This is a genomic window from Roseateles sp. SL47 (assembly GCF_026625885.1).
Lineage (GTDB): Bacteria > Pseudomonadota > Gammaproteobacteria > Burkholderiales > Burkholderiaceae_C > Roseateles.
The window spans coordinates 970,208-1,024,619 of the sequence record NZ_CP113068.1; the positions used below are offsets into that span (position 1 = coordinate 970,208).

A 54,412-nucleotide genomic window follows, 5' to 3' on the forward strand; every position below is an offset into this window, starting at 1 on the left:
GATCGATGACTGCAGATCGCACCATTTCTAACCGATGGGGCGCTGCTTGCAGTACCAAACGGTCAGACGTCAGCACGGACGCCACTTCAAACAATGAAATGTTGATCACGCTTCGCGGGCTCGCCCGATCCGACGCCAGTGACTTGCGGAACGCATGCTCACCAAACAGCTGGAGATGCAGGCGCATGGTGTCGCGAAAGGTTTGCAGCAGGTCGTCCGCTTCAGCGGGCTCCATCTGATTGAGTTGCGTCAGCGCCTCCCCCAGCCACCGATCCATGTCACTGGACGTGTAGGCGGCCTCCCCCAGCAGCTTGAAGGCACAGAAACGATTGATGGCCTCACGGTCTCGCATCGTTTTGTCGTTCAGCCCATGTCCCGTCGCGTGCTGGAACTCCGTGCTTTGCGCTGCACACTTCAGCCACCGGGTCGCAGGACCGCTGTAAAGGGCATTTCTCATCTGCTGCCGCGTGAGCGGCTCGCCGCTGTTCACCCGCTCGAAGATGTCCAGTCGGGCACGCTCGGGCGCCTTGGCATCCAGGATGTACAGCGTCAGTTGCGTGTCCTGGATTCGCTCCTGCAATGGGATCGGCAGTTCACTGAAGGTTCTGTTCTCCAGAATCTGGCCGCTCTTGGATGCCTGTGTGGATGCCAGTCCGACCAGCCGCAGTTGATCGTTCAGAAAATGTTCAAAGGTGGTCAGGCGCTGAAGCCCATCGACCACGATGATCCGTCCGTCCCGCGCCTCCGCCACATAGAACACCGGTAGCGGAATGCGCATGACGCAGCTTTCAATCAGCTTCGACTGCTTCTCCGGAGGCCAGACGAACTCGCGCTGAAATTCGGGATCCAGGACAAACCGTCCAAGTTTGATCCGCCTGACCACCTCCGACACGGTACGCGTCTCGGTTCTGACAAAAACGGCATCCAGCGGATACTCGCCCCATCCGTCACTGACAGCGGCGTCCTGACCTTCCCACTCACCATCGTCCGTCGAGGGCACACGTTCGCTTTGCATCGCGAAAGTGTAGAAGATCAGCTGGTTTCAGTGCTTGTCGCAGCGCGCAATCGCCAGCAGCCGGTCCATCTCTTCCGGATAACGGCGCAGGTTGTTGCTGTGCCAGCGGCCCACCAGCCACATGATGAAGGCCACGGTCAGGCCAAAGACGGTGATCGAGCCGAAGGCCGACACACCGAAGCGGGTGAGGATGGTGTACAGCGCGCCCAGGCCCAGGATGCAGGCCTGCTCGTTGAAGTTCTGGACCGCGATGGAGCGCCCCGCACCCATCAGGTTGTGGCCGCGATGCTGCAGCAGCGCATTCATCGGCACCACCAGATAACCGCCGACACCGCCCAGCAGGATCAGGAACGGCACGGCCAGCCACAGGCGGTCGATGAAGTTCAGCACCAGCATCAGCAGGCCCATGGCAATCCCCAGCGGAATCACGCGGGTGGCCTTGTCCAGGCGGATCGTCGCGGACGCCACCACGGCGCCCACGGCCGTGCCGATGGCCACCACGCCGGCCAGGGCTGACGCCTGTGTCGTACCGTAGCCCAGCGCCGCAGCCGCCCAGGCAAACACGATGTAGCGCATATTGCCGGACACACCCCAGAAGAGCGTGGTCATGCCCAGCGAAATCTGACCCAGCTTGTCCTGCCACAGGCGGGAGTTGCAGGCGGCGAACTCGCGCACCAGGCCGGTGGTGCCATGCGCCAGCGGCTGCAGCGGCGCCTCGGTACGCGGAATGCGAAGGTTGAACAGTGCGGCAATGCCGTACAGCACCACCATGAAGGCGATGGCCGCTTCTGGTGCCGTGTCGATGCCGGTATCGATGAAGGGCATGTCGAAGCTCAGCAGCACCGACGACGCCCGAGCACCCAGCAGTTGCCCGCCGAACACCGCCCCCAGAATGATGGAAGCGATGGTCAAGCCTTCGATCCAGCCATTGGCTTTCACCAGTTGGGAGGGAGGCAGGAGTTCGGTGAGGATGCCGTATTTGGCCGGCGAATAGGCCGCCGCCCCCAGACCCACGATGGCGTACGCCACCAGCGGATGCACCCCCACCAGCATGCTCAGACATCCCACCACCTTGATGGTGTTGGAAATGAACATGACCTTGCCTTTGGGAACCGCATCGGCAAAAGCACCCACAAAAGGCGCCAGTACGACGTAGAAGAGCGCAAACATGGGAACCAGGGCCGCACGCTGCCATTCGGCAGACCCGTTGGTGCGCAACATCTCGACCGCAGCCACAAACAGCGCGTTATCAGCCAGCGAGCTGAAAAACTGCGCTGACATGATGGTGTAAAAACCTTTTTTCATGGACCCGGGCTACCTGGAACTGCGGCTGGCGTCGACTTTGCGGCGGATAACGCTGGTCCACGGAGGTCAATCAGCGCTGCGGCGGGTTTATAGCATGCGCTTGTTTTCGTAACCGTCGTTCAAGCCACCCCGTCTGTGTGTTAGTTGTCGCCCACCAATCCGGGGGCCCCCGCCGTCGGAGCGGACCGGGAAGGCACAATGTCGGGCATGCCGCGCCCTATTGAAGCCCTCATCCATCAGCCCGCGTTGGCCCATAACCTGCACCGGGCCCGCGATTGCGCCCCCGATGCCCAGGTGTTTGCCGTCGTCAAGGCCAATGCCTACGGCCATGGAATTGACCGTGTCTTTGACGCTTTCCGGGGGGCGGATGGCTTCGCCTTGCTAGATCTGGACGAAGCCCAGCGCATCCGCGACCTGGGGTGGCGCGGCCCGATCCTGCTGCTGGAAGGCTGTTTTGATGCACGCGACCTGGAACTCTGCTCCCGGCTGCGCCTGTGGCACACCGTCCACTGCGAGCAGCAGATCGACTGGTTGGCCATGCACAAAACGCATGAGCCACACCGCATCTTCCTGAAACTGAACAGCGGCATGAACCGGCTGGGCTTCACGCCCAGCGGCTTCCGGGCCGCCTGGACCCGCCTGAATGCCCTGCCCCAGGTGGACGAAATCTCGCTGATGACGCATTTCTCGGATGCGGACGGCCCGATTGGCATTGATCGCCAGTGGGCCGTGTTCCAGGAAGCCACGGCCGACCTGCCAGGTGAGCGCTCGCTTAGCAACAGTGCCGCCGTGCTGCGGCACAGTGAGCGGGCCGGTGTCCGTGCCGACTGGGTGCGCGCCGGCATCATGACCTACGGCAGCGCCCCGGACTTCCCGCAGCACGACATCACCCACTGGAACCTGCGCCCGACGATGACGCTGCGCAGCCGCGTCCTGGCGGTGCAGCATCTGCAGCCGGGAGACAGCGTGGGTTACGGCAGCACCTTCATCGCCGAGCGGCCGATGCGCATCGGCACGGTGGCCTGCGGTTATGCCGACGGTTACCCCCGCCATGCGGTGCACGGCACCCCAGTGTTGGTGGGCGGCCGCCGCACCACCACGGTGGGCCGGGTGTCCATGGACATGTTGGCGGTGGACCTGACCGACCTGCCGCAAGACGGCATCGGCAGCGAAGTCACCCTCTGGGGCCAAGGCCCGAACGGCAAGGTCCTGCCGATTGATGAGGTGGCGCGTGCGGCCGGCACCATTGGCTACGAGCTGATGTGCGCGCTGGCCCGCCGGGTGCCGGTGCACCTGGACCCGCTGACCTGAACCGGCCTCAGCCATGCACCTGGCGTGGACGCCTGCGGACTGGGAGCTGGAGGTGTCCGCCATCCGCGCCAGCGGACCCGGGGGACAGAACGTCAACAAGGTCTCCAGCGCGGTTCACCTGCGTTTTGACATCCGTCGCTCCACCCTGCCCCCGGTGATCAAGGAGCGCCTGCTGGCGCTGTCCGACCAGCGCATCACCGCCGACGGGGTGGTGGTCATCAAGGCGCAGGAGTCACGCAGCCAGGAGCAGAACCGCGCCGATGCGATCGCCCGGCTGGTGGCGCTGGTGCAAAGCGTCGCCCACACACCCAAGGCCCGGCGAGCCACCCGGCCGACCTACGGGTCCCAGCAGCGCCGGCTGGCCGGCAAGGCCCAGCGGGGCGAGGTGAAATCCGGCCGCGGCAAGATTCATTGGGACTGACATGTTCAAGGCATTTCGCATCTTTGTATTGCTGGTCATCCTGCTGGTGGTGGGGGCCACGGCCTTGATGCAACGCTGGCAGGCGCAGTCCTGGCGGCGCCCCCAGGTCATCACGCTCTACCCCATCAACATGGATGGCAACCCGAGCACCGAGGCCTATCTCGACCAGCTCGGTGAAGGAGCGTTTGCGGACATCGAGCCCTATTTCCAGGCCGAAGCCCGGCGCTACGGGCTGGCGCTGAACCCGCCCGTGCGGGTGGTGCTGGGGCGACGCGTGCGGGAGTTGCCACCGCCTGTCCCCCGTGAGGCCGGCCCGCTGTCCGCCATCAGCTGGAGCCTGAAGATGCGCTGGTGGGCCTGGCGCAAGACGCCGCCCAGCTCTCCGGTGCCCGACGTGCGGCTCTACCTGCTCTACCACCCGGGTGACTTCAATGGCCCGCTGCCCCACTCCACCGGGCTGGAGAAGGGCCGCATGGGGCTGGTGCATCTGTTTGCCAGCCGGGCGCAGCAAGGGCCCAACCAGGTGGTGATTGCCCATGAGGCGCTGCACACCTTTGGCGCCACAGACAAATACGACCTCTCCACCCTGATGCCGCTGTACCCGGAAGGTTATGCCGCACCGGACCAGCAGCCCACACTGCCACAGGATCAGGCCGAGCTGATGGCCGGCCGGATTCCGGTGCGTCCAAACGAAGCGCGCATGCCCGCCACGCTGGCGCAGACCGTGATGGGCCGCAAGACAGCCGAAGAGATCAACTGGATCAAGCCCTGAGGCCGGCTTCAGCGCTGGCGCGTGGCCGCATAGATGCTGCCCAGGCACAGCGCCATGCCGGCGACCGACAGCACGGTGGGCTGCCACCCTTCCAGCACTGCTGACAACGCCAGCGCGATGACCGGAATCACCACGCCCGTCAGCGCTGCGCGGGCCGTGCCCTGGCGCTGGGCCAGCTTGAAATACAGCACAAAGGCCACCACCGACCCGAACACCGCCAGGTACAGCAGGGACGCCACATAGGAGAAGTGCCAGGAGAACTGCAGCCCCTGGCCGGTGACCACCGACATCAGCGCCAGGAACACGGCTCCGTACCCCATGCTCCAGGCCAGGACCGGCATCAAGGGCAAGCCGCGGCGGGTGAGGGTGAGCGTCAGCACATTGCCGATGCAGGCCACCAGCACGGCGCCCAGGCCGAGCAGCAAGCCGTAGGCCGCGTGAGGCCGGGCGCCGGTGGAGGCGATCTCCGGCCAGAAGATCATCACCACGCCCAGCACGCCACCGACCGAGGCGGTGAGAAAACGCAGGGACACGCGCTGCCCGAAAAACACCCGGCCGGACAAGGCATTGCCAAACACCATCAGGCAGAACAGCACCGCGACCAGGCCGGACGGGATGTAGCGCTCGGCCTCATACACCGAGTAGTAGTTGCCGCTGTATTGCACGATACCGGTGGCCAGCATCAACACATGGGCGGACCTGGGCATCCGCAGCGACAGTCCCTGCCACCGGCTCAAGCCCACCAGAATCAGCGCGGCGATGCCGAACCGCCAGGCCACCGAATTCAGCACCGGCACACCGGACGCCAGCTGATAGAGGATCACATGCCAGGTGCTGGCCCAGATCAGCGTGGGGCCCCAGAACAACCAACGATCAGACAGTTTGGACATCGCCATGGCACGGCGCCGGGTCGCGGGGCCGTGGATAGAGTCTCTAGAGGGGCGCCGTCAGAATCACCGCCGGCGCGGGAGGTCAATGCAGGGATTCGCCCTCAGGAATGAAAGAGGCCGCCTGGGTGGGCGGCCCTTGCATCCAGGAAGGGGAGGTGGCGGCCGATCAGCTCCGCTTGATGGTGGCCAGCAGCGCACCAGCGGCCACAAAGAGGGAACCAAACACCCGGTTCATCGCCTTGAGGTGGGATTCGGCGCGCAGCGCCGACAGCACCCGCGACGCCAGCGCGGTGTAACCGGCCATCACCACCGCATCGGTGAAGGACAGGGTGGCGGCAATCACGCCATATTGGGGGGCCAGATGCTGATTCAGGTCGAGGAACTGCGGCACCACCGCCAGCAGGAAGACGGTGCCCTTGGGGTTGACGGCATTGATGCCCCAGCCACGCATCACCAGTTGGCGCCGCGTGACCGGCTTGCCTTCACTGCTTTGCGCCACCAGCGGCTTGCCCGGTGCGCGCCACTGCTGCACCCCCAAGTACACGAGATAGGCCACACCGGCCCACTTGACCAGGGTGAATGCCTGCTCCGAGGCAGCGATCAGCGCACCCAGACCGGCACCGACCAGCACGATCTGCGTCAGGATGCCCAGGATCAGCCCCAGCGTGGTGAAGTAGCCGCGCTTGAAGCCGTGATTCAGTCCGGAGCTCATGGCGGCAATGGCGCCCGCGCCCGGGGACAGGCTGATGGCCCACGAGGCCGCGAAAAACCCCAGCCAGACTGACAACTCCATGTTGGACTCCTCAAGGAGCCTGAGTTTTAGCACGCCAACCCACCGCTGACGAAGGTCAGGCTTAACGAATTGTGGGGTGGGCGGCCGCTCCCGTCGCCGACCGTGACGCAACAGCGACAATCGCCGGATGGCTTCCCCCAAGACCCAATACGTCTGCTCCGAATGCGGCGCCACCAGCGCCAAGTGGCTCGGCCGCTGCCCATCCTGCAGTGCCTGGAACACCCTGGTCGAGACCGTGGCAGACAGCCCCGGTGCCGGCAAGAACCGTTACCAATCCCTGGCGCGCAGCCAGCCAGTGGCCACGCTGTCGGAGATCGAGGCCAAGGATTTCGACCGCACCCCCACGTCGCTGGAAGAACTGGACCGGGTGTTGGGGGGCGGCATCGTCAACGGCGGCGTGGTGCTCATCGGCGGGGACCCGGGCATTGGCAAGTCCACACTGCTGCTGCAGGCGGTGGATGCGTTGTCGCGGCAGATGAAGGTGCTTTACGTCACCGGCGAGGAGTCGGGCGCCCAGGTGGCGATGCGTTCGCGCCGGCTGGGGCTGGACGGCAGCCAGGTGCGGGTGCTGGCCGAAATCGGGCTGGAAAAGATCCTGGCCACCATCGAGGCCGAGGCGCCGGACTTCTGCGTCATCGACTCCATCCAGACGATGTATTCCGAGCAGCTGTCCTCCGCACCGGGCTCGGTGGCGCAGGTGCGGGAGTGCGCGGCCCAGCTCACCCGCACCGCCAAGTCCACCGGCTGTGCCATGGTGCTGGTGGGCCATGTCACCAAGGAAGGCGCCCTGGCCGGCCCGCGGGTGCTGGAGCACATCGTGGACACGGTGCTGTACTTTGAGGGCGACACCCACAGCAGCTACCGCCTGGTGCGCGCCATCAAGAACCGTTTTGGCGCGGTCAATGAGATTGGTGTGTTTGCCATGACGGAGAAAGGGCTCAAAGGGGTGACCAACCCCAGCGCCATCTTCCTCTCCACCCATGGCGAACCGGTGCCGGGCTCCTGCGTGCTGGTCACGCTGGAAGGCACCCGGCCACTGCTGGTGGAGCTGCAGGCCCTGGTGGACAGCGGTGGGCCCAGCCCGCGCCGGCTGTCGGTCGGCCTGGACCGGGACCGGCTGGCCATGCTGCTGGCGGTGCTGCACCGGCATGCCGGTGTGGCCACCATGGACCAGGACGTGTTTGTGAATGCAGTGGGCGGTGTGCGGATTTCCGAACCGGCCGCCGATCTGGCGGTGCTGCTGGCCATTCAAAGCTCCTTGCGCGGCAAAGCCTTGCCCAAAGGCTTCTTCGCTTTTGGCGAGGTGGGCCTGGCGGGCGAAGTGCGGCCGGCACCCCGCGGTCAGGAGCGCCTGAAGGAAGCGGCCAAGCTGGGGTTCTCGGTGGCTGTGGTGCCCCAGGCCAACGCCCCGAAGAAGCCGATTCCCGGCCTGACCGTACATGCCGTGGCCCGCATCGAGGACGCCATCGAGATCCTGCGCGGCATGTGACACGCCGGGTCGCATGTGACACTCCAGCCTGCATGTGACACTCCCGGTTGTTGCACCCGCCCGCCCGGCGGTTCCGTTGTTTCTTTCCTGACAGGCAAGTCCCCGCCATGCGCCCCGACTTTCCCTTCCAACCCCCTTATTACGCCGTGATCTTCAGAAGCCAGCGCACACCTTCATTACCGGATGACGGCTACGGAGCCACCCAAGGCACGGCGGATCCGATGGCCGCACCGCTGGAGGCGGCCAGCCATGGAGGCCAGGCATGAATCGCTGGTTCGGTATCGGCCTGGCCGTTGCAGCCCTGGTCATCGGCGTGCAGCTGTTCGGCTGGAAGGGCGCCATCCTGGCCTTGTCGGTCATTGTGTTCTGGCTGCTGCTGCAATTCAGCCAGCTGATGCGGGTCATGCGCACCGCCAATGAGTCGCCCCTGGGCCATGTCAGCAGCGCACTGATGCTGCAATCCCGCCTGCATCCCGGCATGACCCTGGTGCAACTGATCAAGTTGTGCCGTTCGCTTGGTGTCAAGGTCGGCCCGGACACCTATCGCTGGGCCGACACCGGCGGCGACGCGGTGGAGGTGGTGCTGGAAGGCGGCAAGGTGACGCGCTGGACCCTGATCCGGGCCGATCAGCCCCACTCGGAGGGCGATACATCGGACAACGCTCCGGCGGCGGATGCATAAAATCCCCTTCTTTGACGCACAAGGAATTCCCATGTCTTTGGACGACCGCGACGGCAAGATCTGGATGGACGGCGAGCTGGTGGACTGGCGCGACGCCAAGATCCATGTGCTGACCCACACCCTGCACTACGGCTGCGGCGCTTTTGAAGGCGTGCGGGCCTACCAGACGGATCGCGGCACCGCCATCTTCCGCCTGCGCGAACACACCGAGCGGCTGTTCAACAGCGCCAAGATCCTGCGCATGAAGCTGCCCTTCACCATCGAGCAGGTGGAAGAAGCGCAAAAGCAGGTGGTGCGGGACAACCAACTGGCCAGCTGCTATCTGCGCCCGCTCACCTGGATCGGTAGCGAAAAGCTGGGCGTCAGCCCCAAGGGCAACAAGATCCATCTGATGGTGGCGGCCTGGGCCTGGGGGGCCTACCTTGGCGAAGAAGGTCTCAAGCGTGGCATCCGCGTCAAGACCAGCAGCTACACCCGTCACCACGTCAACATCACCATGACGCAGGCCAAGACGGTGAGCAACTACACCAACTCCATCCTGGCCAACATGGAAGCCACGGATGACGGCTACGACGAAGCGCTGCTGCTGGACGCGTCCGGCTTCGTTTCCGAAGGGGCCGGCGAGAACCTGTTTGTCATCAAGAACGGCGTGGTCTACACACCGGACCTGTCGGCCGGAGCGCTCAACGGCATCACCCGCAACACCATCTTCCACATCTGTCAGGACCTGGGCCTGAAGCTGGTGGAAAAGCGCATCACCCGCGACGAGGTCTATATCGCCGACGAAGCCTTCTTCACCGGCACGGCGGCGGAAGTCACGCCCATCCGCGAGCTGGACCGCATCGAGATCGGCATCGGCAGCCGGGGCCCGATCACCGAGAAAATCCAGTCTGCGTTCTTTGATATCGTCAACGGCCGCAACCCCAAATACGCACATTGGCTGACGCTGGTGTGAGCCAGACCCCGGCGTGCCGGGGTGCGCCTGCTCGGCGTCGGCGCCCTGCCGTCTCAGCCTCTTTTCAGCCCGCAGCCTGCGCGGCGCCAGCCTTGAGAACTACATCATGAGCCAACCGAAATCCGTCGTTGAAGTCACCGCCCAAGACCTGCAGGGCCCGGGTGTCGTGTTCTGTCCGAATCCGAAGATGCCGCTGTGGAGCAACCACCCGCGCGTGTTCATCGACCTGAGCCATGGTGGCCAGGGGCAGTGTGCCTACTGTGGCACCGTCTATCGGCTCAAGGCCGGTGAAGTGCTGCCGGCCGGCCACTGACCCCAGGTGGGCCCCATGGTGCGCAAGGCCCAGTCCGCCCTTCTGCTGGCCACGCCGGAAGACACCGAAGCCCAGTTCTACGAGGCGCTGCAAACCGCTGACCTGGAACGGCTGATGGCCCTTTGGGGCGAGGAAGACGAAGTCTCCTGCGTGCATCCCGGTGGCCCTCGCGTCGTGGGCCAGGCGGCCATCCGCGCCAGCTTTGAAGCCATCTTTGGCCGCGGCGCAATTCCGGTGCATGCGGAATGCCAGCGCCGGTTGATGGTGGGTGACACCGCCATCCATCACGTGCTGGAGCGGGTGGAAATCACCAGCGAAGCAGGCACGGAAAGTGCCTGGGTGGTGGCGACCAATGTCTACCTCAAAACCGCTCTGGGCTGGCGCCTGGTGTCGCACCATGCCAGCCCGGGCACGACGCAGGACGTGAAGCAGGAACCGTCGATCGTCTCCACGGGATCGCCCACGACGCTGCATTGAAAGGCGCCATGCAGTATCAAGCGCCGCCCTGGTTGCCGGGCGGCCATGCCCAGACCATCTGGCCCGTGCTGTTCTCGAAACGCTTCACGGGCCCGGCACCGCAATTCAGACGCGAACGCTGGACGACCCCGGACGGCGACTTCGTGGATGTGGAACGACTGCTGGAGACCGGCCCGGCCACGGACACGGCACGGGATGGCTCGCCGGTGGTGGTGGTGCCTCCGGGCGCATGGCCCGGGCAGCCTGCCGCCGCACCAACGGCCGCTGCGGCCAACATTGGTTCAGAACGCCCTTTGCTGGTGCTGTTCCACGGGCTGGAGGGCAGCGTGGACAGCCAGTATGTGCAGGCGTTTGCAGCCGTGGCGGCCGAGCGCGGCTGGGCGTTTGCGATGCCCTACTTCCGAGGATGTTCCGGCGAGCTGAATCTGGCCCCGCGGGCCTATCACTCCGGGGACTTCGAAGAAATCGGCTGGATGCTGGGGCAACTGCGTGCGGCGCATCGCGGACCGATGATTGCCGCCGGAGTCTCCCTGGGCGGCAACGCCCTGCTGCGTTGGGCCCAGGAGTCCGGGGATGCCGCCCGGCAGACCGTCAAGGCGGTCTGCTCCATCTGCTCGCCGCTGGACCTGACGGCGGCCGGCCATGCCATCGGCAAGGGTTTCAACTACTGGGTCTACACCCGCATGTTCCTCAAGACCATGCGGCCCAAGGCCCTGCGCAAGCTGCGGCAGCATCCCGGCCTGTTTGACGAAGAACGGCTGCGGCGGGCCCGCAATCTGTACGAGTTCGACAACATCTTCACCGCGCCCCTGCATGGCTTCCAGGACGTGGACGACTATTGGCTGCGCGCGTCGGCCAAACCGCATCTGGCACGCATCCGTGTACCGGCGCTGGTGCTGAATGCACGCAACGACCCATTTGTGCCGGCGCGCAGCTTGCCGGAGCAGAGTCATGTCGGCGCCTATGTCACTCTCTGGCAGCCCCATGACGGCGGCCATGTCGGTTTTCCTTCGGGCAAGCCGCCCGGCCATGTTCGCACCATGCCCAACAAGGTCTGCGACTGGCTGGCATGCGCGCTGTAACACCCACCCGGAGGCTCGACGCCCATGGACCCGATTGTTGAAGCCGCACTGAAGAAATGGCCCAACGTGCCGCACTGCTACGGCTGGCTGGCGCTGGATGCCCGTGGCGACTGGTATATGCGGGATGAGCGTATCCAGGCGGCTGGCCCCTTCCCGCAGGTCAAAGGCAGCCGGATCACCCATGACAAGCTGATCGGATTCATCCACCGCAACTATGCGTCGGATGCGCAAGGCTGCTGGTTTTTCCAGAACGGGCCGCAGCGGGTGTATGTGCAGCTGGAGGCTGCCCCCTGGATCTGGCGTCTGCAGCCGGACGGGCGGGTGCTGAGCCACACGGGCCAGGAGGCGCAGATCGAGTCCGCCTGGCTGGATGAGCAGGACCGGTTGTTCCTGGTGGCAGACCTTGGCCTGGGGCTGGTGCATACGCAGGACATGGGTCCGGCGGCCGATGCCATCGAGGCCGGTCAGTGGACCGTCGAGCCGACCACGCACCGGGCATTGCTGTCGCGTTGCGCGGTGGCGTTGGAGCCGCAACCGATGATGGGGGCGCCAGGCCCTGCAGCGGGATCGGGTTCGGTGGCGGGTTCGGCAGCTACAAAGGGACCAACACCGGCTGGCTGAGGACCTTGATTCGGCGCGTCGATCGGAGGATGTGCCATCGATCGTGCCGGGGGGACGCACCGGATGATGTGCCGGACGACCTGCTGGACGACCCGCCGACGGCCTTGCGCTGTGACCCTGTCGCTTATTGCGACGCTGCCGATGCGGCGACCGGCGCCTTGGGTTCGTCAAACTTGGCGCCGCCGTTGTTGGCCATGTAGACCACGGCGCGGGCGAGTTCGAAGTCGCTGGCGTCCCCCCCCTCTTGCGGCGGCATGGCGCCTTTTCCCTTCAGCGCCGAATGCAGCAGGGCCTCGAAGCCGGTCTTCACGCGGGGGCCCCAGGCGTCTGCGTCTCCGAACTTCGGCGCGCCGAGGGTGCCGGTGGCATGGCAGGCCGCGCATTGGGCCTTGAAGATCTCTTCACCGGAGCGGAAGGCCGCAGGGCTGCTGAGGTCCTTCAGCTCGATGGCGCCGACCCGCTGGATGCGGGCGGCGACGGCTTCGGCGTCGGTGATGTCGCTGCCGGCGGCGGGTTTCACATCGCTGGAGACATAGTTGGCGGCCAGCACCAGCACCGCGATGGGGATGACAAAGGCGAAGAAGACAGCGGCGATGAGCTGCTTGGGCGTCTTGATCGGCCCTTCATGCGCGTCATGCGCCTCGGCGGCGGCGTGCGTGGCAGGGGCTTGATCGTGGGTTCCGCTCATGGAGTCCTCGTTGCGATGGGCTGGTATCGAGAAGGGAGCCGGCCGGCCGGGCTGGCCCCGACACAGCGTGCCCGGAGAAAAGAACCGGGCGCAAAACCGAACAAAGTATAGCCAGCGCACCTCTTTGGCACCCTGGGGCTTTCGTCAAGAACGAGCGATGTTGGTGCGTTGGCATACGCACGGGTGACACTGGTGGGACAGGGTCGGGGGGCCGGGGTCTGGTGTTGTCTGAGGCCGGGGAGGCGCCCGGCATCGAGGACTGGGAGAGAGTGTGGAAGCGAGTGTGGAAGCCGAAGCTCATCACGCTGAGGCGGGTGAAGCGCGTACGCAGGACAATGCGGGGAAGCGGGTTCGAACACGCTTGTTTCAAGGAATGCGCGGGGAGGCTCAGAAACTGGCTAGAATGCGTGCTTTCCGCGACCGTGGTGAAGTGGATATCATTGGGCCCTCCGAAGGCCTAGTCGCAAGTTCGATTCTTGCCGGTCGCACCAGAATTCAGCCGAGGCGGTAGTGCTGGCTTTCCAAGCATGGATAGCTGCCCAGCACTTTCAGGCCGATGCGCAAGATCCGCCCGATCCGCAAGATCCGCACCAACGGGACCCACCAGGGTCCCGTTTTGCTTTGCGCTTCACACGAACCTCAGTAACCGCAGCGGTGAAACGGGGCGCGCCCTCGGGCCCCCACCCAACACCGTGCAGCAAGGTCAACCACCGGCGACCAGCGACCAGAACGACGCCTTGCGTCCATGCTTTTCCCGAAGCAGCGCCACAAACTCCTCGTGCGTTGCCAGCGGTGCAAGATCCTCCCTCGACATCAAGGTCAGCGACTCCAGGTAGCGCGCCGCGTGACCATACGCCCGCGTATTCGCGCGCTCCAGGATGTTGATCAGCAAGGCCCGATAGACGGCCGTCGCGCCTTTGAGCCGCCCGCCATCGACCAGCGTCTTTGCCAGCATCGGCAGCCTGTAGTAGTCCATTCCATCGATGGCAGCGGCCTTCTCGACCAACACCGCCTCCGCATCGCTCTCGCGATGCAGCTCCACCAGAAGGTGTGCGGCCCGGCCTGGATCTGACATGGCCAGGGCCCCCTGTCCCGCCCGTTCCATGGCGGCCACCTGCTGCTGCGGCGTCAGTCCGTCCAGCCATTGGCGCAAGGCCTCGACCGAAGGGGATCGCTCGAAGAGTTCCTGAAGCAGGGGATGACTGAGTTCGGGCTGGCCGAGCTGTGCGTGAGCTTGCGCCAACAGGCGCTGGCGGCGGTCGTCCAGATGGCCCCAGTTCCCCTCCAGCCACTTCATGGCATCTTTCGGGCGTTCGGCCTCGAGGTACGCCTGGACCATCGATTCCTTCTGCAACGGATTGGGGTCCGATCGATAACCCAAGATCGCGCGGACCCTGACGTCCGGATCCTTCAGTGCCTCACCGATCAGCGACATGCCGGAAGACACCTTGATGACCTCGTAAGGCATGTGGGGGGCGCCTGCGTGTTGGGCCACCAGCGCGGCCATGGTCCGCTCCAGGTCGGCCACCAGCGTCCGCATCGCCGGCTCGGAAAGCAGTAGATGCGCCTCTCGAAACAAGCCCTCGCGTGCGCCGTACGCATCTGCGGTGGCCAGCGTCATCAGGCGCTGCGCCAATACGGCCTCTGGTGTTTCACACTGCGCAGCGGTCTTCAACCAGTACCTGCATGCCTTGCGGACGGCGTCGCCGATGTGTGCGCCCGAGTCGTCAGCGCTCTCGAAGAAGATTTGATCGGCCTCAATGAACGCTTGCAACAATTCCAGAGCCGCCGCAGGATCTTTCGGTGCCAGTTCCCGAGCGACCTGATCCAGCCAGAGCTCCAGCTTGGAAGCAAAGGCGCCCACGGTTTTGTAGTCGTAGTACTTCTGTGAGCGGCGCCACCCGGCCAGGGTCTTCCTGAACGCCGTCGCAAGCTTGCTGGGGTTGTCTGCGACCTGTAGCCGCTCCAGGCGCTTTTGCACATCCGGAAAGTCTTCCGCCAGTTCCAGCAGGAGGTCGGCCAGCGTGGTGGCCGGTTGGCGGTACAGAAAGGTTTTCAGATCTTCGGTGGGCATGCCGTCAGCCTACCGGATATTGAACCGCGCCCGGTCGGTCCTGATTCAAGACGCGGCACCACGGGGCCAGCACTGCGCACATCAGCCCACCGGACGATGCCACCCAAGCAGGCGAATCAGCATTCTCGGCCGCATTCGACCGCCTCGTTGAAGACTTCGGGGCACTTCACCTCGTTGTTGACACGCTGCAGAGCTTCAGCCCCGGTTCAGCCCCGATTCAGCCCTGGTTCAGCCACCGAGATTGAGAACCCGGCCCTCGAAGCGGGCTGGCGCCAATCGCTCCCGTCCACAACAGCTGCCCTGACGCCCCAAGCGGCGCCCGCCCCCGATACAGCCGCACCTCCAGCGCCAGCGCCCAGTCCTCCGACGCAGCAGCCACCAGGCGTCCCGCCTGCATGTCATCTCTCACCAGAATCTCCGGCAGCCAGGCCATGCCCCGCCCATCCAGCGCCATCGTGCGCAGCACCGAGGCGAGTTGCGCGGTCAGCACCGATTGCGAGACCACCTTCAGGTAGTCGCGCCCCTTGAGCTCGCGCAGCAGCCGGCCCAGCCCGGAATCCTCCCCATAGGTCAGACCCTCACCCACCACCGTGCCATCGGCCTCCAGTCGATGCTTCGGCTGGCCGTCCCCGCCAGGCACACTCACCGGCACCAATCGGTCCCGTCCCACCACCGCATACTCATAACCCAACTCATCCAGCGAGCTCTTCACCTGCGGATGCCCATGGATCAGGGCCAGCTCCACCTTGCCGGTGAGCAGCAGCGTCTCGCACTTTTGCATACCGTCCGAGTCCAGCTGGATCGGACCGAGATGGCCCGCATCTTCGACGCCCCGAAGCCAGCCCGGCAGGAAGCTGAACGACAACGCATGCGTGGCCGCAATGCGCAGCGTTCGCTCGCTGGCCGCCGCGACCGCTCTCGCCTCCACCGGCACACGCGCCACATGGGCCTGCAATTCTTGCGACGCGCGCCGGAACCATTCGCCCGCTGCGGTCAGCCGCGCGGGCTGCGAACTGCGATCAAAGAGGTCGACGCCCAGCCATTCCTCCAAGGCACGAATGCGTCGGCTGAAGGCGGGTTGAGTCATGTGCCGCTCGGCCGCCGCCCGCGAGAAATTGCCCGATTCGGCCAAGGCCATGAAGTCATCAATCCAGCTCAAATTCAGCGTCATCGCGGCGGTGCTTTCAAAGCATCAAAGACTAAAAAAACAGTATTGGCCGAGTCGATGTGCTCGGGCGCAAGATGCCCGCCATCCCCAGACAGACGTGGAGACATCCCGTGAAAATCGTTGAGATCCGTGAAAAGACGTTCCCCATCAGCAGCCCCATCCGGAACGCCTACATCGACTTTAGCAAGATGACCTTGAGCCTGGTGGCCGTCATCACCGACGTCATCCGCGATGGCAAGCCGGTGGTGGGCTATGGCTTCAATTCGAACGGCCGCTACGGACAGGGCACGTTGATGCGCGAGCGCTTCATCCCTCGCATCCTCGACGCCAACCCCGACTCGTTGCTCGACGCCACCGGCAGCAACCTGGACCCACACAAGGTGTGGGATACCCTGTTCAAGAACGAAAAGCCCGGCGGCCACGGCGAACGTTCTGTTGCCATTGGCACCATCGACATGGCCATCTGGGATGCCGTGGCCAAGATTGAGGGCAAACCGCTGTTCCAGTTGCTGGCCGACCGCTACGGCAATGGCCAACCTGACCGCAAGATCTTTGTCTACGCTGCCGGGGGCTATTACTACCCGGGACAGGACCACGGCAAGCTCAAGGATGAAATGCGCAGCTACATCGATCGCGGCTACACCGTGGTCAAAAAGAAGATCGGCGGCGCCTCGCTGGACGAAGACCTGCGCCGCATCGACTCCATCCTGAGCGTGCTGGGCGACGGCCAGAAGCTGTGCGTCGATGCCAACGGGCGCTTCGATCTGGACACCGCCATTCAATATGCCAAGGCCCTCTCCCAATACGATCTGTTCTGGTATGAAGAGCCGGGCGACCCGCTGGACTTCGAGCTGCAGGCCACTCTGCGCAATTACTACAAGAACCCGATGGCCACAGGGGAAGACCTGTTTTCCATGCAAGACGCCCGCAACCTGATCCGTTATGGCGGCATGCGCCCAGACCGCGACTACCTGCAGTTCGACTGCGCGCTGAGTTATGGTCTGGTGGAGTACTTGCGCACGCTGGAGATGCTGAAGGAGCATGGCTGGTCGGCGCGCCGCTGCATCCCGCATGGCGGCCATCAGATGTCTCTGAACATCGCCGCCGGCCTGGGTCTGGGCGGCAACGAGTCCTACCCGGATCTGTTCCAGCCGTTCGGTGGCTTCCCCGACGGCGTGACGGTCGAGAACAGCTACATCACCATGCCGGACCTCCCCGGCATCGGCTTTGAAGGCAAGTCAGACCTCTACAGCGTGATGAAGAGCCTGTCGGCGTAATCGACCTGGGGGATGGGCAGCGCAGTTGCACGCGCCCAGTCCCCAGCAGGAATGCACAGCCCTCGGGCCACCCCCATTGGGGAGGAGGCGTCCGGTGGGCATGCGGTCATTTCGCACTCCTATACTCGCCGCGCCAAAGGACCTGGCCAGTCAGTCGACAGAAGCCAGGCGGGCGATCCATCAGGGAGGACTTCATGACTACATTCCAACGCCAGTTCACCGTGGCGTCTGCCACCGCCATGGCTGCCGCTGTCACCGCATTGCTGGCAGGTTGCGGCGGCGGCGCCGACAACAGCGCCCCCACCGCCAAGGCCAGTGCCGTGGCCACCAGCACGGACACGCCGACGCTCAGCGCCAATCAGGCGTCGTTTGAAGAGTTTCTGCTGCGGCCTTCCGAGGGCAGCTATCTGCTGCACTGGAACCTCAATGTCTCCGGCGCGCAGTACAAGGGCATCAACTTTGCGTTTGCAGACATCGGCACCCTTCCCGCTTCTCCGCTGACCAACGGGCCGCAGTTCGCCCCTCAAGGTGCGGCGGTCAACATGACCAAGACGTTGGGCGTGACCATCCCCGGCCCGACGCGGGTGCTGAAGGACGGCGTCATCCTGGTGCTGCCGTTTACCCTCACGAACCAGGTGTCTTACGTGGGCGACAACGTCCGTGTGGATGCGCTGGCGTCGGACAACACCACAGTGGCCTACTCGGCCATCCGCTCCAACTATGAGACGGTGGCGCTAACCGGCACCCTCGCCGCCACGCCGGCGGACTTTGCCCACTTCCACGATTCCATGTTCTCCAACCCGGCGGTGCTGGAGGCGACCGCCACGTACGCCGCAGGGGCGAAGTACATAAAGTTCACCAAGACCAACCTCGGTGACCGCTATAACGCCGGCGACTGCGGCGCCACCACCACCACAGCCGACATTTCGCCCTGCCGCACCAATGCCACCCTGACCACCGTGCTGGCAGCCGGCCAGCGCTCCAACAGCGACGGAACCACGTACTACCTGGCGGACGGCACCATCCGCACGATGGGCGGCGTGCAGATCTGGGTGGCCAACAAGCCGCGTCCGAAGTCCGCCAACTACAGCTACACCGAAGAGTTCCGCACTTACTTCGAACTCAACGGGAATGTCTACACCGGTTCGCTGATCAAGGACGGCACCGTGCTGGGTGGCAGCTATTACCTGTCCAACATCAACGGCACCACGGTGGCCACGCGCTATACCTTCCTGCCATTCGACATCCGCATGAACAAGGCTGCATATGACAGCCTGGTGGCCGCCATGAAGATCTGATGGGCCCCACCTCGTGGTGGTTGCGATGGCTCCCTGCACAGGCCTCCCCCAACGGGAGGCCTTCTTTTTTCCGGCGCACTCCCCCGCAAAAACCCTTGGCTCGCCGGGCCATTGCTGCTTCACTTAGCGTGTGGCCTTGCCTTCTTCTCCCACGCCCACATCACCCACATCACCTTCTGGAACACAGCCATGGAATATCGACAACTCGGCCGCTCCGGCCTCAAGGTGCCCGCGCTCAGCCTGGGCACCGGCACGTTTGGCGGCAGCGGGGACTTCTTCGAACGCTGGGGCAGCACCCAGGGGGATGAAGCACGCCGGATGGTGGACATCTGCCTGGAGCACGGTCTGAACTTCTTTGACACCGCCGATGTCTACTCGGCGGGCCGCTCGGAGGAGGTGCTGGGGCAGGCGCTGAAGGGCCGACGCGACCAGGCGCTGATTTCGAGCAAAGGCACCTTCACCATGGGCAGCGGGCCCAATGACGTGGGCTCCTCTCGCTATCACCTCACACGTGCGGTGGAAGCCAGCTTGCGCAGGCTGGAGACGGACCACATTGACCTCTACTTCATGCATGGCTTCGACGCGCTCACGCCGGTTGATGAAACCTTGCGCGCGCTGGATGACCTGATCTCCAGCGGCAAGATCGGCTACATCGGCGCATCCAATTTCTCCGGCTGGCATCTGATGAAGGCGCTGGCCACTTCGGAGAAATATGGCCTGGGCCGCTATGTGGCCTACCAGGGCTATTACTCGCTGATCGGCCGGGACTATGAATGGGAGCTGATGCCGCTGGCATTGGACCAAGGCGTGGGCACCATGGTGTGGAGCCCGCTGGGTTGGGGCCGGCTCACTGGCAAGATCCGTCGTGGTCAGGACACGTCCCAGGGTCGCATCGCTGCTGGCGGCGCGGTGGGCGGTCCGCCGGTGGAGGACGAATTGCTGTTCCGGGTGGTGGATGTGCTGGACGAGATCGCCCGGCAGCGTGGCAAGACCGTGGCACAGGTGGCGCTGAATTGGGTGCTACGCCGGCCCTCGGTCGCCAATGTGGTCATCGGCGCCCGCAATGAGGAGCAACTGCAGCAGAACCTTGGGGCGCTGGGGTGGGAACTCTCCAGCGAGGAGATCGGCCGTTTGGATGACGCCAGCCGCAAGGAGCCGGTGTATCCGTATTGGCATCAGAAGGGGTTTGAGTCTCGTAATCCGAAGCCGACGCGGTGGTGATGGTGATGGGCCCGGACGGCAGGGAAACGGCCCCGCTCGGGATTCGACCCACGGCAGCGGTTGGGCCCACGCTCCTTCAACGCAGGCCTGCACTCGATCCGGCGCCTCTCACGCCGTGATGCTTCCGTCCGCCAGGTGCAGCGCCTGCTCGCCAAAGCGGTCCAGGTCCTGCGGATCGTGGGTGATCATCAGCATCGGGATGCCGATGTCATCCAGCAGGCCCTGCAGTTCCGTGCGTGTCTGCTCCCGCAGCGAAGGGTCCAGCGCGGAAAACGGCTCATCCAGCAGCAGCGCTCGGGGTTCGTTCACCAGCGCACGCGCCAAGGCCGTGCGCTGGCGCTGCCCACCGGAGAGCTGATGCGGCCATTGGTCCGCCACCCGCTCCAGGGCCAGCGCCCGCAGCCATCGCTGCACCGGTGCCGAGCGATCGGCACGTCCGGGATTGAACCAGCCTCGATGCAGGCCAAAGGCGATGTTCTGGCGCACCGTCAGGTGGGGGAACAGCGCATAGTCCTGAAACAGATAGCCCAGACGGCGTGCTCGGGCCGGCACGTCGATGCGCCGGGCGCAATCAAACAGCGCCTCGCCATCCACCCGGATGCGTCCGTCATCCGGCCGCAGCAGTCCGGCGATGGCCTGCAAGGTCAGGCTCTTGCCAGCGCCAGACGGGCCAAAGATCACCGTGCGACGCGCTTGCGTCTGAAACCGCACATCCAGTTCGAAATGACGCCCAGGTGCACCCACGCGCAGGCGGATGTCCACATCAAAGCTCATCGGGCCTCCCTCCTTGGGGCGCCTGCTGTCGTGCCAGGCCCCGGCAAGCCCACAGGCTGCGCACGGATCACACTCATGCCAGCCCCTTGGGTCGAGCCAGCCGTCCGGCGCTCAACAACACCACCACGCAGGTGACCGAGATCACCAGCACCAGCAGATTGGCCGTGTCGTCCTGGCCGGCCTGGACGGCTTCATAAACAGCAATCGACAGTGTCTGCGTCTTGCCGGGGATGCTGCCCGCCACCATCAGCGTGGCGCCAAATTCACCCAGTGCGCGCGCAAATGCCAGCAGCACACCGGCCAGCACACCGCGCCAGGCCATCGGCAGGCTCACTCGGAAAAACAGCGCCCACTCGCCCAGCCCCAGCACCCGGGCGGCCCGCTCCAGTTGCGGGTCCACGGCCTCGAATGCAGCGCGGGCCGACTTGGCCACCAGCGGAAAGGACACGAGGGCCGCAGCCAGCACCGCCCCCTGCCAGGTGAAGATCAGCTGGATGCCGAAGTGCTCGTACAACCAGCCACCCAGCCAGCCACGCCGGCCGATCACCACCAGCAGGTAATACCCCAGCACCGTAGGGGGCAGCACCATCGGCAGGGTCAGCACCGCATCCAGGACTTCCCGTCCCGGGAACCGGCAACGGGCCAAGGCAAAGCCGGCAGCCACGCCCAGCACCAGGTTGATGAGCGTGGCCCACCCCGCCACCTTCAGGGACAGGGCCAGGGCGATCCAGGCGGCTTCCATCGAGCCGGCGTCAGGGCTTGGAGAAGCCGTATCGGGCCAGCACCGCCTGGCCGTCGGGCGACATCACGTAGTCGATGAACGCCTTGGCGCCGCTGACATTGGGCGCCTGCTGCAACGCTGCCAGCGGATAGCGGATGGGCGTGTCGGTGGGCACGGTCAGCACGATGCGGACTTTGTCCTTTTGCACCAGCGCATCGGTGCCATACACAAAACCGGCTTCGGCTTCGCCCCGGGCCACATAGTCCAGGGCCTGCCGCACGTTCTGCGCGTACACCGCCTTGGGCTCAACGACCGGCCACAGCCGCGCCGTTTCCAGCGCGCCCTTGGCATAACGACCAGCGGGCACACCTTCGGGCTTGCCGAGGGCCACACGGCGCACCGTGGGCTGCTGCAGGTCCGCCAATGACCGCAGCGGCAGCCCCCCTTCCACCGGGGTGATCATGACCAGGGTGTTGCTGACGAAATCGCGTCGTGTGCCCGGGGCCAGGAGTTGCTGCTGTTGCGCACGGTCCATGGTGTCCTGGTCGGCCGATGCGAAGACATCCACCGGGGCGCCCTTGGCCATCTGGGCCAGCAGTGCATCGGATGCCGCGAAGTTCAGTTGAACCCTGGTGCCTGGATGACGCGCTTCAAAGGCGGGCGCCAACGCCTTGAACGCATTGGTGAGGCTGGCGGCGGCGGACACCGTCACGTCAGCAGCCTGGGCGGCCATGGACAGCAGGCTCAGCCCCAGGCCGGCGCCGGCCACCAAGGTCTGCCCGATGCCGCGTATCCAGCCACGGCGGCCGCTGCTGTGGTCCAACCTGGCGACCGATCCCGAATGTTCTTGATGGCTCATGTGCGCTCCTGCGGGCACCGCCACCCGACGCGGCAATGCCGGAGCGCAATATATCGCAGGATATGGCGGTGGGTGCCGCCAGGGGTTTCGCGCCCAGCGTGTCAGGTCGGCGCGCCCCCTCGGCCCAGCACATTCAGCGGGATCTTCAGGTAGCTGACCCCATCGGCCTCTGCCGGTGGCAGCTGCCCCGCACGGATGTTGACCTGCAGCGACGGCAGGATGAGCGTGGGCACGTCCAGCGTGGCGTCTCGCGCCGTGCGCATCTGCACGAAGTCGTCTTCACTCACGCCGTCGTGCACATGGATGTTGTGGGCGCGCTGGGCTGCCACCGTGGTTTCCCAGGCCGGTCCGCGCCCGGCGGGCGGATAGTCGTGGCAGACAAAGACCCGGGTGCGTTCCGGCAGGGCCAGCAGGCGGCGTACCGAGCGAAAGAGCGTTCTTGCATCCCCACCCGGAAAATCCGTCCGCGCCGTGCCCACATCCGGCATGAACAAGGTGTCGCCGACAAAGGCCGCGTCGTCCATCAGGTAGGCCATGTCGGCGGGTGTGTGGCCCGGCACCAGCACCGCCTGCGCTTCCATCTGACCGATGGTGAAAATCTCGCCGTCCTTGAACAGATGGTCGAACTGGGCGCCGTCCGGGAGGAAGTCCCGCTCCAGGTGGTAGAGCTTCTTGAAAGTGCGCTGAACCTGCGTGATCTGCTCGCCGATGGCGATGCGCCCGCCCACCTGCTGCTGCACATGGCGGGCGCCCGAGAGATGATCCGCATGGGCGTGGGTTTCCAGAATCCACTGCACCGTCAGATCGTTGGCGCGGATGTAGTCGATCAGCCGGTCCGCCTGCTCGGTGGACGTGCGGCCGGATTTCATGTCGAAGTCCAGCACCGGGTCCAGCACGGCGGCTTCGTGGGTGGCGTTGTCCGAGACCACGTAGGACACGGTCCAGGTTTTGTCATCAAAGAAGGCTTGAACGGTGGCGCGTGCAGACATGACAGGTCTTTCTTCAATCTATTGATTGATAGTTTATTGATTGATATATTGAAGTCAAGTTCAAGGAGTTCTCCATGTCCGCTTCAGTATCGGCCTCCATGCCAGCATCGGTGCCGGCAGCCTCAGTCGAGACCGATCTCTCCGATGTTCCTCCCCAGGTACTGGAGGTGGAAGCATTGCGCCTGGCCGCCGCCCAGGCGGTGGCGGCGCTCAAGGTGATGGCCAATGAGGACCGGCTGCTGCTGCTGTGCCAGTTGTCGCAGGCGGAGATGAGTGTCGGCGAGCTGGAGGCGACGTTGGACATTCATCAGCCCACCTTGTCCCAGCAATTGGGGGTGCTTCGCAACGAAGGCGTGGTGAATACCCGCCGGGAAGGCAAACGCATCTGCTACAGCCTGGCCGATCCCCGTTTGTTGCAGGTGCTGCAGCTGCTGCACGCGCTCTATTGCCCCAAGGACTGAGTCATGACCCTGGACTGGAATGCCTTCACCCCCTGGGCCTCCCTGGCCGGAGGGCTGCTCATCGGCGTGGCTGCGGCCTGGCTGGCCTGGTTCAACGGCCGCATTGCCGGCATCAGCGGCATTCTGGGCGGGCTGCTGACACCCCGCCCCGGCGAAACGCGCTGGCGCCTGGCCTTTGTGCTGGGCCTGATCGCCGCCCCAGGGGTCTATGCGCTGGTGACGACGCTGCCGCCGGTGCAGGTCGACGCCGGCATGCCGTTGCTGGTCGTGGCCGGGTTGCTGGTGGGCGTCGGTACCCGATACGGCGCGGGCTGCACCAGCGGCCACGGCGTGTGCGGACTCTCTCGGCGCTCGCCGCGCTCCCTCGCTGCCACCATCGCCTTCATGGGCGCCGGATTTCTGACTGTGTTCGTCGCCCGGCATCTGCTGGGGAGCTGAAAGAACCCCCATGACCGCCTTCACATCGCTGCTTGCCGGACTGATCTTCGGACTCGGCCTGATCCTCTCCGGCATGGCGTCCCCCGCCAAGGTGCTGGGTTTTCTGGACCTTGCCGGCGCCTGGGACCCGTCCCTGGCCCTGGTGATGCTGGGCGCCATCGCGGTTGGCCTGATCAGCTTCACGGCGGCGCAACAACGCACCCGCTCACTGCTGGACCTGCCCATGCAACTCCCCGGCAACCGCCGCATCGACCGGCGCCTGATCGGCGGCAGCCTGCTGTTTGGCATCGGTTGGGGTCTGGCGGGCTTCTGCCCGGGCCCTGCGCTGGTGGCGCTGGGCATGGGTGAAGGCAAGGCTGTGGTGTTTGTGGGGGCGATGCTGGCGGGGATGAAGCTGTTTGACTGGCTGGAACAACGCAAGCCTGCCGCGCCGCAGCCGGTGCCTCCCGACGCGCGCTGAACCCCGAGGCGGTGACCGCGATCGGTCGGCCGTCCACCCGGTCCATCACATGGCAGTGGCAGCGGCAACGGCAACGGCCCCCACTGCCGAGCCGACGCTCAGGCGCCGTCCGCCAGCATCTTCATCAGCTTGCGGATGTCCCCCGCGCAATGCGCCATCGCATCGGCCTCGATCCGGCGGTACAGCGTCACCAAGGCGCGTCCGCTTCGGGTCAGCTCGCTGCCCCCGCCTTGCGCGCCCCCGGCGGCCGTGGCCACCGCAGGCTCCCGCAGCGACTGATTCAATTCATCGATCAGCAGCCAGGCGCGCCGGTAGGACATGCCCAGCGACTTGGCCGCCGCCGTGATCGACCCGGCCTCATCCAACGCCTCCAGCAGGGCGATCTTTCCCGGCCCGACGGCGATCAGATCGCCTTGCGTGACCCGCATGCGCAGTTTGAATTCCGACACGATGCGCCTCAGCCCCAGGGGGTTTCGGTGGAGCCCGACACCGGTCCGGGCGCCAAGCGCCAGCAGGCCCGGCCCGCCGCTTTGGCGGCATACAGCGCGTCATCGGCGCGGGCCAGGAAGGCCACCTCGCTCTCGGATTCCGCACTGGTGCAGGCGATGCCAATGCTGGTGGTCATCGCGACCGGCGACCCCATCACCATCAGCGGCGCGCTGACCACATCCAGCAGCTTTTGCGCCATCGGGCCGACATCTGCCGGCCCGATCAGGTTCTCCACAATCAGCACGAACTCATCTCCCGCCAGGCGGCACAGCACATCGGTTTCACGCACGGCGCCCCGCACCCGCTCGGCAAAGGTCTGCAGCACCACGTCGCCGGCCGCGTGGCCCAGGCTGTCGTTCACCTGCTTGAAGCGGTCGAGGTCCATGAACATCAAGGCCAGGATCTTGCCACTGCGGCGGGCACGCGCCAGGGCCTCGGACAAGCGCTGGTCAAACTGACGGCGGTTGGGCAGGGTGGTCAGCGGGTCCACCCGGCTGAGCTGGTCCAGTTCACGTTCCACCTGCTTGAAGGCCGTCACATCGGTGCTGAGGGTGTAGACACCCGCCACCGTGCCGTCCGGCCGCAGGTCCGGCACATATTCGGTCAGCAGGTCCCGCACCACGCCGTTGGATTCAGAGCGGGCCTCAAAACGCTGCCGCACACCGGCCAGAGCGCCCTTCAGCGCGGGCTGGCGCTGCTCATACAGCACCGGGCCGATGGTTTCCAGCAGCGTTCTGCCCAGCGCCGCCTCCGGCTCGGTGCCCAGCCAGGTGCGGAAGGTGGCGTTCAGGAAGCGCAGGCGCTGCTCAGCATCGATGTAGGCGATCAGCACGGGCAGGTTGTCGGTGATGGTCCGTAGCCGCCGCTCGCTGGCTTCCTGGCGCTGCATCGCATCCTCCAGCGCCAGCGTGCGCGAACGCACTCGTTCCTCCAGCGAGGCATTGAGCTGGGCCAGCGACGCATCCTGCTGCGCCTGGCGTCGCGCCAGCTCGGTCAGCGCATGCGAGAGCACTGCGGCTTCACGGTAGCCGCCAACCTCCGGCAGCGCCGCATCACCGAGATGCTGGCGGTTGGTGATGGCGCGGGACAGCTGGTTCAACGGCCGTGCCAGCCGACGGGCTTGCCACCAGCACAGGGGCACCGCCAGCGCCAGCAGAATCAGGGCGCTCAAGACAATCTGCTTGCGCAGCTGGTCGTAGTCCTGCAGGGCCACGCTCACCGGCTGGCGCACCATCACCGTCCAGCCCAGGCCCGGGTAGGGGCCGTACCCCTGCGTGGGCACACTGATGGCGAAGTAGTCCACGCCCTCAAAGCGTTGACGGCGCAAACCCGCCGCTGCATCGGGCGGCAAGGCCAGCTTCTTGCCTTCCATGTTGGCCGCGCCCAGGATCACCAAGCCGGCCTTGGAGAGGATCAAGGCGTCCGCCTGGTGGCTGGCCATGGTGGCATCGATCAGCTCGGACTTGATCTGCCGCGCCCAGCTCCAGCTCAGGTGGGCACCAAACACACCACGCAGCCGGCCGTTGTTGTCCAGCAGCGGGATCGCGAAATCAACAAACCGCCACGGGTCGCTCTGGCGCGGCAGCAACCGCTCCAGCAATACGGCGGCGTGGATATCCCCGACAAAGGGCCCGCGCTGGGCGCCCTGGAACCAGGGCCGCTGCGACACATCCACCCCTTCCAGCAAGCCGCCGGCCGCCGCCAGAACCTTGCCGTTGGTGTCCGCCACCCCCAGCCAGGCGAAGTGATCAAAGCCGATCTGGATCTGGTCCAGCGCGCGGCGCATCTCGGCGGCATCCAGGCCCCGGAAGGTGTCGAGCTGGGCCAGCACCCGCACTTCCTTGAACTGCTGGGCCATGCCTCGGTCCAGGGCATCCCGGAAGTCAATGCCGACCTGACGCAAGGACTGCACCGCCCGGCGCTCCGCATGGGCGCGGGCGAAATTTTCGATGAGCACCACAGAACTGAGCAGCGCCATCGCGACTGCAGAGAGCACCACGGCGGTCAGCCAACGCCCCATCGAGGCCCGGGAGCCACGTTGGGGGACAAACGCCGTCTCTGCGGCAGCATCCCGTGGGGGCGCCGTCAACCCGGCAGGCGGACTGGCGGGCGGCATGGCGCCGGACGCAGCCCCAAGAGCGTCTGCGGAGTGGGGAGAGGTCTCGTCCGGCGTCGCGATCTGCATGGCGGCATTGTGACGAGTTGCCCCGCCTTGGCGCAACGCGGGATCGTGTTGGTGCACCACAACGGGGACGGTGTAACGTCAAGCACCGCCCCGGATCGCCAACCGCACCAAATGCGGTCATGTGGGTGGACGCCTCCGGGATCTGCAACGGTGGGCATGCCCAGGCACTGGGCACGCCCCTTGCAATCCCTCCGACCGGACCGCCCCGACGGCCCGTATTTGGAGCCTTCATGCATGCGCTGACCCTGCCGGCCTCCGGCCATTACGATGAAATGTTGCTGCAAAGTGGTGCCATCCGGCCCAGCTACCAGGCTTTTGCGGACTGGCTGCATGCCCAGACGCCGGAAGCCCTGGCCAAGAAGCGGGCCGAGGCCGACCTGCTGTTCCACAAGGTGGGCATCACCTTTGCGGTGTATGGCGACGAAGCCGGCGCGGAGCGGCTGATTCCCTTCGATACCGTGCCCCGCATCGTGCCCGCCGATGAATGGCGCATGCTGGAGCAGGGCCTGCGCCAGCGGGTCAATGCACTCAACCGCTTTCTCTGGGACATCTATCACGACCATGAGATCGTCAAGGCGGGCCTGATCCCGGCCGAGCAGGTGTTTGCCAACGCCCAATATCAACCGGCCATGCAGGGGCTGGACCTGCCGCTGGGGGTGTATGCCCACATCACCGGCGTTGATCTGATCCGGCATTCCGACGGCGGCTACTACGTGCTGGAGGACAACCTGCGAGTGCCCTCCGGCGTGAGCTACATGCTGGAGAACCGCAAGATGATGATGCGGCTCTTCCCGGAGCTGTTCGCCCGTTATTCGGTGGCGCCGGTGGCCCACTATCCTGCGCTGCTGCTCACCACCCTGCGCCAGGCCAGCCCGGCCGACAACCCGACAGTGGTGGTGCTGACGCCTGGCCCGTTCAACTCCGCCTACTTCGAACATGCCTTCCTGGCGCAGCAGATGGGCGTGGAGCTGGTGGAAGGCCAGGACCTGTTCGTCAAGGATGGTTTTGTCTTCATGCGCACGACGGTGGGGCCGAAGCGGGTCGATGTGATCTACCGCCGCATTGATGATGCCTTCCTGGACCCGCTCGCCTTCCGTGCCGACTCGATGCTCGGAGTGCCCGGCCTGCTGTCGGTGTACAAGCAGGGCCATGTGGTGCTGGCCAATGCCATCGGCACCGGCGTGGCGGACGACAAGTCCATCTACCCCTACGTGCCGGACATGATCCGTTTCTACCTCGGCGAGGAGCCCATCCTGCACAACGTGCCCACCTGGCAGTGCCGCAAGCCGCAGGACCTGGACCATGTGCTCAACCACATGGCGGACCTGGTGGTGAAGGAGGTGCACGGCGCTGGCGGCTACGGCATGCTGGTGGGCCCGGCCGCCACGGCGGCCGAGGTGGCGGAATTCCGGGAGCGGGTGAAAGCCAACCCGTCCAACTACATTGCCCAGCCCACGCTGTGCCTGTCCAGCTGCCCGACCTTCGTCGAGCGCGGCATTGCACCGCGCCACATCGATCTGCGGCCCTTTGTGCTGTCGGGACGCGAGGTCAACATGGTGGCCGGCGGGCTGACGCGGGTGGCGCTGAAGGCGGGCTCGCTGGTGGTGAATTCGTCGCAAGGCGGTGGCACCAAGGACACCTGGATTCTGGAGAGGAGCCCCTCATGCTGAGCCGTACCGCCGCCCAGCTGTACTGGATGAGCCGCTATCTGGAGCGTGCCGAGAATCTGGTGCGCATGCTGGATGTCACGCACTCGCTGTCGCTGCTGCCGCAAAGCCGCGGAGCCGCCACCGAACTGGCCGCGCCGCTGGCCGTGACCGGCACGCTGGAGGCCTACCAGGCCCGTCATGCCCGTCTGAGCGCGGAGGAGCTGTTCCGCTTCATGGGCATCGACCTGGAGAATCCGGCCTCGGTGCTGTCCTGCATCCGCCAGGCCCGGGAGAACGCCCATGCGGTGCGGGGCCAGATCACGGCCGAGATGTGGGAAGCCATCAACACCAGCTGGCTGGAAGCGCGTGAACTGGCGCGCAAAGGCGTGGCCGAACCGTCGTCGTTCTTCGATTGGGTGAAAGAGCGGTCCCATCTGTTCCGCGGAGCCACCTACGGCACGCTGCAGCGCAACGACGCCTACTGCTTCATCCGTCTGGGCACCTTCGTCGAGCGGGCGGACAACACCGCGCGCCTGCTGGATGTGAAGTCGCAGCTGATTGCGCCGGCGGTGGACACGCTCGCCCCGGTGGATGTACCCAGCGAAAGCGCCCCGGACTTCTATGCCTGGAATGCGTTGTTGCGGTCGCTGTCGGCCTTTGAGGCCTATCACGCGGCCTACCGCGACAGCCTCAATGGCCGCCGTGTGACCGAGCTGCTGATCCTGCGGCCGGACGTGCCCCGCTCGCTGCGCGCCTGCTGCGATGAAATCCGGTCCATCCTGCCGCAGATCGACTCCCGCGAAGGCGCGTCCGATGCCGGCCGCAAGGTGAAGCAGCTGGCCGGGGAGCTGGCCCTGCATCTGGAATACGGGACGGTGGATGAAATTCTGGACGCCGGCCTGCATCCGTGGCTGACGAATTTCCTGGACGACTCCGCGCGGCTGGGCCTGGCCATTCAGCGGGCGTATTTCGAGGCGCAGTGACGGCACCCCGCCCTCCCATGAGCCCTCCCCCAATGAGCCTTCCTCCCGCGCCATCACGGGCACACAACGGAACACGCCATGCACCTGCATATCTCGCATGACACCGTGTACAGCTACCAGACGCCGCTGAGCCGGAGCACCCAATACCTGCGGCTCACGCCCCGCCCGTCCCCGGGCCTGCACGTGCTGCACTGGGGGTTGCGGCTGCCGGCGGAGGCCAGCGTCTGCAAGGACGCTTTTGGCAACATCATGCATGTGCTCAGCCTGGACGGCCCGCAGGCGGACATTCATCTGCAGGCCATCGGCGAGGTGGTGACCGACGACACGCCCCCCCGGCCGGATCCCAAGGATGAATTCCCGCCGGAGGTCTTCCTGCGCGAGAGCCCCCTGACCCACGCAGACGCCGCCCTGCGCGCCTTCGCCAGCGGCTTTGCCGAGGCGGTCCGGCGGGACGCCCATGCGGCCATGCTGGCGATGATGGCGGCCGTGGGGGAGCGCATGCCCTACATCCGGGGCTTCACCGATGCCGCCACCCCGGCGGCCGAGGCCTTTGCATCGGGCCGCGGGGTCTGCCAGGACCATGCCCAGGTGTTTGCCTGCTGCGCCCGGCTGCTGGGGCTGCCGGCGCGTTACGTTTCCGGTTATCTGGCCACAGACGCCGAACATGTGGCCAGCCATGCCTGGACGGAAGTCCGCTTGCCGGACGGCGGCGCCACCTTCCCGGAAGCAACGGCCGGCGGCTGGCTGGGCTACGACATCAGCAACCAGTGCCTGGCGGACAGCCGCCATGTGAAGCTGGCCATCGGGGCGGACTATCTGGACGCCTGCCCGGTGCGCGGTGTGCGGCTGGGCGGGGGCACCGAGACGATGCGGGCGCAGGTCCTCGTGAAACCCGCCACGCCGGACCAGCAATGATCGGGCTGCTGCCCCTGCCACGAACCCCGAGGATGCGCTAACCTCCCGCGCCATGACGTACTGTGTTGCCATGCGGCTGCGCGCCGGCCTGCTGTTTGCCTCGGACTCACGCACCAATGCGGGGGTGGACCACATCGCCACCTTCCGCAAGATGAATCTGTTCGAGGTGCCCGGTGAACGGCTGGTCACGCTGCTGAATGCCGGCAATCTGGCCACCACCCAGAGCGTGGTCAGCCTGCTGCGCCAACGGGCCAACGGGGAGGGGCGGCACCTGCTCAACCTCGGCTCGATGTATGACATCGCCGAGTTGGTGGGCCGCACGGTGAAGGAAGTGGTGGCACGCGACAGCGACGGCGGCGGCCAGCTCAGCCAGGGCGTGGATTTTGGTGCCAACTTCATCGTCGGCGGCCAGATCCGCGGCGAGGCGCCGCGGATCTTCCATGTCTACCCGCAAGGCAACTTCATCGAAGCCACCGAGGACACGCCCTATCTGCAGATCGGCGAATCCAAATACGGCAAGCCGATCATCGACCGGGTGATCGACTTCAACAGCAGCCTCACCGAGGCCACCAAGTGCGCACTGATCTCGTTTGACTCGACCATCCGCAGCAATCTGTCGGTGGGCCTGCCGCTGGACATGCTGCTCTACCGCACCGACAGCTTCGCCCCCGTGCATCCGCACCGCATCACGCAGGAAGACCCCTACTTCGCCAGACTGCGGCAGGGCTGGGGAGGTGGCTTGAAGCGGGTGTTTGAACAACTGCCCGATGACGAGTGGTTCTCCCCGGAGCAACTGGGCCGCTGACCCGTCTGGCAGGCCCTCCGAGGCCCTGGGAGGCCTCTGAGGCCCCGCTTCAGTCGTGCAGCGAGGCCAGGAACTGCTGAAGTTCCGGCGTCTTGGGCGCCCCGAAGATGTCGGACGGCGGGCCGATTTCATGCACGCGGCCCTGATGCATGAAGATCACCCGGTCCGCCACCTTGCGGGCGAAGTTCATCTCATGCGTCACCATCAGCAGCGTCATCCCGTCACGGGCCAGTGACTCCACCACACGCAGCACCTCGCCCACCAGTTCCGGGTCCAGCGCCGAGGTGATTTCGTCGCACAGCAGCACCTGCGGCTCCATCGCCAGGGCACGGGCAATCGCCACCCGCTGCTGCTGACCGCCGGACAGCTGCTCCGGCATCGCATCGAATTTCTCGGCCAGGCCCACCCGCGCCAGCAGCGCGCGCGCCTGCTCGGCGGCTTCCCGCTGGCTGCGCTGCTTCACCAGCGTCGGGGCCAGCATCACATTGCGGCCCACGGTGAGGTGGGGAAAGAGGTTGAAGCTCTGGAAGATCATGCCCACCTGCTGGCGCAGCGCCCGCATGGCCATGGCGCTCTCATGCAGCAGCGGCTTGCCCGCCACCGTCAGCGATCCGTCCTGGAACTGCTCCAGGCCATTGATGCAGCGCAGCAGCGTGCTCTTGCCCGATCCGCTCTTGCCGATCAGCGCAATCACTTCACCCCGCAGCACATCCAGGTCGATGCCCTTGAGCACCTCGTTGCTTCCGTAGGACTTGCGCAGCGCAGTGATGCGCACGATGGGCACACGCGGCGCCTGGGTGGGGGTCAGCAGGGCTTCAGGCTGGGCGGCCATGGCTCTTCCTTTCCAGATATTGGGCGAACAGGCTCACCGGGAAACACAGGACGAAATACATCAGGGCCACGCAGCCGAACACCAGGAAGGGCTTGAAGCTGGCGTTGGCGATCATGCTGCCGGTCTTGGTCAGCTCGGCAAAACCGATGACCGACGCCAAGGCCGTGCCCTTGATGACCTGCACCAGAAAACCGACCGTGGGCGCAATCGCCAGGCGCATCGCCTGGGGCAGCACCACATGGCGCAATTGCTCGCCAAAGCTCATCGCCAGGCTGCGCGCGGCTTCCCACTGGCCTTTGGGCACGGCCTCCACGCAGCCGCGCCAGATCTCCACCAGATAGGCGCTGGTGTAGAGCGTCAGCGCCACACTGGCGGCCGTCCAGGCCGAGACTTCCACACCCAGCAGCGACATGCCGAAGTAGGCCAGGAACAGCTGCATCAGCAGCGGTGTTCCTTGAAAGACCTGCACATACAGCCCGATCAGGCGCGCGGTGTAGCGTCCCAGACCCAGCCGCAGGCACAGCAGCAGCCCGCCCACCACGCCCCCGCCGATGAAGGCGATCAGCGACAGCACCACCGTCCAGCGCAAGGCCAGCAGCAGGTTGCGAAGAATGTCCCAGAGGGTGAACTCAACCATGGCGGGCTCCCAGCCAGCGGCGCATCAGCGGCGCACGGGCGGCGGCGGCCGGTGCGCTGCCAAACAGGAACCGGGCGCCCACCCACAACAGCAGGCGACGCACCAGCATGCTCAGCACAAGATACAAGCCGACGGCCACGAAGGTGGCTTCAAAGGCGCGGAAGTTGCGGCTGTGGATGAGGTTGGTGGCATAGCTCAGTTCTTCGGTGGAGATCTGGCCGCACACCGCCGTGCCCAGCATCACGATGATGATCTGGCTGGTCATGGCTGGCCACACGCGCTTGAAGGACGGCGGCAGCACCACCCGCACAAAGGTCTGCACCGGCCCCATGGCCAGGCTGTAGGCGGCTTCCCACTGCCCCTTGGGAGTGGCCTGAATGCCAGCGCGCAGGATCTCGGTGCCATAGGCGCCGAGGTTGAGCGTCATCGCAATCACCGAGGCCAGCTCGGGCGACAGCTTCACCCCCAGCGACGGCAGGCCGAAGAAGATGAAAAACAGCTGCACGATGAAGGGGGTGTTGCGCAGGAGCTCCACATACACCCCCACCGTGCGGCGCAGCCAGACAGGGCCGCAGGCGCGTGCCCAGGCCCCCAGGGTGGCGGCCAGCAGCCCGAGCGGGACGGCCACCGCCGTGAGGCCAACGGTCCAGCCCAGGCCGCGCAGCAGCAAAGGCCATTCCGCCAGCACGGCGCCGAAATCGAACTCCATGGCGGCCTCCTTGGCGCCTGCGATTACAGCGGCAGCTCGCCGGTGCCGCGGCCCAGCCACTTCTTGGACAGCGCCTCCAGCTCACCAGCCTGCTTGGCGGCGGCAATGATGGCGTTGACCTTGGCCAGCAGCGCGTCTTCGCCCTTGGCGACACCCACATAGCAGGGGCTGTCCTTGAGCAGCAGCTTGTATTCGATGTTCAGGCCCGGGTTGCGCTGCATCAGGTTGGCGGCCACGGCGGCGCTGGTGGCCAACACCTGGGTCTGCCCAGCCGAGAAGGCGGCGATGGTGGCGTTGTTGTCCTCAAAGCGCTTGAACTCCAGCGTAGCGGGCGCCACCTTGCCCAGCTCCTGGTCCTCCATGGCCCCGCGTGTCACGGCCACCGTCTTGCCGGCCAGATCGGCAAAGGACTTGATGCTCATGCTCTTGGGCGCAAACACCGCCTGGTAGAACGGCGCATACGCGGCGCTGAAGCTGATGACCTTCTCACGCTCCGGGTTCTTGCCCAGCGACGAGATCACCAGGTCCGCCTTCTTGGTCTGCAAATACGGGATGCGGTTGGCGCTGGTGACGGGCAGCAGTTCCACCTTCACACCCAGCTTGGCGGCAATCAACTCGGCCATGGCCACATCCAGGCCCTGTGGCTTCATATCCGGGCCCACGAAGCCATACGGCGGGTAGTCGGTCGGAATGGCGATGCGGATGGTCTTGGACTTGGTGATGGTGTCCAGCGCCGTCTGGGCCTGCACACCGGCCACGGCCAGGCCGAGGCCGGCGGCCAGCAGCAGACGACGGGTGAGGGAAGCGCAGAACCGGGGGAAGCGGGAGGCGGCAAGGCTCATAACAAGGCTCCTAGATAGGCGGCGGGGGGATCGGAGGTGTCGTCCGGTGGCGCCTGGCGGCGTGCCTTGGACGATGAAGCGGAACGGGACTTGGGCGCAGCGGCCGAAGCGGGTGAGGGTGCTGGCGCCGGCCCGGGCGTGGCACGCGGGGCAAGGTCCGTACGCACCGCCACGGGCACCGGCACCGGTGCGAGCGCCTGCCGCAGGACATGCAGCGGGTCACTGTTGGTCGGCAGTCGCAGCCCGTCCTGCACGTGGGTGAGATGGGCTGCCATCAAGGCCTCGGCAGCGGCCATGTCGCCTTGCTCCAGCGCGTCCACGATGGCCACATGCTCCTGGCAGGACTGGTCCGCGTCATGGGACGACTGGTACAGCATCGCAATCAGCGTGGTGCGCGCGGTGAAATCGCGCAGTGTGTCCGCCAGCAACTGGTTGCCCAGGCATTCCGCCAGGCACACGTGGAAGTCGCCCAGCAGGAAGCTGCGGGCACTCACATCGTCGCCTCGCAGGGCCGCGCGCTCCTGCTGCAGATGCCGACGCAAACGACTGAGCACCGGCTTGTCCAGCTTGTGTTGCCCCTGCCGGCCCCGGATGAGTCCCAACTCGATCACCCGTCGGGCATCAAACGCTTCGCGGGCTTCTTCCTGGCTGGGCGCAATCAGATACCAGCCGCGACGGGCGCTGACGGTCACGATGCCACGGGCGGCCAGCCGGGTGAGCGCCTCACGGACGATGGTGCGACTGCAGTCGAACAACAGCGCCAGTTGCTGCTCACCCAGCCGGGTGGCGGGTGGCAGCTTCTGCGCCAGCACGGCTTCGATGATGCGCTGGCTGATGTCGGTGGCGGTGGTGCCCATGCCTTGGGCTTTGCAGCTTCCGTGCCAACACGTTCATCTGTCTTGTATGCAAGCGCTGCGCACAGGCTTGGTGTGCGCCGGGCCGGGTGGAGCGCGCCGCAGGCCCATGGCGGGGCGCTCGGATGCACTAGGTCGGTGCCTCAGCCCACGCCTGGACACACGGCCGGCATGAAAAAAGCCGGTGGCTTCCTGGACGGAAACACACCGGCTGATCTGCAGAGGGCCCTTGGAGGGCCATGCCAGTCCGACGCCCTCAGGCGCGGGCCAGGCACCCGCTCACGGGTCGACCCGCATCGAATAATCCACCGCCTTCACATCCTTGGTCAGGCGGCCCACCGAGATCCGGTCCACGCCGGTGGCGGCAATCCAGCGGAGCTGATCCAGCGCCACCCCACCGGACACCTCCAGCAGGGCGCGCCCGGCCGTGACGGCCACGGCCTCCCGCATCATGGCCTCGCTGAAGTTGTCCAGCAGCACACTGACGGCGCCCGCCGCCAGCGCCTCACGGAGCTGGTCCAGCGTTTCCACCTCGACCTGGATGGTCACCCCCGCCTGCAGGGCCTGCGCCTGCTGCAGCGCCTGGGTGACGCCACCGGCGGCAGCGATGTGGTTTTCCTTGATCAGGATGCCGTCATACAAGGCCAACCGCTGGTTGGCACCACCGCCCACCCGCACCGCATATTTCTGCGCCAACCGCAGGCCGGGCAGGGTTTTGCGGGTGTCCAGCACCACGCAGCCCTTGGGGTTGGGGCTGGCGCCTTCGATGGCACGGGCGTGGGTCCGGGTGATGGTGGCGGTGCCGGAGAGCAGCTGCAGGAAGTTCAGCGCCGGCCGCTCGGCCGACAGCAGCGAGCGACCGTCCGCCTCGATGCGGCAGACCACCGTATCGGCGCTCATGTCGGCACCTTCGTCGTACAGCCAGGTGATGCGGCTGCTCGCGTCCAACTGCCGGAACACCCCTTCGAACCAGTCGCGGCCGCACAGCACGGCGGCCTCACGCACCCGCACATGGGCTTTCACCGGTCGCCCGGCAGGGACCAGCCGGGCCGTCCAGTCGGCCACGCCGATGTCCTCGAACAGGGCATCACGGATGTTGCGCTGGCAGGCCTCGGCCAGGCTCTCGTTGTGATCAAACATGGCAGGTCTTCAGCCGGGGGGCGCAGTTATTCCGCGTCGCCGATCTGGATGGTGAGCGTCCCGAAGCCTTCGATCACGCCTTCGATGGTGTCCCCGGGCTTCACCGGGCCCACGCCTTCGGGCGTGCCGGTGTAGATCAGGTCGCCCGGTTCGAGGTGATAGAACTGCGACAGGTTGGCCACCAGCTCGGGAATGCTCCAGATCATGTCGGACAGGTCACCGCGTTGTTTCTCGGTGCCGTTCACGCTCAGCGTGATCGCGCCGGACTTCAGCTCGCCCAGCTCGCTGCGGGGCACCAGCGGCGTGATGACGGCCGAATGCTCGAAGCCCTTGCCCAGGTCCCAGGGGCGGCCGATGGCCTTGGCTTCGTTCTGCAGGTCGCGGCGGGTCATGTCCAGGCCCGCGGCATAACCCCAGACGGCGTCAGCGGCCTGTTCCGGCGAGGCACGGAACACCGGCTTGCCGATGGCCACCACCAGCTCCATTTCATAGTGGAGGTTCTGGGTGCCGGGTGCGTAGGGGATGGTGCCGCCGGACGGCGCCAGCGCGCTGGCAGGCTTGGTGAAGTAGAACGGCGGCTCGCGGTCGGGGTCGCTCCCCATCTCCCGGGCGTGTGCAGCGTAATTGCGGCCCACGCAGAAGATGCGGCTGACGGCGTAACGGGCATCGGTGCCGCGCACGGCCACAGAGGCTTGCGGGGCGGGGGGAAAGACGTAGGAGCTCATGGCTGGGCGATGTGTGTGGTGTGGAAACCAATCGTTCGAATGCACGAACCCGTGCAGCATAACCTTGGCAAAACCGGCCTGCGTTGCTAGGGTTGCGGCCATGTTTGAAGCCCGCCCCGCCGGCCAGCGTCTGGCCGTCCTGACGAGTGCCCTGTTCCTGGCCGCCTGCGCCAGCCGTGGTCCTGCCCCCAGCCGCCCCCCCGGTCCCGCCCCCGCCAGCCCCAAGGTGACGCAGTGGCCGGCCAAGGATGGCCCGGAGGCGGTGGTGCCGGCCGACCTGGACAAGATCCCGGACGCCCTGCCCCGCTTTGAATCCATCCGCAAGGGCGGGCCCAACAAGCCGTATGCGGTGGCCGGGCAGCGTTATCAGCCGCTGACGGACGATGACAAGCTGGTGCAACGCGGCCTGGCTTCCTGGTATGGGCGCAAGTTCCACGGCCGACCGACGGCCAGCGGCGAGGTCTACAACATGTATGCGATGACAGCCGCGCATCCCACCATGCCCATCCCGAGTTATGCGCGGGTGCGCAACCCGAAGAACGGGCGGGAGGTGATCGTCCGTATCAACGACCGCGGGCCGTTCCACAGCGAACGCATCATCGACCTCAGCTACACCGCCGCCCTCAAGCTGGACCTGCTGCGTGGCGTCTCGGAGGTGGAGGTGGAGCGGATCACCTATGAGGACATCCGCACCGGCGCCTGGCTGCGTGGCAAGGAGATGCCCAGCCAGCCCGGCGACCGGGCGGTGCCGGAAGCGCCGGTGTATGCGGCGGCTTCACCCACCGGGGCGCCGGAAGTGACCACAACGGTGCAGATGCGGGGCACGCAGGCGGCCACGCCATCGACCCCGGCGCCGCGCCCGGCGACGTCCAGCAACCCGTCCAGCCCGCCGGTGAGCACCAGTGCCGCCGGCAACGCGGTGGGCGCAAGCGCCGGCATGGTGCCGATCCCGGTGGTCGCGCTGCCGCCGGGCACGGATCTCGACAGCCCCAGGGATGTTCCGACGATGCCCGCCACGGCCAGCCAAGCCTCCGGCACGGCCACCAGTGCCGCCACACCGACGCCGGACGCCCCACTGCCCGCGATGAAGGTCGCGGCCGCCGCCGGGTACTGGCTGCAGCTCGGTGCCTTTTCCCGCCTGGAAGGCGCGGAGACGCTTCGGGAGCAGTTCAACAAGAGCCTGGACTGGATGGCGCCGATGCTGACCATCTTCAAGGACAAACAGCTGCACCGCCTGCAGGCGGGCCCTTTCAGCACCCGGGAAGATGCGCGCGCCGCTGCGGAAAAGGTCCGTACCGCCATGGCACTGACCCCGGTGCTGGTCGAACGGCGCTGATCTCCCCCGCCCTGCCGGACGGCGTCCAATAGAGCCGCCAGCGACCTCCAGCACCCGTCCAAGAACGCTGGTCTACGCGCCAGACCCACCTGGCTGCCCCGCGCCTTCAGAGGCAGACGCAGCCCGCGCGGGCCTTGTCCTTGTTTTGCCGGACGATGCTGCCCCCCGGTGCTCAGGGGGGCTGATTGTGTGTACGCAGGCGCTTTGCGATGATGCCGCGAATGCCAGCCCTGGACGCAGCCACCCTTCTGATGGTGATTACCGTGGTCGACGGGTTCGCCTGTGTGGTGTGGCTGCTGCTGGGCGAGGTGCTGCGCATCGCTCCACGCGCCGCGCGCCGCATTGCGCTGCATCACGGCCTGCTGGTGCTGGCCTGGTGGCCCACGCTGCCCGCCGGAGTCGAACCGCTGGTCAGCCTTCCCCTTTCATTGATCTGCGCCGGGCTGCTGACCGCCGGGGTCCGTGGGCTGATGCGCCTGCGGCATCAGCTGATCGACGTGGTGGCGATGGTCCTGATCGGCCTCGCGGCCCACGCCGTTGTGTATCCCGACCTCACCGCAGCCCGCGCCATCTCCAATCTTTTTGCCGCCGCGCTGGCGCTGATCGCGGCCGTCGACATCCTGCGCGGCACCGGTTTTCGCCGCTTGGTCACCGCCTTGCTGGTGCTGCCGTATCTGGTGCTGGCCGGCGCAGGCCTGTGGCGGACAGGCGGCTTGTTGCAGTGGCTGCCCCTCGGCCTGGGCCTGAGCGGATTGGCCGCCAACGCGCCGCTGGCACTGCTGCGCCTGGTGGTGAACCTGGCCATCACCACCGGCCTGGTGGCCCTGGTGATGCAGCGGCTGATTGCGCGGGTGCGGCATCTCACCCGCCGCGACCCGCTCACGGGGCTGCTCAACCGCCGGGCCCTGGAGGAGCACCTGCAGCGCCTGCAGGCTCAGGTGGAGCGTGGCCACAGCCACGCCTTGCTGGTGCTGGACGTGGATCATTTCAAGCGGATCAACGACGAACTGGGCCATGCCGGCGGCGACGCGGCCCTGCGGCATCTGGCCGAAGTGCTGACCGATGCCTTGCGCACCACCGACTGCTTCGGCCGTCTGGGCGGCGAGGAGTTTGCGGTGTTGATGCCCGACACCGATGAAACCGGCGCGGTGCTGGTGGCCGAACGCTTGCGGCGACTGCTGCAGGAACGCCCGCTCACCTGGGGCGACAAGATCTGGCCGATCAGTGCCAGCGTGGGCGTGGCGGCCATGCGCTTGGGCGACGCCCGCGGCCAGGATGCGCTGGCCCGGGCGGATGCCGCCATGTACGCCGCCAAGGCGCGAGGCCGCAACCGGGTGCAGCGGGCGTCCGCGCAGGGAGTGGCGGCATGATGCCGGCCACCGACCCACTGAGCATGGTCGCCGCGCTGGTGGCGGTAATGGGCGTGGCGATGGTGATCTGGCTGCTGATCGCGGTCGGCCTGAGGGAATGCCGATCCGCCGCCCTGTGCCTGGCCGGAGCCAATGCACTGCAGGCGGGCGCCCTGTTGATCCTGTGGCTGGCAGAGCCGCAACTGCTCTGGCAGGACGTGGCCGCCGACCTGCTGCTGCTCAGCGGCTTCGGCCTGATTCATTCGGCGGTGCCCATGGTGGCGGAGCAACCGGCGCGATGGCCACCGGTGGTCGCAACGGTGGTGATTGCCACCGCACTGCTCACACAATTGCCGGCACAGAGCCAGCCGGTGGTGCATCTGCTGGTGCTCGATGGCACCTTGGGCGTGCTGTGCATGGTGTCCGCACGGGACACCTATCGCCTGCTGCGCGCAAGAGACCTCAAGCCCGGACTCTCCGCCCTCTTCGGCTTGCCCTTTCTGTTGCTGGGGCTGCTGCTGCTGGTCCGGCCGCTGGTGGCGGTGATGTCGCCAGGGGGCCCGCGGGACGTGGACCTGCACAGCAGTTTCGGCATTGCCTGGCTGTGGACCGCCCTGGTGCTCACGCTGGTGCTCAACGGGACGCTGGCGTTCCTGCTCCTGATGAAGCTGGTGCTGCAGATCCGCCGCCTGACGCTACGGGATCCGCTGACCGATGCCCTGAACCGCCGCGCCATGGCCGAGGCGATGGCGCAGGAGCATCACCGGATGCGGCGGGGACATCCGTACGCACTGGTGCTGCTGGACATGGACCGCTTCAAGCAGCTCAATGACACCCTGGGCCATGCCGCTGGGGATGCGGCGCTGAAGGCCCTGGTCGGCCTGCTGCAGCCGTGCCTGCGGGAGGTCGATCTGCTGGGCCGGCTGGGCGGGGAGGAGTTCTGCGTGCTGCTGCCCTATACCGATGCCGGCGGGGCGCTGCTGGTGGCGGAGCGGATGCGGCATCTGCTGGAGCAGTCGGACTTCACCTGGAATGACGAGCCATGGCCGCTGAGCGCGAGTTTCGGCATCACCGAAGCGGCCCTCACAGACACCGACCCGACCGACGTACTGCGCCGCGCGGACGAAGCGCTGTACAGAGCGAAGTCGCAGGGGCGCAATGTGGTGCAGGCGGTAGAAGCGGCAGACCGGCCGGCGCGCCCGGCCGAGGATTCAGGCCAGGGCCACCCGGTTGCGCCCTAGGTGCTTGGCCCGCTGCACGGCCTGCGTGGCACGGGCGATCAGTTGGTCGGTGGCGTAAGGCGGCGCGCTGGCCAGACCCATGCTGAGGGTCACGTCCAGGCCCGGGGACAGGCGTTGCCAGGGATGCACCGAGACGCTGGCGCGAATGCGCTCACAGACCTCGAACCCGCGGTCGGCGATGGTGTCCGGGAAGACGATCAGGAATTCCTCGCCGCTCCAGCGCAGGGCCAGGTCACTGGTGCGGGTGTTCTCGCGCAGCAACTGCGCCAGCTCCTGCAGCACACGGTCACCCACATCCCGCCCATGCCGCTCGTTGATCAGTTCCAGCCCATCGGCATCGATGAGGGCCACGGTGAGCGGGCGGTCCTCCTGCTCGGCGTTGCGCAGCAGCGGCGGCAGACGGGTTTCCAGGCAACGGCGGTTGCCCAGGCCGGTGAGCGGGTCGCGGAAGGTGGCCGGGTCGCGGTCGGCACACGCGCCGCCGTCCACATGGATCTCGGCCTCCAGGCGCGAGACGAAGTACTGCGACTGCGCCATCAGCTGCTGCATACTGCGACGCCGTTCCACGGCGCGGGCGCGCTCCAGGTGCCACAGCGCCGGTTCCAGCAGGCCCAGCGCCTTCGCAGCGCTGTAGCATGTTTGATGCAGTCGGAGGTGGATGAAGGGGGGCAGGTGGTCCAGCGCCGGTGGGCAAGAAACCCCTGCCGCCGGCCTCGACAACAACGCCATCAGTGCCTGCAGACCCTCCCAGGCCGATTGCGCCTGGCCGTGCGCCAGCGCCAATTGGGCCAGGGTGCAGCGCAGCCGCCACTCCAGAAGATGAAAACCGACCTGCGTGCAGTGATTCAGCGCCTCTTGCAGCAGCGGTTCTGCTTCGTCCAGGCGCCCCATCAGCAACAGCACCTCGCCGAAATTGCTGGCCGTCAGTGCGATGGCGTAGGGGTCGCCCAATTGCAGTGAAAACGGCCGTGCCTGACGCGCCAGCTCCAGCGCCCGTTCCAGGGTTTTGCGGGCCTGTTCGGGGCGGGCGCCTTCCTGCTGCAGGTGATAGGCGCCGAGCGCCACGGTGCAGAGGTTGGTGAGGGTGACCACCCGTTCATAGGGCGTGGCGGACTCCCTCAGCATGCCGGCGGCTTCGCCCATCAACCGTTCGGCCTGCCAGGGGTCGCCCATGCGTTCAAAGCAGGCGCCCAGCCCGTTCAGGGCGACGGCCCGCAGCCGTGCATCTCCCAATTCGATGGCCTGCTGCAGGCCTTCATGGGCGCAAGCCAGGCCCTGCTCATAGTCACCCAGCTCACAGGCCGCCAGGCTCATCCAGCGCAGGAGCTCGCAGAGGGAGGTCGAGGGCCCCAGCGGGCGCAGCAGCTGCAGGGCCGGTTGGCCCGCCGCCAGCATGCCGGCCAGGTCGCCCAGGCGCAGCAGGAAATAGCTGCGCAGCTTGCCGGCTTCGGCCTGCTCGCTGACAAAGCCTTCGGCATCGGCCCGGGCCCAGATCCGGTCCGCCAGCGAGAGGCCTTCCTGCAGGTGAGACTCGCGCTGCGCCAGGCGCGCACGCTCCAGCCATTCGCTCAATGGCGCGTGGTCCAACAGCTCATGAGAGTGGTCCGGCATGGGGAGGGAGGATACACCCCGTCACAGACACACCGACGTCAGCGGCTGACCGGCATGGCGAACTCCGGGCCCTTGGCGATCGTGGCCGGCCATCGCTGCATCACGCTCTTTTGCTTGGTGTAGAAGCGCACGCCCTCTTCGCCGTAGGCATGCATGTCGCCAAACAGGCTCTTCTTCCATCCGCCAAAGCCCTGCCAGGCCATCGGCACCGGGATGGGCACGTTGATGCCGACCATGCCGACCTGCACCCGACGCGCGAACTCGCGGGCCACATGGCCGTCGCTGGTGAAGCAGGCCACGCCATTGCCGAATTCATGGGCATTGACCAGGGACAGCGCCTCGGTGAACCCCTCCACCCGCACGCAGGCCAGCACCGGGCCGAAGATCTCTTCCTTGTAGATGCGCATGTGCGGCTGCACATGGTCAAAGAGCGTGGCCCCGGTGAAAAAGCCGCTCTCCTGGCCGGGCACTTTCAGGCCACGCCCATCCACCACCAGGGAAGCCCCCTCTTCCACCCCCAGGCCGATGTAGCCTTCAATGCGGTCCCGGGCCTCGCGGGTGACGATGGGGCCCATTTCGGCGTCCAGATGGATGCCGTCCTTGACCTTCAAGGTGCGGGCCCGTTCGGCCAGGCGCGGGATGATCCTGTCCGCCACGTCACCCACCAGCACCGCCACGGAAATCGCCATGCAGCGCTCCCCGGCGGAGCCGTAGGCCGCACCAATCAGAGCATCCACGGCCTGATCCACATCCGCGTCCGGCATCACCACCATGTGGTTCTTGGCGCCACCCAGCGCCTGCACCCGCTTGCCGTGGTGGGCGCCAGTTTCGTAGATGTATTGGGCGATGGGCGTGGAGCCGACAAAGCTCAGGGCCTTCACATCCGGATGGGTGAGCAACGCATCCACCACCTGCTTGTCCCCCTGCAGCACATTGAAGATGCCGTCCGGCAGGCCGGCCTGCTTGAACAGGTCGGCCATCAGCAGGCTGGGCGACGGGTCGCGCTCGCTGGGCTTGAGGATGAAGGCATTGCCGGTGGCGATGGCCAGCGGGGCCATCCACATCGGCACCATGAACGGGAAGTTGAACGGTGTGATGCCGGCCACGACCCCCAGGGGCTGGCGCATCGTCCAGTTGTCAATGCCGGTGGAGACCTGCTCGGTGTAGTCGCCCTTGAGCAGTTGGGGGACGCCGCAGGCGAATTCAACGATGTCGATGCCGCGGGTGACTTCCCCCTGGGCATCGGTGAACACCTTGCCGTGTTCGGCCGTGATCATGGCGGCCAGTGCATCCCGGTGCTGGTTCAGCAGCTCCAGGAACTTGAACATCACCCGCGCCCGGCGCAGGGGCGGTGCGTCCGCCCATGCGGGGAATGCGGCGACCCCGGCGGCCACAGCGGCTTGCACATCATCCACGCTGCCCAGTTGCACCTGCCGGGCCACGGCGCCGCTGGCCGGGTGATACACCGCCTGGCTGCGGCCGGAGGTGGCGGGGCGACGCTGGCCGGCGATGAAATGGGGGATGTCGGCCGCGTCGGTGTAGGGGGTGGGCTGGGTCATGGCGGTCTCCGGGAGGTCTTCGAATGCTGGGACGCTTGTGTCAGCGATAGGACAAGTCTAGGCACCGGACAGCGGTCTGCCTAGGTCGCCATGGCGGCCACACTGTTCGGTACACTGAACAATCATGAGCCGTCACACCACGCCGCCACCGCCAGCCGCCGCTTTACAGCGCCGGTCAGATGGCGCGTCCGACCACGGTGCAGATGGGGGTTGGGTTAGGGCTTCTGGGAGCGGTTCAGGTAGCGCTCAGGTTGTGGTTTCGGACAACGCGCCTGAGCGCAGCCCCCCCAGGCCCGAGCCCCGCAACGAGCTGCGAGCAGAAACTCGCGACGAACTGCTGTGGTCCCAGGTGCAGGCCCTGGTGGCCATCGGCCGTCTCGGCAGCTTCACCAAGGCGGCACACCGGCTGGGCCTGTCCAAGGCGGCGGTCAGCCAGCGGGTGAGCGACCTGGAACGCCATCTGGATCAGCAGCTGGTGCAGCGCACCACCCGCTCGGCGCGGCTGACCGACGCCGGCCAGCGCCTGATGGAACAGGCCGAGCCTGGCCTGGCCCTGCTCAACCGCAGCCTGAGCGAAGCCCGCGATGCCGCAGGCCAGCCACGGGGCGTCCTGCGGGTGACCGCGCCGGTGGCCCTGGGGCGCCAGCACGTGGCCCCCGCCTTGGTGGCGTTCTTTGAGCGGTATCCGGCGCTGCGCATCGAGCTGGATCTCTCCGATCGGCTGGTGCCACTGGCGCAGGAAGGTTTCGATCTGGCCATCCGCCACACCAGCCAGCCGCCCGACACCCATGTGGCCTTCCGGCTTTGTGCCTCGCGGGCCTTGCTGCTGGCCAGCCCCGCCTACCTGCAGCGTTTTGGCACGCCCGGCCATCCGGCGGAATTGGCCGCACACCGCTGCCTCCCCTATCTGCGCCCCGGGCCGGCGCAATGGTTCTTTGAACGGCGCGACCGGCCGGAGGACCGTCTGCGGGTACCGGTGCAAGGCCTCTTCCGGGCGGGTAACAGTGAGGTGCTGCGGGATGCCGCCCTGTCGGGCCTGGGCTTGGCGTTGCTGCCGGACTTCAGCGCACGCGAAGCCCTGCAGCGCGGTGCACTGGTGGAGGTGCTGCCGCAATGGCGGGTGGTGGGCTTCTTCGGGGATTCGATCTATGCCATCCACCCATGGAGCAGCCATACCCCGCAAGGGGTGCGGCTGCTGGTGGAGCACCTGCGGGCGGCGATGAGCGGCGGCTTCGAAGCCTGAGCCGCTGCCAGCCCCCTCCACGCCCGCAGTGGATGCTTGCTGGCGCCCCGGTCCGCAGAAAAAAGGACGCCCGACCAGCGGAGCTGACCGGGCGTTGCAAGTCCTAGAAAGGACGTCGTTGGGACGGGTGCACCCCAGAAGGGAGTGCTTGTCTGTGACTCTAGGGCGAACCCTGAGCGGCGCACATCCCCAGTAGGTAGGAGGGCTGTGACAATTGGTCAGCATCTGTAAGCGGCACTTCGCCATGCGGAAAACGGCGGGGGATGGAAGCCGTCCCGGATAATGCGGCGATGAGTGCCTCCAAGCCATCGTCCAAAAAACCGGCGTCCCGTCCAAGCGGCAAGCCCGCCACCCCCAAAACCGGCAGCGCATCGTCTCGCCCGGGGGCGGGAGGACAACGGCCCTCTGCTGGGCGCAAGGCTGACACGCGTTCCGCGCCGCACACGGAGCACCGTCCGGCGCAGCGGGCGGACGAGCGCGGGGAACCACGGGGTGAGCCTCGAGGAGATTTTCGGGGAGCGCATCGGGCTGAGCCGCAGAGCGGCCCTCGGGGACAGCAGCGGGTTGAGCGTCGTCCACCGCCCTCCGTCGCCCAACAACGCCCTCCCGCCCCCCCGGAACCTTGGAACGACGAGGATCTTGAGGCCCTGCAGAGTCTGCTGGACGAGGTCGCCGAGCATTCCGAGCCGCTGGACGTCTCCATGCTGGACGGGTTTCTGGTGGGCGTGCTGCTGCAACCCAAGCCGGTGGCCTTGTCCGACTGGTGGCCCTGGGTGCTGGACAGCGAAGGAGGCCAGTCGCCGGACGGCGTGGAGGTCCAGGCGCTGCTGGCCCAGGTCCAACGCCGTTATGGGGAACTTCGCCAGGCCATCACCGACCGGCAGTGGTTCGACCCGTGGGTGTTCGAGCTGGATGAAGAGGCCTCGCCCTCAGACACCGTGCTGCCCTGGGTGGCCGGCTTTGCCCTCGCGGCCGATCTCTTCCCGGGCCTGATGAGCCTGGACGAGAGCGAGCTGACCGAGCCATTGGCCCAGCTCTACATGCATCTGGACCCTGAGGATCTGGAAGACGCCGACGCGCTGCTGGAAGAGATCGAAAGCCTGGAGCCGCCCGAGGAACTGGACGAGGCCGTGGAAAGCCTGGTGCGGGCCACGCTGCTGCTGGCCGATGTGTCCCGGCCCCGCGTGGAGTCGCGCGGCGGCGCCCGCTCGGGGACCCGGCCGGGGGGCCGCGTCGAGGCGGCCCGCCGCACGGCCGGCGCTGAGAACGCGGGGCGTCGCCCCGCTCAGCGGGCAAACAGCCGCGCGGCGTGCAGGCCCAGACCGGTCGCCACCGAGGCAAACCGGTCGCCGCGCACCTTCTGCGCATCGGGATAGTCGGAAGCGATCCGCTCCGCCAGCAGCCGCATGCCGGTGGAACCGCCGGTGAAATACAGCGCATCCACATCCGCAGGGGTCAGGCCGGCCATGGCCACGGTCTCTCGGCCGGCGGCAGCAATGCGTTCGATGTCGGACTGCAAGGCGCCCACGGCGGTCTCTTCATGCAGATCCACCAAGAGCCCGGACTCGATCAGCCCCAGGTCGATCTGGCAGCCGCCCCCACCGGAGACGGCAATCTTGGCATCTTCCGCGCGGTGGGCCAGCTCATGGCCCAGACGCTCCTCCAGCACCGTCATCAGGCGCTGGTGATGACGCACATCCCCGTAGAAGGGCTTCATGTTGCGCAGCTCCATCACACGCTGCGGGCTGTAGCAGGTGTTGATCAGGTGCCAGGTGGCCAGGTCGAAATAGACACCGCTGGGCACTTCGCGAGGCGGCTGCCCGGCCCGGGCGGGGCCCAGGGCGCGGTAGCCGAATTCACGCAGGATGCCGGCCAGCTCGATGTGGCGGTCAAAGTCGGTCCCGGCGATATGAACGCCGTGATTGGCCAGGATGTCGTCACGGCGGTCCAGCCGCTTCACCCGCTCCGGCCCCACGCGCACCAGCGAGAAGTCGGACGTACCGCCGCCGATGTCGGCCACCAGCACACGCTGCTCGCGCGTGGCCTGCTGTTCGTAGTCGAAAGCGGCGGCAATCGGCTCGAACTGGAACTGGACGTCTTCAAACCCGACCGCACGGGCGGCGTCCGCCAGTGACTGCTGCGCGGCCGCATCCCGGGCGGGGTCTTCATCCACAAAATACACCGGGCGGCCCAGCACCACGCGGCGAGGTTCCACGCCGTTCTGGATGGCCTGCCGGCGCAGGTGCTTGAGGTAACCGGCCAGCATGTCGGCGTATTTCACGCCGCGTCCGCCACCGACATCCGTGACCTGATCAATCAGGCTGGAGCCGAGGATGCTCTTCATCGAGCGCATCAGCCGGCCATCCACCCCTTCTTCATAAGCGGCCATGGCGGCGCGGCCGAAGGCACGGGGCGGGCCGTCCGCGTCATGGCGGCCTTCGGCGAAATAAAACACCGCCGTGGGCATGGTGGTGTGCTGTCCCTCCAGCGGCACCAGCCGCATGCCACCACCATCACCGGCGGCCGGCACGGCCACGGCCGAGTTGGAGGTGCCGAAGTCGATCGCACAGATGTCACGCGGCAGAGCGCTGGGGGAGGAAGCCATGGTGCAAGCCGTTGCGGCCGCCGTCCGCAGGTGCGGTGGCGGCGCATTGAAGGGTCAGAAGGGCCGCGGATTCTAGCTGTGGACGGAAGCAAGGCACGTGCCCAGGCTCGAACGCTGACTGCCCCCGGCGCTTGAGCGGCTCCGCCGCTCAAGCGCGAAACCTCAGGCCGTAACCACCGTCCTCGGCCTGGCGGCGGGCAGCACGTCTCCGTAAAAACCAAAGTTCAGTTCCGGACGCAAACCGCTCATCAGCTCCGCCAGCGCGCGGCCGGAGCCTGCGCCATGGGTCCACCCCAGCGTGCCGTGGCCGGCATTGATCCACAGATTGGACGCCTTCTCGCTGCGACCGATGTACGGCACGTTGGTCGGGGTGCTGGGGCGCAGTCCGGTCCAGAAATTCGGTTCCGAGGTATCCGCCACACCCGGGAACAGCTCTTCATACCGCCGCACCAGGGATTCACAGCGCACCTTGGACGTCGGGCTGTCCAGACTGGTGTCCAGGCCCACCAGCTCAGCGGTGCCGGCAATACGGACGTGGTCGCCCAGACGGGAAATCGCGATCTTGCGGGCATCGTCCAGCAGCGAGATGGTGCTGGCCTGCTCCGGCTTGAGCAGCCGCAGGGTGGCGGAATAGCCCTTGGCCGGATAGATGTTGAGCGTTTCGCCCAGCGGTTTCATCAGGCCGGGCGCGTAGGAGGCCAGGGCCATGACGTAAGCATCGCCCTTGAGCCACTGGGACTCGCCGGTTTCGCGGGAGGTCACCTTCACGCCGCCCACTTCCTGGCCATGAGCGCCAGCTTGCGGTTGCAGCAGGTTGATGTCGTGATTCCACAGGAACTGGGCACCGCGACGCGCAGCCAGCCGCGCCAGCGCCTGGGTGAAGACACGTGCATCGCCCGATTCATCGCTGGGGGTGTAGGTGCCGCCATGCACATACTGGGAGGCGTTTCGCAGGGCCGGTTCGATGGCCAGCACTTCGTCGCGAGACAGCACCCGACGGTCCACGCCATGGCGACGCATGATCTCCGCGCCCTGCGCGCCGGCTTCAAAGTCGGCCTGGCTGCCGAAGAAGTGCAGGATGCCGCGTTCGAGGCGGTTGTATTCAATGCCGGTCTGCGCCACCAGCGACTTCAGGGATTCGTGGCTGTAGCGGCCCAGATGGACCAGTTGCTCCACATTGCGCTCGAAGGCGGCGGTGGTGCATTGGCCCAGGAAGGACAGCCCCCAGCGCCACTGGGCCGGATCCAGACGGGGGCGGAACAGCAGCGGCGCGTCGTCCCTCAGCAGCCACTTCGCCACTTTGAACGGGGCGCCGGCATTGGCCCAGGGTTCGCAGAAGCACACCGAGATCTGGGCGCCGTTGGCGAAGCTGGTTTCCAGCGCCGCATCCGGTTGCCGATCCACCACCACCACATCGTGGCCCTGCTCCAGCAGATACCAGGCGGTATGCACGCCGATGATGCCGGCACCCAGGACGATGACTTTCATGCGGAACTCCTTGTTCAGCCCAGCGGGCGCAACAGCAATTGCAGGCCCAGCCAGGCCATCACCAGGGCGATCACAGCGTCGATGCTGCGCCAGACCGCCGCGCGGCGCAACGGCGCCGCCACCGCCGCCGCGCCGAAGCCCAGCAGCGAAAACCACATGACCGATGCCAAGCCCGCACCCGCCGCGAACGGCATGCGGCCTTCCGCCGACTGCTGGGCGCCCACGGTGCCCAGCAGCACGACCGTGTCCAGATACACGTGAGGATTCAGGTAGGTCATGGTCAGCGTGCTGCTCAGCACCGCGCCCAGGCTGGCAGTCCCCACCTGGGCCTGCAGCCCGGCCTTGGGCGACAGCGCGCGTCGCGCAGCCGCGAACGCATAGGCCAGCAAAAACGCCGCCCCGCCATACCGGAACACCGTCATCAGCAGGGGGCTGGAGGCCATCAGGCTGCCCAAACCAAAGACACCGACGGCGATCAGCAGCACATCCGACAGCGCACACACCGCCACCACCGGGCCGACATGCTGGCGCATCAGTCCCTGCCGCAGCACCAGCGCATTCTGGGCACCAATGGCCACGATCAGGCCACCGCCGGTGAGCCAGCCTTGGAGGAGCGCAGTGGAAACCGTGGACATGGGTCGCAGGGATGGAGGGGCGAGTTCGGCCGGCGGCCAGAAGACAGGTCGAGTGGCGGATTGTGGTGGGCGCTCCGGCGTTCATGAAGCGGGATTAATATCTCAGCGAGATCATTAGGACAGCTTATGAAAGACCTGGACGCCGCCGGCCTGGACTGCCTGGCCGCACTGGCGGATGAGCGCAGCTTTGAACGGGCGGCGGAGACCCTGTCCATCACCCAGAGCGCGGTGTCCCAGCGGCTGCGCAGCCTGGAGGCGCAGGTGGGGCAACTGCTGGTGGTGCGGTCCCGCCCGCTGCGACTGACCGAACCCGGCAAGCGGCTGTTGCGCTACGCCCGCCAGTTGCATGCCCTGCGCTCGGACGTGGTGCGGGAGTTGGGCGTACGCGCGGCCACGCCGGAGCGCCTACCGATTGCCGTCAACGCGGACAGCCTGGCCACCTGGGTCTTGCCGGCCCTGGACCCGCTGGTTCAGCGCGGATTGCGGGAGGGTTTTGGACTGGAACTGGTGGTGGACGACCAGGACTTCACCCACGACTGGCTGCGCCAGGGCGAGGTGCTTGGGTGTGTCACCACCGTCAAGCAGGCGCTGAGGGGTTGCGTGGCGCAACCGCTGGGCGTGATGCGCTATGTGGCGGTGGCCAGTCCCGAGTTCATGCAACGCGAGCTGCCTCAAGGGCTGGGCGCTGCAGCGGTGGCCCAGGTGCCCTTCCTGGTGTTCAACCGCAAGGACGACACCCAGCAGCAATGGGTGAGACAGGCGCTGGGCTTGCGTTCGGCTCGTCTGAATGCCCGTTATGTGCCGTCCAGCGAGGCCTATGTGCAGGCGGTTCGCAAGGGCTGGGGCATCGGCGTGGCGCCTGAGCTACAGATACGGCCCTTACTGGAACGGGATGAATTGGTGGTGATCCGGCCCGACCTCCATGTGGAGGTGGCGTTGTATTGGCACCAATGGAAGCTGGGTGCGGAGACGGAAGCGGCACATGCGGCGCCGCCTTCGTTGCTGGATCAGATCGGGGAGGCGCTGGCACTCGGGGCGAAAAACGCGCTGCAGGACTCCGGCGCTTGGCAGTCGCAGGCGGCGACGCCGTCAGACCGTTGACCGGTCTGCTCACACCGATCAACGGCGAGAGGGCAGCACGACCTGAGCGGTCGGTTCAGGCGCGGTGGACACCACAACGGCGCGGGGCGCCGGCAGGGCAGGCTTGAGGGTCACCGGGCTGGCCGAGGGGGCGCCAAAGCGAGGTCCTTGACGCTCATGCGCGATTTGCACACTGCCCGCCAGCCAGGTGGACATCGACACGACGGTGCCGACGATGGTCCAGGTCAGCGAGCGATGAATCAACGGGGACATGAGTTAAGGCACAAGTGCACGACGGACACAAGTGCCGAAGCATAGTGAACCCCGGAGGTGGGGGGCTCCTACCTAAGTGGGATAAGTGGTTATTTCGCTGCACGCTGTCGCAGAAGTGAGCCATTTTGTGTGGATTTGTGAACGTCTTTGTCGACGCCACCCAATTTGGGGATTTGCCTGAGGACAACATCCCCCACACTGTGGCATAGCAACGGCGTCTCCGAGATCAGACGTCGGGCTTCCACCCCGTGCTTTTCGACGAGGTCCAACATGCGAATCGCCTCCGCACTGCGCCTGTTCCGCCGCCACACCACCGGCACCCATGAGCCTGAACCGGCGGATATGGGCACGGCTTTTGGCATGGAAGCGAGTTTCGGCGATGCCAGCGAGTACGAGGACTTCCGACGCAGTGATTACGGGCTGGAGTCCCAGACCACGCCACCCGCAGCCATCGAATCGCCCTTGTCCTGGATGACCGCGCGGCGAAGCTGACTCGCTGATTCCGAGGGCAGCTCTTGGGAGGCGCCATCGGTGACGACGGCGCCTCCGATCAGCGAATCAACAGGACCGGCACATCACAGGTGGCCATCACCTTGGTCGCTACCGAGCCCAGCACCAGGTTGCCCAGGGTGGAGTGGCCATGTGAGCCCATCATCAGCAGGTCAAACTTGTTTTTGGCCGCGATGGTGGAGATGACTTCTGCCGCATGCCCGGTCTTGACGACGTACTTGACGTTGATGCCGCGCTTGTCCATGAAGGTGCGGATCGGCTTGAGCACCTTGGCGGCCTCGTCGTCGTAGTACTCGGTGAGGGTGGCCTTGTCCAGCACGGCTGCAGCGCGCGGCGGGACAGCGGGGACCACATGGACGACGGTGAAGTCATGTGCGCTACCCAGCCACTCATCGTGAGCGGCCAGGTAGGCGAGCATTCGCTTGCTGTAAATGCTGCCGTCCACAGCGACCAGGATCTTCATGCGGAACCCTCCTTGAACGCCTTTGAATGGCGCCAGGTAAGTGTGACACAGCGGCGGGTCGCAAAAACCTGGGGCTGTGGCGCAAAACTCTTGCAGCTGACATTGCGGCTGACATCACGCAAATTTGGCGGCTGACCTGCGCTTTCGGTCATTCACCGCCCTCATGCCGCAACGCAGCGCGGTGTGCGGTGAGAATCCGAGCCGCGGGCAGGCTGCCTGCTCTCGCTTCCCGATCCCCTGCTGACCCCCTTGACCCTGAAGAAGTGTCTCTGCCGTGCGCCTTCAACTGATTTCTGACCTCCACCTGGAACGGCAGAGCGATTTCGTTTCGGTTCCCTTGCCAGACGTTGACCTGCTGATCCTGGCGGGTGACGTGGGCTCCTACCAGACCGGCTCCGAATTGGCGACGGATGACTTCGGCCTGGGGCGGTTCTCCCCGCTGCGGGCGGGGGCGGGATGGAAACGGGTGCTGTATGTGCCGGGCAATCATGAGTTTGACGGCCTGGAGTACGAGCCCACCTACGAGCGGCTGCGGCGCACCTGCGAAGTGCTGGGTATCGACTGGCTGGACCAGCAGGCGCTGGTGATCAACGGCGTCCGGTTCCTGGGCACCACGCTGTGGAGCGACTTTGATGCCATCGCCGCGACACTGACCACCCCCACCCAGCAGTTGGCGGCGCGCGGCAAGGCGTTCCGCGCGGCCAACTACTACCTGCGCAAATACTCCACCCTGCGGGACGGACATCCTCTGCTGGCGGAAGACCTCCGGGAGATGGCGCTGCAGTGCCAGGCCTGGCTGCGGGAGCAACTGGCCCTGCCGTTTGAAGGCAAGACGGCGGTTGTCACCCATTTCGCACCCAGCCTGCGCAGCGCCGACCCGCGCTACGGGCTGGTGCCCGGCACCGCCGGGTTCTGCAATGCGCTGGACGACCTTTTCCCCTTGGCCGATCTGTGGATGCATGGGCATCTGCACTGCATGAACGACTATGTGGTGGAAACGCCGGTCGCCAACGGCGTTCATCGTTGCCGTGTGGTGGCCAATCCGCTGGGATATGCTCGCAACGGCGAGCAAGAAGATTACAGGCCGGGGCTGGTGATCGAGATCTGACCGTCTCCAGCCCGGGCGCGTTCAGCGTGTCAGGCGGCCCCGTGGCACTGCTTGAACTTCTTGCCGGACCCGCAATGGCAAGGGTCGTTGCGGCCCAGCTTGGGTGTGTCGCGGCGCACCTGCTCCACATGGAAGCGCTGAGTTTCGGTCGCGGCCTGCAGATCCACGACGGTCAACACCAGGTCTTCAATCGCATCGTCCAGGTCTTTCAGGGGATGCTCGCGGTTCAGCGTCTCGACAATTTCCTGATCTTGCGGCGTCTCTGCCGGCAAATGGCGGAAGAGGCGAGCCAACAGCATGGAGATGTTGTCGTCCGCCTGCTCAAGCAGGTCGCGGAAGCTCAAGGCCGCATACTCGAAACCGCCTACCCACGGCATCAGCGTGCGGGTGATCGGATCGGTGGGCATGTCGATGGCCGGCTCGTCAGTCGCCCCCGCCTCGGTGGCGTCGGCCGCCGCGCCATCGGCGGTGGCCGTGGCGGTGTCGGTTTCAGCGGCTTGGCCATGGTCTGCTGCGGCCTCAGCTTCAGCCTCAGCTTCCGCCTCCAGGTCCAGCACCACCGGATAGAACCAGCCCTGTTCCAGCATGCTCT

The 54,412-nt window shown here is 66.3% G+C and carries 57 protein-coding genes and 1 tRNA gene (2 of these 58 cut by a window edge); 30 read left to right on the top strand and 28 right to left on the bottom strand.

Features of this window, described 5'->3' with window-relative positions:
* Together OU995_RS04150 and lplT are read right to left on the bottom strand one after the other, a co-directional pair.
* On the bottom strand, window positions 1–1,015 hold the 5' portion of the coding sequence (locus tag OU995_RS04150) for a DUF262 domain-containing protein (RefSeq protein WP_267834185.1). Its footprint begins 122 nt before the window's first position; the window shows 1,015 of its 1,137 coding nt (coding positions 1–1,015); it begins with the start codon at window positions 1,013–1,015; its stop codon lies off the left edge, out of view.
* A 27-nt stretch (window positions 1,016–1,042) separates the two neighbouring features.
* A complete protein-coding gene (gene lplT, locus OU995_RS04155) occupies window positions 1,043–2,320 on the bottom strand; it encodes a lysophospholipid transporter LplT (RefSeq protein ID WP_267834188.1) in 1,278 nt (425 codons plus the stop codon).
* A 207-nt stretch (window positions 2,321–2,527) separates the two neighbouring features.
* Here lplT and alr point away from each other — a divergent pair, with 207 nt between their 5' ends.
* Genes alr through OU995_RS04170 form a run of 3 tightly spaced genes read left to right on the top strand, consistent with a single transcriptional unit; the run spans window position 2,528 to window position 4,824 of the window.
* The gene (gene alr / locus OU995_RS04160) at window positions 2,528–3,631 is read left to right on the top strand and encodes an alanine racemase (RefSeq protein ID WP_267834190.1); all 1,104 of its coding nucleotides are present in this window, start codon (window positions 2,528–2,530) and stop codon (window positions 3,629–3,631) included.
* A gap of 13 nt (window positions 3,632–3,644) precedes the next feature.
* Window positions 3,645–4,052, top strand: coding sequence for an alternative ribosome rescue aminoacyl-tRNA hydrolase ArfB (arfB, locus tag OU995_RS04165; protein ID WP_267834194.1), 408 nt, complete (start codon window positions 3,645–3,647; stop codon window positions 4,050–4,052).
* A 1-nt stretch (window position 4,053) separates the two neighbouring features.
* On the top strand, window positions 4,054–4,824 hold the full coding sequence (locus OU995_RS04170; protein ID WP_267834197.1) for a hypothetical protein: 771 nt from the start codon (window positions 4,054–4,056) through the stop codon (window positions 4,822–4,824).
* 8 nt (window positions 4,825–4,832) lie between these two features.
* Here OU995_RS04170 and OU995_RS04175 read toward each other — a convergent pair whose 3' ends face one another.
* Both OU995_RS04175 and OU995_RS04180 read right to left on the bottom strand, forming a co-directional pair.
* On the bottom strand, window positions 4,833–5,720 hold the full coding sequence (locus OU995_RS04175; protein ID WP_267834199.1) for a DMT family transporter: 888 nt from the start codon (window positions 5,718–5,720) through the stop codon (window positions 4,833–4,835).
* 160 nt (window positions 5,721–5,880) lie between these two features.
* Complete coding sequence (locus OU995_RS04180) at window positions 5,881–6,507, bottom strand: LysE family transporter (RefSeq protein WP_267834200.1); 627 nt, start codon at window positions 6,505–6,507, stop codon at window positions 5,881–5,883.
* A gap of 127 nt (window positions 6,508–6,634) precedes the next feature.
* Here OU995_RS04180 and radA point away from each other — a divergent pair, with 127 nt between their 5' ends.
* The 8 genes from radA (at window position 6,635) to OU995_RS04220 (ending at window position 12,126) form a co-directional block, all read left to right on the top strand.
* Complete coding sequence (gene radA / locus OU995_RS04185; protein ID WP_267834202.1) at window positions 6,635–7,996, top strand: DNA repair protein RadA; 1,362 nt, start codon at window positions 6,635–6,637, stop codon at window positions 7,994–7,996.
* Window positions 7,997–8,103: 107 nt separating this feature from the next.
* Window positions 8,104–8,262 carry a hypothetical protein gene (locus OU995_RS04190; protein WP_267834203.1) on the top strand — a complete coding sequence of 53 codons (159 nt, stop codon included), beginning with the start codon at window positions 8,104–8,106 and terminating at the stop codon, window positions 8,260–8,262.
* A complete protein-coding gene (locus OU995_RS04195; protein ID WP_267834205.1) occupies window positions 8,259–8,678 on the top strand; it encodes a hypothetical protein in 420 nt (139 codons plus the stop codon). Before OU995_RS04190 ends, OU995_RS04195 begins: the two co-directional genes overlap by 4 nt.
* A gap of 31 nt (window positions 8,679–8,709) precedes the next feature.
* Entirely contained in the window at window positions 8,710–9,633 is a 924-nt protein-coding gene (locus OU995_RS04200; RefSeq protein WP_267834207.1) for a branched-chain amino acid transaminase, read from the top strand.
* A gap of 106 nt (window positions 9,634–9,739) precedes the next feature.
* On the top strand, window positions 9,740–9,946 hold the full coding sequence (locus OU995_RS04205) for a zinc-finger domain-containing protein (RefSeq protein WP_267834209.1): 207 nt from the start codon (window positions 9,740–9,742) through the stop codon (window positions 9,944–9,946).
* A gap of 15 nt (window positions 9,947–9,961) precedes the next feature.
* Entirely contained in the window at window positions 9,962–10,423 is a 462-nt protein-coding gene (locus OU995_RS04210; protein ID WP_267834212.1) for a YybH family protein, read from the top strand.
* 8 nt (window positions 10,424–10,431) lie between these two features.
* Complete coding sequence (locus tag OU995_RS04215; protein WP_267834214.1) at window positions 10,432–11,505, top strand: YheT family hydrolase; 1,074 nt, start codon at window positions 10,432–10,434, stop codon at window positions 11,503–11,505.
* Window positions 11,506–11,529: 24 nt separating this feature from the next.
* On the top strand, window positions 11,530–12,126 hold the full coding sequence (locus OU995_RS04220; RefSeq protein ID WP_267834216.1) for a DUF2946 family protein: 597 nt from the start codon (window positions 11,530–11,532) through the stop codon (window positions 12,124–12,126).
* 124 nt (window positions 12,127–12,250) lie between these two features.
* On the opposite strand, the gene OU995_RS04225 is transcribed toward OU995_RS04220, so the two are convergent.
* Entirely contained in the window at window positions 12,251–12,814 is a 564-nt protein-coding gene (locus tag OU995_RS04225) for a c-type cytochrome (RefSeq protein WP_267834217.1), read from the bottom strand.
* Window positions 12,815–13,230: 416 nt separating this feature from the next.
* On the opposite strand from OU995_RS04225, the gene OU995_RS04230 reads away from it, so the two are divergent.
* Window positions 13,231–13,305: transfer RNA gene (locus OU995_RS04230), tRNA-Arg, on the top strand.
* Window positions 13,306–13,517: 212 nt separating this feature from the next.
* On the opposite strand, the gene OU995_RS04235 is transcribed toward OU995_RS04230, so the two are convergent.
* A complete protein-coding gene (locus tag OU995_RS04235; protein WP_324288703.1) occupies window positions 13,518–14,888 on the bottom strand; it encodes a DUF6880 family protein in 1,371 nt (456 codons plus the stop codon).
* A 217-nt stretch (window positions 14,889–15,105) separates the two neighbouring features.
* Window positions 15,106–16,059, bottom strand: coding sequence for a LysR family transcriptional regulator (locus OU995_RS04240; protein ID WP_267834219.1), 954 nt, complete (start codon window positions 16,057–16,059; stop codon window positions 15,106–15,108).
* A gap of 107 nt (window positions 16,060–16,166) precedes the next feature.
* On the opposite strand from OU995_RS04240, the gene OU995_RS04245 reads away from it, so the two are divergent.
* From OU995_RS04245 to OU995_RS04255, 3 genes are all read left to right on the top strand, one after another.
* Window positions 16,167–17,333, top strand: a complete 1,167-nt coding sequence (locus OU995_RS04245; protein ID WP_324288704.1) for a mandelate racemase/muconate lactonizing enzyme family protein — start codon at window positions 16,167–16,169, stop codon at window positions 17,331–17,333.
* Between the two features lie 194 nt (window positions 17,334–17,527).
* Complete coding sequence (locus OU995_RS04250) at window positions 17,528–18,631, top strand: hypothetical protein (RefSeq protein WP_267834223.1); 1,104 nt, start codon at window positions 17,528–17,530, stop codon at window positions 18,629–18,631.
* A 189-nt stretch (window positions 18,632–18,820) separates the two neighbouring features.
* On the top strand, window positions 18,821–19,852 hold the full coding sequence (locus tag OU995_RS04255) for an aldo/keto reductase (RefSeq protein ID WP_267834225.1): 1,032 nt from the start codon (window positions 18,821–18,823) through the stop codon (window positions 19,850–19,852).
* Window positions 19,853–19,960: 108 nt separating this feature from the next.
* Here OU995_RS04255 and OU995_RS04260 read toward each other — a convergent pair whose 3' ends face one another.
* The 4 genes from OU995_RS04260 to OU995_RS04275 form a co-directional block, all read right to left on the bottom strand.
* Complete coding sequence (locus tag OU995_RS04260) at window positions 19,961–20,626, bottom strand: sulfate/molybdate ABC transporter ATP-binding protein (protein WP_267834226.1); 666 nt, start codon at window positions 20,624–20,626, stop codon at window positions 19,961–19,963.
* Window positions 20,627–20,699: 73 nt separating this feature from the next.
* Window positions 20,700–21,368, bottom strand: a complete 669-nt coding sequence (gene modB, locus OU995_RS04265) for a molybdate ABC transporter permease subunit (RefSeq protein ID WP_267834228.1) — start codon at window positions 21,366–21,368, stop codon at window positions 20,700–20,702.
* A gap of 10 nt (window positions 21,369–21,378) precedes the next feature.
* A complete protein-coding gene (gene modA, locus OU995_RS04270) occupies window positions 21,379–22,206 on the bottom strand; it encodes a molybdate ABC transporter substrate-binding protein (protein WP_267834230.1) in 828 nt (275 codons plus the stop codon).
* 101 nt (window positions 22,207–22,307) lie between these two features.
* Window positions 22,308–23,195, bottom strand: coding sequence for an MBL fold metallo-hydrolase (locus OU995_RS04275; protein ID WP_267834231.1), 888 nt, complete (start codon window positions 23,193–23,195; stop codon window positions 22,308–22,310).
* A 98-nt stretch (window positions 23,196–23,293) separates the two neighbouring features.
* Here OU995_RS04275 and OU995_RS04280 point away from each other — a divergent pair, with 98 nt between their 5' ends.
* The 3 genes from OU995_RS04280 to OU995_RS04290 are packed head-to-tail and all read left to right on the top strand — an operon-like array spanning window position 23,294 to window position 24,554.
* Window positions 23,294–23,656: an ArsR/SmtB family transcription factor gene (locus OU995_RS04280; RefSeq protein WP_267836170.1), complete on the top strand. Its 363-nt coding sequence runs from the start codon at window positions 23,294–23,296 to the stop codon at window positions 23,654–23,656.
* Window positions 23,657–23,659: 3 nt separating this feature from the next.
* Entirely contained in the window at window positions 23,660–24,094 is a 435-nt protein-coding gene (locus OU995_RS04285) for a YeeE/YedE family protein (protein ID WP_267834232.1), read from the top strand.
* Window positions 24,095–24,104: 10 nt separating this feature from the next.
* Complete coding sequence (locus OU995_RS04290; protein ID WP_267834233.1) at window positions 24,105–24,554, top strand: YeeE/YedE family protein; 450 nt, start codon at window positions 24,105–24,107, stop codon at window positions 24,552–24,554.
* Between the two features lie 98 nt (window positions 24,555–24,652).
* Here the strand turns inward: OU995_RS04290 and OU995_RS04295 are convergent, their stop codons facing one another.
* The gene (locus OU995_RS04295) at window positions 24,653–24,982 is read right to left on the bottom strand and encodes a winged helix-turn-helix domain-containing protein (RefSeq protein WP_267836171.1); all 330 of its coding nucleotides are present in this window, start codon (window positions 24,980–24,982) and stop codon (window positions 24,653–24,655) included.
* A 29-nt stretch (window positions 24,983–25,011) separates the two neighbouring features.
* A complete protein-coding gene (locus OU995_RS04300; protein WP_267834234.1) occupies window positions 25,012–27,228 on the bottom strand; it encodes a diguanylate cyclase domain-containing protein in 2,217 nt (738 codons plus the stop codon).
* 230 nt (window positions 27,229–27,458) lie between these two features.
* On the opposite strand from OU995_RS04300, the gene OU995_RS04305 reads away from it, so the two are divergent.
* The 4 genes from OU995_RS04305 (at window position 27,459) to OU995_RS04320 (ending at window position 31,580) form a co-directional block, all read left to right on the top strand.
* Window positions 27,459–28,898: a circularly permuted type 2 ATP-grasp protein gene (locus OU995_RS04305; RefSeq protein ID WP_267834235.1), complete on the top strand. Its 1,440-nt coding sequence runs from the start codon at window positions 27,459–27,461 to the stop codon at window positions 28,896–28,898.
* Window positions 28,892–29,860, top strand: a complete 969-nt coding sequence (locus OU995_RS04310) for an alpha-E domain-containing protein (protein ID WP_267834236.1) — start codon at window positions 28,892–28,894, stop codon at window positions 29,858–29,860. Before OU995_RS04305 ends, OU995_RS04310 begins: the two co-directional genes overlap by 7 nt.
* A gap of 78 nt (window positions 29,861–29,938) precedes the next feature.
* Window positions 29,939–30,775: a transglutaminase family protein gene (locus tag OU995_RS04315; RefSeq protein ID WP_267834237.1), complete on the top strand. Its 837-nt coding sequence runs from the start codon at window positions 29,939–29,941 to the stop codon at window positions 30,773–30,775.
* Between the two features lie 52 nt (window positions 30,776–30,827).
* The gene (locus OU995_RS04320; RefSeq protein ID WP_267834238.1) at window positions 30,828–31,580 is read left to right on the top strand and encodes a proteasome-type protease; all 753 of its coding nucleotides are present in this window, start codon (window positions 30,828–30,830) and stop codon (window positions 31,578–31,580) included.
* 49 nt (window positions 31,581–31,629) lie between these two features.
* On the opposite strand, the gene OU995_RS04325 is transcribed toward OU995_RS04320, so the two are convergent.
* The 7 genes from OU995_RS04325 to OU995_RS04355 form a co-directional block, all read right to left on the bottom strand.
* The gene (locus OU995_RS04325; protein ID WP_324288705.1) at window positions 31,630–32,412 is read right to left on the bottom strand and encodes an amino acid ABC transporter ATP-binding protein; all 783 of its coding nucleotides are present in this window, start codon (window positions 32,410–32,412) and stop codon (window positions 31,630–31,632) included.
* Window positions 32,396–33,049 (bottom strand): amino acid ABC transporter permease, encoded by a 654-nt coding sequence (locus OU995_RS04330; protein WP_267834239.1) that lies wholly within the window; start codon window positions 33,047–33,049, stop codon window positions 32,396–32,398. The genes OU995_RS04325 and OU995_RS04330 overlap by 17 nt, the downstream gene beginning before the upstream one ends.
* The gene (locus tag OU995_RS04335; RefSeq protein ID WP_267834240.1) at window positions 33,042–33,758 is read right to left on the bottom strand and encodes an amino acid ABC transporter permease; all 717 of its coding nucleotides are present in this window, start codon (window positions 33,756–33,758) and stop codon (window positions 33,042–33,044) included. Before OU995_RS04335 ends, OU995_RS04330 begins: the two co-directional genes overlap by 8 nt.
* Window positions 33,759–33,781: 23 nt before the next feature.
* A complete protein-coding gene (locus tag OU995_RS04340; RefSeq protein ID WP_267834241.1) occupies window positions 33,782–34,600 on the bottom strand; it encodes a transporter substrate-binding domain-containing protein in 819 nt (272 codons plus the stop codon).
* Window positions 34,597–35,457: a GntR family transcriptional regulator gene (locus tag OU995_RS04345; RefSeq protein ID WP_267834242.1), complete on the bottom strand. Its 861-nt coding sequence runs from the start codon at window positions 35,455–35,457 to the stop codon at window positions 34,597–34,599. Before OU995_RS04345 ends, OU995_RS04340 begins: the two co-directional genes overlap by 4 nt.
* Window positions 35,458–35,733: 276 nt before the next feature.
* Complete coding sequence (nadC, locus tag OU995_RS04350) at window positions 35,734–36,594, bottom strand: carboxylating nicotinate-nucleotide diphosphorylase (RefSeq protein ID WP_267834243.1); 861 nt, start codon at window positions 36,592–36,594, stop codon at window positions 35,734–35,736.
* 26 nt (window positions 36,595–36,620) lie between these two features.
* On the bottom strand, window positions 36,621–37,319 hold the full coding sequence (locus OU995_RS04355) for a fumarylacetoacetate hydrolase family protein (RefSeq protein WP_267834245.1): 699 nt from the start codon (window positions 37,317–37,319) through the stop codon (window positions 36,621–36,623).
* Between the two features lie 100 nt (window positions 37,320–37,419).
* Here OU995_RS04355 and OU995_RS04360 point away from each other — a divergent pair, with 100 nt between their 5' ends.
* The 3 genes from OU995_RS04360 (at window position 37,420) to OU995_RS04370 (ending at window position 41,245) form a co-directional block, all read left to right on the top strand.
* Complete coding sequence (locus OU995_RS04360; RefSeq protein ID WP_267834246.1) at window positions 37,420–38,655, top strand: septal ring lytic transglycosylase RlpA family protein; 1,236 nt, start codon at window positions 37,420–37,422, stop codon at window positions 38,653–38,655.
* 221 nt (window positions 38,656–38,876) lie between these two features.
* Entirely contained in the window at window positions 38,877–40,025 is a 1,149-nt protein-coding gene (locus OU995_RS04365) for a sensor domain-containing diguanylate cyclase (protein ID WP_267834247.1), read from the top strand.
* Window positions 40,022–41,245, top strand: coding sequence for a sensor domain-containing diguanylate cyclase (locus OU995_RS04370; protein WP_267834248.1), 1,224 nt, complete (start codon window positions 40,022–40,024; stop codon window positions 41,243–41,245). The genes OU995_RS04365 and OU995_RS04370 overlap by 4 nt, the downstream gene beginning before the upstream one ends.
* Here the strand turns inward: OU995_RS04370 and OU995_RS04375 are convergent.
* Together OU995_RS04375 and OU995_RS04380 are read right to left on the bottom strand one after the other, a co-directional pair.
* Window positions 41,216–42,856, bottom strand: a complete 1,641-nt coding sequence (locus OU995_RS04375) for a tetratricopeptide repeat-containing diguanylate cyclase (protein WP_267834249.1) — start codon at window positions 42,854–42,856, stop codon at window positions 41,216–41,218. The two genes, OU995_RS04370 and OU995_RS04375, sit on opposite strands and share 30 nt — an antisense overlap.
* A 38-nt stretch (window positions 42,857–42,894) precedes the next feature.
* The gene (locus tag OU995_RS04380; protein WP_267834250.1) at window positions 42,895–44,415 is read right to left on the bottom strand and encodes a CoA-acylating methylmalonate-semialdehyde dehydrogenase; all 1,521 of its coding nucleotides are present in this window, start codon (window positions 44,413–44,415) and stop codon (window positions 42,895–42,897) included.
* 310 nt (window positions 44,416–44,725) lie between these two features.
* On the opposite strand from OU995_RS04380, the gene OU995_RS04385 reads away from it, so the two are divergent.
* Complete coding sequence (locus OU995_RS04385; protein WP_420714870.1) at window positions 44,726–45,658, top strand: LysR substrate-binding domain-containing protein; 933 nt, start codon at window positions 44,726–44,728, stop codon at window positions 45,656–45,658.
* Window positions 45,659–46,317: 659 nt separating this feature from the next.
* The gene (locus OU995_RS04390) at window positions 46,318–47,034 is read left to right on the top strand and encodes a YecA family protein (RefSeq protein WP_420714872.1); all 717 of its coding nucleotides are present in this window, start codon (window positions 46,318–46,320) and stop codon (window positions 47,032–47,034) included.
* On the opposite strand, the gene OU995_RS04395 is transcribed toward OU995_RS04390, so the two are convergent.
* The 3 genes from OU995_RS04395 to OU995_RS04405 form a co-directional block, all read right to left on the bottom strand.
* Window positions 46,944–48,263, bottom strand: a complete 1,320-nt coding sequence (locus tag OU995_RS04395) for an Hsp70 family protein (protein WP_267834253.1) — start codon at window positions 48,261–48,263, stop codon at window positions 46,944–46,946. The genes OU995_RS04390 and OU995_RS04395 overlap by 91 nt on opposite strands.
* Window positions 48,264–48,425: 162 nt before the next feature.
* A complete protein-coding gene (locus OU995_RS04400; protein WP_267834256.1) occupies window positions 48,426–49,751 on the bottom strand; it encodes a D-amino acid dehydrogenase in 1,326 nt (441 codons plus the stop codon).
* 14 nt (window positions 49,752–49,765) lie between these two features.
* Window positions 49,766–50,386, bottom strand: a complete 621-nt coding sequence (locus OU995_RS04405) for a LysE/ArgO family amino acid transporter (protein ID WP_267834257.1) — start codon at window positions 50,384–50,386, stop codon at window positions 49,766–49,768.
* A gap of 126 nt (window positions 50,387–50,512) precedes the next feature.
* On the opposite strand from OU995_RS04405, the gene OU995_RS04410 reads away from it, so the two are divergent.
* Window positions 50,513–51,487, top strand: a complete 975-nt coding sequence (locus OU995_RS04410; RefSeq protein WP_267834259.1) for a LysR family transcriptional regulator ArgP — start codon at window positions 50,513–50,515, stop codon at window positions 51,485–51,487.
* A gap of 18 nt (window positions 51,488–51,505) precedes the next feature.
* Here OU995_RS04410 and OU995_RS04415 read toward each other — a convergent pair whose 3' ends face one another.
* Window positions 51,506–51,739: a hypothetical protein gene (locus OU995_RS04415; protein WP_267834260.1), complete on the bottom strand. Its 234-nt coding sequence runs from the start codon at window positions 51,737–51,739 to the stop codon at window positions 51,506–51,508.
* A 270-nt stretch (window positions 51,740–52,009) separates the two neighbouring features.
* Between OU995_RS04415 and OU995_RS04420 the strand changes: the two genes are divergently transcribed.
* Window positions 52,010–52,231, top strand: a complete 222-nt coding sequence (locus tag OU995_RS04420; protein ID WP_267834262.1) for a hypothetical protein — start codon at window positions 52,010–52,012, stop codon at window positions 52,229–52,231.
* 58 nt (window positions 52,232–52,289) lie between these two features.
* Here OU995_RS04420 and OU995_RS04425 read toward each other — a convergent pair whose 3' ends face one another.
* On the bottom strand, window positions 52,290–52,712 hold the full coding sequence (locus OU995_RS04425) for a universal stress protein (protein WP_267834263.1): 423 nt from the start codon (window positions 52,710–52,712) through the stop codon (window positions 52,290–52,292).
* 274 nt (window positions 52,713–52,986) lie between these two features.
* Between OU995_RS04425 and OU995_RS04430 the strand changes: the two genes are divergently transcribed.
* The gene (locus tag OU995_RS04430) at window positions 52,987–53,820 is read left to right on the top strand and encodes a metallophosphoesterase (protein ID WP_267834265.1); all 834 of its coding nucleotides are present in this window, start codon (window positions 52,987–52,989) and stop codon (window positions 53,818–53,820) included.
* 29 nt (window positions 53,821–53,849) lie between these two features.
* On the opposite strand, the gene OU995_RS04435 is transcribed toward OU995_RS04430, so the two are convergent.
* Window positions 53,850–54,412: the 3' portion of a UPF0149 family protein gene (locus tag OU995_RS04435; protein WP_267834267.1), read on the bottom strand. The gene runs 268 nt beyond the window's last position; only the last 563 of its 831 coding nucleotides appear in the window; its start codon lies off the right edge, out of view — the gene reads right to left on this strand; it ends in the stop codon at window positions 53,850–53,852.

Bases quoted from the DNA above. Each gene is read 5' to 3' on its own strand.
- lplT (WP_267834188.1), bottom strand. From the start codon at position 2,320: ATGAAAAAAGGTTTTTACACCATCATGTCAGCGCAGTTTTTCAGCTCG.
- alr (WP_267834190.1), top strand. From the start codon at position 2,528: ATGCCGCGCCCTATTGAAGCCCTCATCCATCAGCCCGCGTTGGCCCAT.
- arfB (WP_267834194.1), top strand. From the start codon at position 3,645: ATGCACCTGGCGTGGACGCCTGCGGACTGGGAGCTGGAGGTGTCCGCC.
- OU995_RS04170 (WP_267834197.1), top strand. From the start codon at position 4,054: ATGTTCAAGGCATTTCGCATCTTTGTATTGCTGGTCATCCTGCTGGTG.
- OU995_RS04175 (WP_267834199.1), bottom strand. From the start codon at position 5,720: ATGGCGATGTCCAAACTGTCTGATCGTTGGTTGTTCTGGGGCCCCACG.
- OU995_RS04180 (WP_267834200.1), bottom strand. From the start codon at position 6,507: ATGGAGTTGTCAGTCTGGCTGGGGTTTTTCGCGGCCTCGTGGGCCATC.
- radA (WP_267834202.1), top strand. From the start codon at position 6,635: ATGGCTTCCCCCAAGACCCAATACGTCTGCTCCGAATGCGGCGCCACC.
- OU995_RS04190 (WP_267834203.1), top strand. From the start codon at position 8,104: ATGCGCCCCGACTTTCCCTTCCAACCCCCTTATTACGCCGTGATCTTC.
- OU995_RS04195 (WP_267834205.1), top strand. From the start codon at position 8,259: ATGAATCGCTGGTTCGGTATCGGCCTGGCCGTTGCAGCCCTGGTCATC.
- OU995_RS04200 (WP_267834207.1), top strand. From the start codon at position 8,710: ATGTCTTTGGACGACCGCGACGGCAAGATCTGGATGGACGGCGAGCTG.
- OU995_RS04205 (WP_267834209.1), top strand. From the start codon at position 9,740: ATGAGCCAACCGAAATCCGTCGTTGAAGTCACCGCCCAAGACCTGCAG.
- OU995_RS04210 (WP_267834212.1), top strand. From the start codon at position 9,962: ATGGTGCGCAAGGCCCAGTCCGCCCTTCTGCTGGCCACGCCGGAAGAC.
- OU995_RS04215 (WP_267834214.1), top strand. From the start codon at position 10,432: ATGCAGTATCAAGCGCCGCCCTGGTTGCCGGGCGGCCATGCCCAGACC.
- OU995_RS04220 (WP_267834216.1), top strand. From the start codon at position 11,530: ATGGACCCGATTGTTGAAGCCGCACTGAAGAAATGGCCCAACGTGCCG.
- OU995_RS04225 (WP_267834217.1), bottom strand. From the start codon at position 12,814: ATGAGCGGAACCCACGATCAAGCCCCTGCCACGCACGCCGCCGCCGAG.
- OU995_RS04235 (WP_324288703.1), bottom strand. From the start codon at position 14,888: ATGCCCACCGAAGATCTGAAAACCTTTCTGTACCGCCAACCGGCCACC.
- OU995_RS04240 (WP_267834219.1), bottom strand. From the start codon at position 16,059: ATGACGCTGAATTTGAGCTGGATTGATGACTTCATGGCCTTGGCCGAA.
- OU995_RS04250 (WP_267834223.1), top strand. From the start codon at position 17,528: ATGACTACATTCCAACGCCAGTTCACCGTGGCGTCTGCCACCGCCATG.
- OU995_RS04255 (WP_267834225.1), top strand. From the start codon at position 18,821: ATGGAATATCGACAACTCGGCCGCTCCGGCCTCAAGGTGCCCGCGCTC.
- OU995_RS04260 (WP_267834226.1), bottom strand. From the start codon at position 20,626: ATGAGCTTTGATGTGGACATCCGCCTGCGCGTGGGTGCACCTGGGCGT.
- modB (WP_267834228.1), bottom strand. From the start codon at position 21,368: ATGGAAGCCGCCTGGATCGCCCTGGCCCTGTCCCTGAAGGTGGCGGGG.
- modA (WP_267834230.1), bottom strand. From the start codon at position 22,206: ATGAGCCATCAAGAACATTCGGGATCGGTCGCCAGGTTGGACCACAGC.
- OU995_RS04275 (WP_267834231.1), bottom strand. From the start codon at position 23,195: ATGTCTGCACGCGCCACCGTTCAAGCCTTCTTTGATGACAAAACCTGG.
- OU995_RS04280 (WP_267836170.1), top strand. From the start codon at position 23,294: ATGCCAGCATCGGTGCCGGCAGCCTCAGTCGAGACCGATCTCTCCGAT.
- OU995_RS04285 (WP_267834232.1), top strand. From the start codon at position 23,660: ATGACCCTGGACTGGAATGCCTTCACCCCCTGGGCCTCCCTGGCCGGA.
- OU995_RS04290 (WP_267834233.1), top strand. From the start codon at position 24,105: ATGACCGCCTTCACATCGCTGCTTGCCGGACTGATCTTCGGACTCGGC.
- OU995_RS04295 (WP_267836171.1), bottom strand. From the start codon at position 24,982: ATGCGGGTCACGCAAGGCGATCTGATCGCCGTCGGGCCGGGAAAGATC.
- OU995_RS04300 (WP_267834234.1), bottom strand. From the start codon at position 27,228: ATGCAGATCGCGACGCCGGACGAGACCTCTCCCCACTCCGCAGACGCT.
- OU995_RS04305 (WP_267834235.1), top strand. From the start codon at position 27,459: ATGCATGCGCTGACCCTGCCGGCCTCCGGCCATTACGATGAAATGTTG.
- OU995_RS04310 (WP_267834236.1), top strand. From the start codon at position 28,892: ATGCTGAGCCGTACCGCCGCCCAGCTGTACTGGATGAGCCGCTATCTG.
- OU995_RS04315 (WP_267834237.1), top strand. From the start codon at position 29,939: ATGCACCTGCATATCTCGCATGACACCGTGTACAGCTACCAGACGCCG.
- OU995_RS04320 (WP_267834238.1), top strand. From the start codon at position 30,828: ATGACGTACTGTGTTGCCATGCGGCTGCGCGCCGGCCTGCTGTTTGCC.
- OU995_RS04325 (WP_324288705.1), bottom strand. From the start codon at position 32,412: ATGGCCGCCCAGCCTGAAGCCCTGCTGACCCCCACCCAGGCGCCGCGT.
- OU995_RS04330 (WP_267834239.1), bottom strand. From the start codon at position 33,049: ATGGTTGAGTTCACCCTCTGGGACATTCTTCGCAACCTGCTGCTGGCC.
- OU995_RS04335 (WP_267834240.1), bottom strand. From the start codon at position 33,758: ATGGAGTTCGATTTCGGCGCCGTGCTGGCGGAATGGCCTTTGCTGCTG.
- OU995_RS04340 (WP_267834241.1), bottom strand. From the start codon at position 34,600: ATGAGCCTTGCCGCCTCCCGCTTCCCCCGGTTCTGCGCTTCCCTCACC.
- OU995_RS04345 (WP_267834242.1), bottom strand. From the start codon at position 35,457: ATGGGCACCACCGCCACCGACATCAGCCAGCGCATCATCGAAGCCGTG.
- nadC (WP_267834243.1), bottom strand. From the start codon at position 36,594: ATGTTTGATCACAACGAGAGCCTGGCCGAGGCCTGCCAGCGCAACATC.
- OU995_RS04355 (WP_267834245.1), bottom strand. From the start codon at position 37,319: ATGAGCTCCTACGTCTTTCCCCCCGCCCCGCAAGCCTCTGTGGCCGTG.
- OU995_RS04360 (WP_267834246.1), top strand. From the start codon at position 37,420: ATGTTTGAAGCCCGCCCCGCCGGCCAGCGTCTGGCCGTCCTGACGAGT.
- OU995_RS04365 (WP_267834247.1), top strand. From the start codon at position 38,877: ATGCCAGCCCTGGACGCAGCCACCCTTCTGATGGTGATTACCGTGGTC.
- OU995_RS04370 (WP_267834248.1), top strand. From the start codon at position 40,022: ATGATGCCGGCCACCGACCCACTGAGCATGGTCGCCGCGCTGGTGGCG.
- OU995_RS04375 (WP_267834249.1), bottom strand. From the start codon at position 42,856: ATGCCGGACCACTCTCATGAGCTGTTGGACCACGCGCCATTGAGCGAA.
- OU995_RS04380 (WP_267834250.1), bottom strand. From the start codon at position 44,415: ATGACCCAGCCCACCCCCTACACCGACGCGGCCGACATCCCCCATTTC.
- OU995_RS04395 (WP_267834253.1), bottom strand. From the start codon at position 48,263: ATGGCTTCCTCCCCCAGCGCTCTGCCGCGTGACATCTGTGCGATCGAC.
- OU995_RS04400 (WP_267834256.1), bottom strand. From the start codon at position 49,751: ATGAAAGTCATCGTCCTGGGTGCCGGCATCATCGGCGTGCATACCGCC.
- OU995_RS04405 (WP_267834257.1), bottom strand. From the start codon at position 50,386: ATGTCCACGGTTTCCACTGCGCTCCTCCAAGGCTGGCTCACCGGCGGT.
- OU995_RS04410 (WP_267834259.1), top strand. From the start codon at position 50,513: ATGAAAGACCTGGACGCCGCCGGCCTGGACTGCCTGGCCGCACTGGCG.
- OU995_RS04415 (WP_267834260.1), bottom strand. From the start codon at position 51,739: ATGTCCCCGTTGATTCATCGCTCGCTGACCTGGACCATCGTCGGCACC.
- OU995_RS04420 (WP_267834262.1), top strand. From the start codon at position 52,010: ATGCGAATCGCCTCCGCACTGCGCCTGTTCCGCCGCCACACCACCGGC.
- OU995_RS04425 (WP_267834263.1), bottom strand. From the start codon at position 52,712: ATGAAGATCCTGGTCGCTGTGGACGGCAGCATTTACAGCAAGCGAATG.